Raw genomic sequence first — 56,589 nt, 5'->3', positions numbered from 1 at the left:
TTTCTTGGCGCAGGAAAAACTACTGTACTAAGCCATATTCTGAATAACCGCCAGGGTAAAAAAGTGGCCGTTATCGTTAACGATATGAGCGAAATCAATATTGATGCAACTCAGGTTCAAAACGAAGTGTCGCTGAGCCATCAGGAAGAGAAGCTGGTGGAAATGAGCAATGGCTGCATTTGTTGTACCCTGCGTGAAGATCTGTTGCTGGAGATCAACAAATTGGCCCGGGAGGGGCACTTTGATTATCTGGTGATTGAATCCACCGGCATTTCCGAGCCTTTACCCGTCGCTGAAACCTTTACCTTTGCCGATGAAAAGGGTAAATCGCTTTCTGATGTCGCCACGCTGGATACGATGGTCACAGTGGTGGATGCAGTGAACTTCCTCAAGGATTATGACGAGGCCAAATACCTTCAGGATACCGGAGAGTCTCTGGGGGAAGAGGATGAACGCAGTGTTGCTGACTTACTGGTAGATCAAGTCGAGTTCGCCGATATACTGTTAATCAGCAAAACCGATTTGATAGAACAGCGCGAGCAGGAACGTTTGACTGCGATCCTGAAAACACTCAATACCAATGCCCGAATCATTCCCATTACTCATGGTCAGGTAAATGTTGACGATGTATTAAACACTGGGCTGTTTGATTTTGAGCGGGCACAATTAGCGCCGGGCTGGCTTAAAGAAATGCGCGGCGAACATGTGCCGGAAACGGAAGAATACGGCATTGGAAGTTTTAGTTACACCGCTCGCCGACCCTTTCATCCGGAAAAGTTTTATCAGTTTCTCCACACGGCAAGAGACTATGGAAAACTGATTCGATCTAAAGGGTACTTTTGGTTGGCCACTCGTCCGGAATTTGCAGGCCAATGGAGTCAGGCTGGTGGTATCGCGCGCTATGGTTTTGCAGGGATGTTTTGGAAAGCTATCCCGAAAGAGAACTGGCCTACCGATGAAGATTACCTTGCCTCGATTAAAAGTAACTGGGTAGATCCCTTCGGCGATATGCGGCAGGAGCTTGTTTTCATCGGTCAGGCTTTAGATCAACAGGCCATTACTAAAGCCCTCGACGATTGCTTATTAACAGAAGGCGAGGTTCTCAAAGGTAAAGAGCACTGGGCAACTTTGAGTGATCCTTTTCCTGACTGGGGAGAAAATCAATGAGCTCAACATCACCAGGGCAATGCCCGTTGACTGAAGATCAGATTAAACAGGCTGCCGAGTCTGACTACATGAATAGTGAGCAACTGGATTTTTTCAAGCACCGACTATTGGTGCTTCACGAATCGACGGAAGCTCGAATTCAAGAAGCCAAAAATCAAATGGCCAGCCCACCAGAGTTGAATGATGATAGTGACAGAGCATCTTGGGAAGAAGAGTGCAGTACTTCTTTGCGTATTTTAGAACGAGAACAAAAATTACTATCCAAGATCAGACTGTCACTGCAGCGTATACGATCAGGTAGCTACGGTTATTGTCTTGAGTCGGATGAACCCATAGGCATACCTCGTCTTTTAGCAAGACCCACAACAGAATACTGTGCCGAAGTGAAAGCCCGGATTGAATACAAGGAGCAGGTGTACCGAGACTGAGGGTTTCGGTAGTTGTGGAGTGGAGAAGATGGTAATTCGGCCTATAGTGATTGCAGTGAAACTCTATTTCATTCATATGGAGGCTTAACTAGTATGCTTTCTATTGAGATGGACAGGGAAGACGGTATTGCCTTTCTGGAACCCCATGGACCTCTTTCAAAAGAGGACTTTGTTTCTGCCGCCCAACAGATTGATCCTCTGATTGAAGAGAGGGGTGGGCTGGCTGGGCTGATTATCCATACCGATCATTTTCCCGGTTGGGAATCCTTTGGTGCTCTGGTCAGCCACATTCGATTTGTGAAAAACCATCACAAACATCTGAGAAAAATTGCCATTGTCACGGATGCAAGAGAGGGCGGTCCAAGAGAAAAAATAGCAAGGCATTTTATTGCTGCAAAAATCAGGCACTTCAGATACGAGCAGCTGGAGGCGGCAAAGCTCTGGATTCTGGAAGAGGATTAAAACACAAGTGAACGGGCCGATTTGTGCGAGCATTACCTTTTTGCCGGGCGGCCAGGTGCTCGGAGTTATTCATGCAGAGCCAGCTCGCGCATACGCTGGGCAAGTTGACTGTATTCCTGATCCAGTTGTTTGATGGTGGCTCTGAAAATGACAGCGTACATAGGCATTTTTTCGTTAGGTGGCGTAAAGTATCAGGCGCAGGAATCCATTGAAACAAACCCCGGTAAAGAGCGAATACGTGAAATCCAGCGTTGGATCCCCGGATACTGTGACAACTCAAAACCGCCTTCGTGGGCGACATGGGTGTACCCAAACAAAGATACGTCAGCCGTTGTAAGTTGCTCGCCAACCAGAAAAGCGGTTTTCGAAAGCCGCTGCTCCATGACCTTAAGAGCTTTGTGGCCGCCTTCCTGTTTCCTTTCGAACTCTTCCCGTCGATTGTCCGGCATGCCCAGATACTTGTTAATGAAGCGGGCAACGGCAATATAAGGTTCATGGCTGTATTGCTCAAAAAACTGCCATTGCTGGTTTTTTGCCTGTAAAAAAGGGTCCGTCGGCAACAGCTCAGAATCTCTGGCCAGGAAGTTCAGGATGGCATTGGATTCACTGAGAATGCGGCCATCATCAAGCTCCAGCAAAGGAATTTTGCCGTTAGGGTTTTTGGCGAGAAAATCCGGAGTCTGGGTTTCATTATTCAGAATATCAATGGCAACCCATTCATGATTCAGGTCAAGCAGGGCAGTGAGCAGTTTGATTTTGTAACAGTTGCCGGACTGGATATCGCCATATATTTTCATTCTTGGGGTTCTACCTACCATTGAGCCACTGATGTTTTGAGTGATATTGTGCCAGTACTTTTTATCGAAAGGTAGATATCAGTCTCTTAAGAGCTGGCAAGAGTATGAACTCTTGAGACTATAAGGGCCTGAAAAACAGGCCCTGAGAGGGATAGTTAACGGCTGGCAGTTTGTTTTTTCTGTATCTGAATCAGGTCCACCAGAACCATTCCAGCTTCCTTGATAAAGGCGTCGGTTTCTTTCTTTTTCTTCTTGGTTTCAGTAGAGGCTTCTTCCTGTTCTGCTTCTTCCAGTTCATCCAGGTTATTCAAAAGGGGGTCACCCTTGGCCTTTCTTAGCCGGTTCTCAATGGCCAGTCTCTGACTGCGCATGGTCTGGATTTCGTGCTTGCGCTTTGCTTCGTTAAGTGACACTTTTTCCTGGTTTTCGTAGCGAGACAGGTAGTCTTTCATTTCGTTCAGGTAGACAAAATCCGGATCCTCGTGCGTCCGCTTGCGGTGCTTTTCATCGAGAGGTTTCAGAAAAGGTTTCATGTCTGAGTACTTTCTGTATGGGATCGGCTTGATGGTATCCCAGGGCAGGGCATCAGGCAGCTTGCTTTCGCCGATATCACGGCCATCGTACAGCGATGGAAAGGCGATGTCGGGCAGTACGCCCTGGTTCTGGGTGCTCTGACCGGAAATGCGGTAGAACTTGGCCAGAGTCAGTTTCAGCTGTCCGTGGTTAAGCGGCTGAATGCTCTGAACAGTACCTTTTCCGTAAGTCTGACCACCAATCACCAGTGCCCGTCCATAGTCTTGCATGGCGCCGGCAAAGATTTCTGAAGCAGAAGCACTCAGTCGGTCAACTACAACAGCCATGGGACCACTGTATACCTGAGTCGGGTCCGGGTCTTGCTGACGCTCGGTGCGTCCTCTGCTGTCCCTGACCAGAACCGTTGGACCCTGCTCAATGAACAGGCCAGTCAGTTCGTTGGCTTCCTGTAAGGAGCCGCCGCCATTGCCTCGCAGGTCTATAATCAGGCCGTCCAGGTTTTCTTTCTTGAAATTATCAAGCAGCTTGCGCACGTCGCGCGTTGTGCTCTTGTAATTGGGGTCGCCGGACTGGGCGGCCTTAAAGTCAATGTAGAAGGTAGGTATTTCGATAACACCCACACGCTTGGTCTTATTATTCTGTTTAAACTCAAGAATGTGGCTTTTGGCATCCTGTTCTTCCAGCTTGACTTTGTCCCTGATAATTTCATAAATACGGGTGTTACTGCTTTTGCTGGAGCCTGGAATAATTTCCAGTCTGACCAGAGTTTTCTTTTTACCGCGGATCAGATTAACCACATCATCCAGACGCATGCCCACGACGTCCTCCAGCGTGCCTTTGAGGCCCTGGCCAACGCTGATGATTTTGTCGCCAGGTTTCAGTTGGCCTGCTTTATCGGCAGGACCACCGGGGACCACGCTGACCACTTTGGTGTATTCATCCTCCGAGGACAGAACCGCACCAATGCCTTCCAGAGAAAGACTCATGTTAATGTCAAAGTTCTCGGCAGTCTGGGGCGAGAAGTACTGGGTGTGGGGATCAAAAATTCCGGTAAAAGAATTAATGTAAGTCTGGAAAACGTCTTCGCTCTTACTCTGATGCAATCGGCGCAACAGGTTGGTGTTGCGTCGAGTCAACTGATCTGCAATTTCTTCATCAGTTTTGTTGTTCAGCTTCAGGGTCAGTACACTGTCTTTGAACTGTTTTCTCCAAAGGTCTCGCTGGTTCTTTTTATTGGCCAGCCAGGGCTGTTCCTTGCGGTCAACAATCAGGTCTTCGTTCTTTTTCAGATCCAGTTTGTTAACACCCTGCTTGACCAGAGCCAGCATGTAGCGGGCACGTTCTTCTGCCCTGACTGTGTATCGATTGAATATTTCAAAAGCTGGTTTCAGGTCGCCGCTTTTAAGAGAGCTGTCGAGCTTTTCTTTATAAGGGGCAAACTGGGCAATGTCGCTTTGCAGGAAGAAGCTGCGGTTGGGGTCCAAACGGTCGAGATAGCGCTGAAATACTTTTTCTCCACTCTCTTTGTTCAGGTCAATTTTGCGATAATGGTTGCGTGACAGCAGTTGCACCACATTGACACTGGCAATGGCCTGTTGCAGGCTGGGTTTTAGTTCGTCAATGGGGCGGTCAAGATTCTGATCAGCGGCAAAAACCGAACTGGTGGTTATACAGAGCGCGGTGAACAGGGCAAAAAAAACCGATGGTATTTTCCTGGCGTTTAGCAGGGTCGGTATCATGGATTGTGAAGCTCCGTGTCGTTTTTCGATATCGGGTGTGCCGCCTCGGCTCATGAAGGAATAAGTCCTGTTATGGAGTGTTTAAGACGACGTTCATCGACTATAGGCTACTCCACCCCTCTGTGCCTGAAACACATGTACCAAAAATATCCGGAACATGCGTTTAAGCCTGTTCCACACCGGAGATAATCCAAAGCCTGTCAGGGCGTTGTTTCCAGCTGATGCTGCTTGTGGTGCATGTGGCACTGCTGGCTACCAGACAGTCGGTCCATAGGCCTGTCCCAGAGCATTGGTTGACTTCTATTTTTAAGTTACCAGTGCTTTGGGGGCTTTCTCAATCAGTTTTGTTCAGTGATTGTGAATATCCCCTGAGACATAATACAGTCTATAACTGAATGCAGCCAGTCAGGGGACTTTACCGGACTCCAGTCAGGCTGATAACCCCCTATTCAATGAAGCCCGATAACCGAGGTATTTCATTGATACCTGTATCGGCTTGATCATTAAGGTTTGGGTAAAGATGCAAGAGAGCAAAAACTTTTACGGACTTGTGGCTATTGACAGGGCGTTACAATGGCGGACCTTTCCCGGTGAGCCTTTGGGTAAAGATCAGGTAAAAATTCGAGTAGTGGCCGCAGGCCTTAACCGTGCCGACCTGTCGCAGTTGGCTGGAACCTACAATCCACCAAAAGGTGTAACACCCGTCTAGGGACTCGAATGCTCCGGGATCATTGAGGCGGTGGGAGCCAATGTCAGCCAATGGCTGCCAGGCCAGCATGTTTGTGCGTTGTTGCCGGGTGGAGGTCTGGCGACAAGCGCGGTGTGTGATCAGCGGCTGTTGTTACCAGTTCCTGAATCACTGAGTCTCGTGCAGACCGGAGGCGTTGTTGAGGTTTATGCAACCGCCTGGCTCAACCTGTTTCATCGTGGCAAAGTCAAAGCCGGAGACAAGGTTCTGTTAATGGCTGGCGCCAGCGGTGTGGGTACCGCAGTTCTGCAGCTGTGTGCTTATTTTGGGATCGACGTAACCGTGGTGGTCGGCAGTGATGAAAAGTTGCAATTCTGCAAGGAGTTGGGAGCGAAAAATGGCTTGAACCGACATCAGCAGGATTGGAAGCTGTTAAAGGCTTTTGGTCCTTTTGATATGGTGCTGGATTGCTGTGCCGGAGACTGGCTGGAAAGATATCTGTCTTTAATGAATATCGGCGGAAGAATTGTCACCATTGGTTTAATGGCAGGACGACAAGCACAATTGGATATGGGGCAACTACTGATGAAGCGGATTCAAGTGATGGGATCCACTCTGCGCTTTTTGCCCATTACCGAAAAAGAAAGGTTGTTAACCGAACTAATGGAAAAGGTTTGGCCTTTATTCGCCTCGGGTCACTTAAAACCGATTACAGATACGGTTCTCCCAATCGATCAATATCAGAAAGCGTATGATTTAATGGCATCCAATAAAACAACAGGCAAGGTTATTCTCACCTTGCCTGCTTAATCCATTATGAATGGCTTTAAAAAACATTGAGGCCTCTGATCATTCTGCGGTGGACATTGAAAGGTGTCTGGCAGAGTCGATCAGTTATACCCGAGCTCAAAGCATTCGTTGCCTTCGGGCTTGCTGTTTGGCAGCTGGCTGGTGTTTTTCATCAGGGGCTTCAGATTTTTTGGGTAGGCTATAGCATTAATAGCGCGACCCTGTGTGCGAATAGTGGTTTTCCGGCTTTTAAATGGCGCAGAGTAGTGGTGTTTCATAGTCTTTCCTGACCGTGCTGGCTTTTGCATGAATACTATTTAAGAATAACAGTAACTCAACCGTTGGGTTAGTCTGAATTTGTACTTAAGTGAGAGTTTCAATTGCAGTATGCAACGCTATGTTAATAAAAGGTTGCAAACTGTTGAGCTAGTAAAATTCTGGTGATTTAAACAGTATTTCTTTTAACACGGTATGGCTGTTAATAGAAACTGAGTAAAGCAAGCGATAGGAGTTTGCAAAGAGAGGCCGACACAGAATGGATCTGTGCCAGTGCTGTAAGAGTATCAAGAGAAGGCTTCGGGTGTCAGGAGTTTTCCGGTAACTGCACGTTGACTTCAAGGGTCGAGCAGTCACCATCGGTATCCAGCCGGACGGAGATGGTGTTATCGGCGACCTGAAAATACTTTTCCACGACTCTCAGTATGTCCTGTTTCATAGCTGGCAGAAAGTCATGACCAGAGCGGTTCAGCCTTTCATGGGCAACCAGTATCTGAAGGCGCTCCTTTGCGACCGATGCGCTGCCCCCGGATTTGCTGGATTTAAAAAATTGCAGCAGACTCATGCACGACTCCTGAAAACTTTCTGGAAAAAGCCTTTTTTCGGAGGTTCAATAAACCGGTGAGGTAATTCAGCGCCCAGAAAGCGTGCGACCATATCGTTGTAAGCCTGACCGGCATCGGTTGTCTGCTGATGGATAACCGGAATACCATGGTTTGATGCCTTCAGAACGTCCTTGGATTCCGGGACAACGGCCAGCAATGGAATGGCAAGGATCTCCTGAACGTCTTCAACATTAAGCATATCGCCCATTTCCACCCTCGTCGGGTTATAACGGGTCAGCAACAGATGTTCTTTGACAGGATCAAGCTTCTTTTCAGCTCTCCGGGATTTGCTTTGCAAAATCCCCAGGATCCGGTCTGAATCCCTGACGGAAGAAACTTCAGGGTTCGTTGTTATGATCGCTTCGTCAGCAAAGTACAGAGCCATAAGCGCACCATGCTCAATACCGGCCGGTGAGTCGCAGATAATGTATTCAAAATCTTTTGCCAGCTCGTCAAAAACCGCTTCAATGCCTTCCAGAGTGAGTGCTTCTTTGTCGCGGGTCTGTGATGCCGGCAATACACTCAGGTTCTCGGTGTGTTTGTCTTTAATCAGGGCCTGATGGAGAGCTGCTTCACCATTAATAACATTCACCAGATCATAGACGACTCTGCGCTCACACCCCATGATAAGGTCGAGATTTCGCAGCCCGACATCAAAATCGATCACCACGGTTCTGTGTCCTTTCATGGCCAGACCTGTGGCGAATGAAGCGCTGGTCGTGGTCTTACCAACACCGCCTTTTCCTGACGTTACGACTATTATGCGTGCCAAGTTCAAATCCTGTGAATAGTAAGTGATGGTCGATGTTCAAGTATTTATTAAAGCCTGCTGATGTGCAAGCGATCCTCAGCGAGCTTTATTAAAACAGACTGACCCCAGTGGCGGCTCCAGGAGGATTCTTCCGTCTGGCCGGTCAGTTTGTAGTGACCACTGATGGAAATCAGTTCGGCCTCAAAGCGATGACAAAAAATTCTTGCCTCAGGGTCACCATTAACCCCGGCAAGCGCTCTGCCCCTTAAAAGTCCGTAGACGTGTATGTGCCCGCCAGCCAGCAATTCTGCACCCGGACTGACCTGTGATAGTATAACCAGGTCGCCCGGGGCATAGATTTGCTGACCGGAGCGAACAGGCTGATCGATAATTTTTGTTTCTGAACCTGAAATGCCTGATGTATCTTCTTTTTGCCCGGTGCCATTAAGCTCATGACGTTCGACCGGCATCGGTTGTCCGTTCTGTTGCATCATGACCACATTTTTCTCTGACTTTGTCTTCTGAAATGGCAGCCAGGCCAGGCCGGCAGACTCTGCCGTGTATCTGAACTGTTCACCACCACGAACGGCAACCAGAATCATGCCGGACTCCCTCAGTCGCCCTGCAATGGCTCTCAGATCGGGAGCATCAACCGTTGCCGGTAATGTCTCCAAAGCCATTACCACCGGTGTCTGTTGAAAGAAGTGTGGGGCTTTTTCTGACATCGCCTGTAACTGCTGGCAGAAACTAATCAGACAGCTGTTGTGCAATTCAAGGGTAGTCAGTGTAAAAATACCGCCTTTTAGCTGGAAGGCGGTATTTGAGGGCTTTGAGGTCAGAGTTGAGTTCATGGTGGCCACGTCATTTACGGAAGTGTGTCAGTTATGTTCCTGCTGTATCTGACGGATAATAGGGAAAAGTTTCAGTGCTTCTCATTTTCTGACCTATCGCTCCGTATTGCCTCTCAGGCTACGATCAAAACCAAGATTTCTCAAGTCATTTTACAAGGTATCTCCAGAGAAATATGACCTCAGCCTTGGCAGCTGAGATAATAGGGCTCACTTATGGCAGGTAACTGACTGCTTGTGAAGGTTTCTTGAGAAAGCGTTTTTGGTGAATAGATGAAGTCGGATGAATTAAGCAACACTACAGAGGCGGATCGGTTTCTGTGGTGTTATTTGAAACCAAAGTTCTGGCCGGTATGGCTGGGGTTGGGATTCACTGCTCTTGTGGCAATGCTTCCCTATTCAGTCATGGTGCATCTGGGGCGCTGGATAGGTCGCCTTTTATTGCGTTTTGGTGGCAACAGAGTGCGTATTACCCGGGTCAATCTGGAAAAATGTTTTCCCCAGATGACTGAAGCGGAAAGGGAAATCCTGTTGCAGAAAAACTTTGAGTCGGTCGGTATCGGTTTGATGGAAGTGCTCATGGCCTGGTGGTGGCCGAGAGAGAGACTTGAACGGCTGGTGACCTATAAAGGTCTGGAAAACCTCGACTCAGAGAGTGGGCAGGGCAATCTGTTGCTGATTCTGCATTTCACGACCATAGAAATAGCGGGCGCTCTGATCACTCTCAGGCACAGTGTCGACGCGACCTACCGTGAACACAAGAATCCTGTTTTTGAGTATATGCAGAGAAGACAGCGTCTACGCTATGACCGGGGTAGCCGTTTGTTAGGCCGAAGGGATGTGCGCGGTATGCTGAGATCCCTGAGACAGGGAAAAACCGTCTGGTACTCACCTGATCAGGATTATGGTCCCAAACAAAGTGTTTTTGCCCCTTTTTTTGGTATGCAGGCGGCATCAGTGACTGGCACTTCAAGAATGACCAAAATGGGTAAGGCCAGGGTCGTGCCTATGGTGGTCACCCGAAAACCGGGTTCCCGGGGCTATGTCCTTGAGGTGTTTGAGGCCTGGAAGGACTTTCCCCGGGGCGATGATCTGCAGGATGCGATCCGGGTCAATCAATTTGTAGAAGAGCAGGTCAGGAAAAAACCGGATCAGTATATGTGGCTGCATCGCCGATTTAAGACCCGGCCTGAAGGTGAGGTGGGTTTTTATCAAAAGTAGTTGCCACGATCTGATGAAATAACTGAGTACCAATGTTGCCTCTGTGATTCAATTGTTTTGGAAGTAGATATATACCTAAAAAGAAATGCAGCTGGATAGCTGCATTTCTTCATGGGTGGGTCAGAACAGATTGTTAACCCGCAATCATCAACCGCAAACCATCCAGCCTGAGCATCGCTTTCTGAAGGCATTGATGACCCATTGCGGCACGCAGTTTGAGGTGTTCGATCTCTTCATCACGCACGTTCGGGTTCACTGCTTTCAGGGCAGCCAGTCGCTTGATCTCTTCCGTAACATGGCTTAGCAGGTTTTTGCAGGCTTCAGTCACAATGGGATTAACCTGTTCCTTCGCTGCTTGCTCTGCTTTGGCCAACATGGTCAGAATCGGTTCCCGTTGCGCTTTCACCAGTTTTTTTGCCATCCCTTTCTTAATGGGCTGAAGCTGGGCATTGAGGGTATCGAAGGCAACTTTTTCTGATAGGTTGTTCATGCCAGGGTCGATCAGGCAGCGAATCGGTGTCGCGGGCAGGTATCGATCCAGTTGCAGTTTTTTCTCTCCCGTAGCACCGACGACATAGATCGCTTCCAGCAACATTGTGCCGGGTTTCAGCGCTTTGTTTTTCAGCAGAGCGACCGAAGTGTTGCCCATCTCACTGGTGAGCAGCATGTCCATGCTTTCACGAACCATGGGGTGCTCCCAGGTGAGAAAATGCATATCTTCCCGGGAAAGGGCCAACTCCCGATCAAAGGTGACGGTAATGCCGTCAGCCGGAAGACCTGGGAAGGATGTCACCATATGGCTGCCAGGACGTACAACGAGGCAATGCTTGGAATGATCTTCTGAATCGACGCCAAATCCTTCAAACAGCTTTTCCATATAGCGCTTGAGCTGTCTGGGTTCTTCCTGTGCTTCGATGTCGTTTATCAGGTCTTCACTGGAAAGAGTGCCACGGGAGTTGATTTCCAGCAGGCGATCCCGACCATTGTGGAGGTACTCATTCATTTTTGCATTGAGCTTGGCGGTTTCCTCTATCAAAGGCTGAATATCAGCCAGTGTCGTTTTTTTCTCCGGAATCAGTGTTTCAGTGAACGCTTCACCTAACTGCTCAAAGACCATGCTGCCAGACGGGCAGGTATCAGCGAATGCGTTCAGGCCCTGGTCATACCAGTGGAAGATTAATTCCTGTCCAGTGCCTTCTATGTAAGGAACATGAATTTTGATGGTCTCGGTCTGGCCAATTCGATCGAGTCGTCCGATACGCTGTTCCAGCAGATCCGGGTGAGCGGGCAAATCGAAGAGCACCAGGTGGTGGGCAAACTGGAAGTTTCGACCTTCACTGCCAATTTCGGAGCAGACCAGAACCTGGGCGCCGTATTCTTCATCAGCAAACCACGCAGCTGCACGATCTCGTTCCACGATCGTCATGTTCTCATGGAACACTGCCGTGGGTATGCCTGACAGAATTCTGAGGGCGTCCTCGAGGTCCAGAGCGGTATTGGCGTTGGCACAGATCACCAGCACTTTCTGCTTTTTGAGCAGTTTTAGCAGGTTAATCAGCCAGTCTATGCGTGGGTCGACTTTCCACCAGGGGTCCATGTCGTTAACACGGATATGGGACTGGTAAGCCAGTTCAGGATAGAGCGAACCGCGGACTTCAGTTTCTTCTTCCTGGGCAATCTGATAAAGCTCAGGCAGTTTCTGGGCGTAGCCCTGTACGACACGACCGGGGAATCCACCTACGGCTGCACGGGTATTTCTGAACAACACCCGGCCAGTACCATGGCGGTCCAGCAGAGTTTTTAGCAGCTGTTCACGAGCTGCTTCTTTTTGCTCATCAGAGCCATTATTGATCAGGTCGATCAGTGGTTGGCAGTCCTGGCCGAGGAAACCGGCCAAATGCTGACAGGCGGCTTCCGGCAGATGGTCATTTTCCAGCAGCTCCTGTACCGCTTCGGCCACAGGCTCATAGCTCTTCTCCTCTTTCTGGTAGGTCTCCAGATCATGGAAACGATCCGGGTCCAGTAGGCGGAGTCTGGCAAAATGACTTTCGGGGCCCATCTGTTCAGGCGTGGCTGTCAATAGCAGCAGTCCGGGAATCTGTGACGACAAGGTTTCTACAACCTGATATTCACGGCTGGGGTCTTCTTCTGACCAGACCAGATGATGAGCCTCATCGACGATCAGCAGATCCCAGTCAGCTTCCAGGACCTGTTGGAAACGATTTTCGTACTGGCTCAGGAAGTCCAGGCTGCAGAGAATCAGCTGTTCGGTGTTGAACGGGTTTTCATCTTCAATCGCACGGCAACGCTCTTCATCAAACAGGCCGAAGTGCAGGTTAAAACGACGCAGCATTTCGACCAGCCATTGATGTTGAAGTGTTTCCGGAACCAGAATCAGGACCCGGCTGGCACGTTCTGTGATCAGTTGCTGATGAAGGATAAGACCGGCTTCAATGGTTTTACCCATGCCAACTTCGTCAGCCAGCATCACTCTTGGCGCATGGCGTCCGGAAACCTCACGGGCTATGTGCAGCTGATGGGGGATGAGGCTGGTACGGGCACCGAGAAGCCCTCTTACTGGAGCGCTCAACAGGCGACAATTGTTCAGCAATGTCTTGTAACGCAGAGAAAAATTGCTGTTTTGGTCGATTTGACCTGCCAGCATTCTGTCCTGCGGTTTGTTGAAGTGAATAAAGTTGCCCAGCTCCGATTCGGGAAGCTCTCCGGGCTTGCCGTTGGGAAGAAGACCCTTATAGTGCAGCAGACCATTCTCTTCGATGACTTCTGTCACCGTCATGGTCCAGCCCTCGTGACTCTCTATCTTGTCACCAGGATTAAATTGTACCCTTGATAGCGGGCAGTTATTAATGGAGTACAGCCGGGTTTCACCGGTGGTGGTGAACAATAGGGTAACCATGCGACTATCGAAAGTCAGAACGGTACCTAATCCTTGTTCAGTTTCGGTGTCACTGATCCAGCGCTGTCCAGGAACGAAGCTCGTCATGTCGTGACTACATACCTTGCCAGACAAAAAGGCCGCTATATTAGCGGAATTCGCTGTATTAGCAACCAGTACAAGTGCTACTTGGCGGGCTGCTTCACTAGTGTCTCGGTCTGATAATGGGAAAAATGACCGCTAGAACCACTATCTTTGGTAAAAAAAAGGGTTTCTCAATCAGGAATGAAAGAAAGATTTTTTTTCATACAAAGCTATTTTTAGCTGAATCTGAAGCTGATCAGAGGGACGGTTAATGCCCATGACGCTTTGTTTTTGATTCGTTTCTGAATAGAAGATGAAATGAAAAAGGATTGAAACGAAAAAGGTGCTGACGGCAGAGCGAATCAGGGCATTCCGCTCTGGCAATCGGAAAATGCGCTGGATCAGGCCGCGGCCTCATCCTCGTCCTTATCCTTTGTGTCGTTGTCTTGCTCAGAAGTCTGGCCAATCTCAAGCACCAGGTCCGGTTTGCCTTTAAAGGCTTTGGCAAAGGCTTCCTTGTTTTTAGCGAACATCAGGCCGATCTCTTCAGCCAGGTCTTCATCGATTTCAAAGCGGTCTTCCAGCAGGCTGGTGATATTGGCGGCCAGCTCCAACATACGATCGTATTCTTCAGCGGCTTTCTTGTCTGTAAACATGCTTCCGTCCCGGTCAACTCGCCACATGGGGGTAATAGACATGGCCCTCTCCTGTCAGGCTTGGTTTAAAGTTACTGTATATAAATACAGTCATTCTGTCCAGTGGAACCCCTGAAGGTTAGCATGGAAACTCAAAGCATTTTCAGGAATTGGCAAGAGCTCCGGGTCATGGTTGGAGCTCAAACAGCATTAACGATGCCTGTTCTTTTTGAAAACGCCGGGCTTTTTGTGAGGCGAGGGACGCTTCTTGTTGATAGCGGGGTTGCCACGGGAGCCCCTGGTTTTCAGGCCTGTTTTGGTGTGTCGTGGATCGGCTCTGCGTGTCACTGCGTTGGGCGCGGGTGGCAGTTGAACGGCAGCGGCCAGATTGTCGATGTCCGCTTTTTCTACTTCTTCCCACTGGCCCATGCGCAGGTGGTCAGGAATGATGACATTGGCAAAACGTACACGCTTCAGACGGCTGACAGTCAAATCCTGGGATTCCCAGAGTCTGCGCACTTCGCGATTACGGCCCTCCAACAGGCAAACATGGAACCAGCGGTTGATGCCCGAACCGCCTGAGTCAACAATATCGGTGAAGCGGGCAGGGCCATCTTCCAGCTCTACGCCATCGAACAGGTTCTTTACTTTCTGCTCTGTGGCATTACCCATGACTCGAACAGCGTATTCACGTTCAACCTGGTAAGAAGGATGCATGAGACGACTGGCCAGCTCACCATCTGTGGTGAACAACATCAGTCCGGAGGTGTTGATATCCAGACGGCCAATGGCAATCCAGCGCTCTCCCTGAAGTTTGGGCAGTTTGTCAAAAACAGTGGGGCGGCCTTCCGGGTCGTGGCGGCTACAAATCTCGCCTTCAGGCTTGTTGTAGGCAATGACGCGGCGGATTCCGGACGCATAGGTTTCCAGTTTGACCGGGCGACCGTCGACAGCAATCTTGTCTTCAGCATTGGCACGATCGCCGAGGCTGGCCTGTTCACCATTTACGGAGATTCGACCTTCGCTGATCCAGCGTTCCATCTCACGGCGCGAGCCCAGGCCGGCGCCCGCCAGGATTTTTTGCAGTTTTTCACCCTGGGGAGGAGTGGTTTCAGTTGTCATGGTATTTATGGCTATGCCGCTCTGTTTTTCTATCAAAGGGGCCAGAGTATAGCGACTTAATATAGGTTAAGACAGCGTGGATTTCCGCTGCTGTTATGCTGAGTGATCAGACATGGTTCAGGGGTCAGTTCTTTCGTTTGATATTTCCCCGGATATTTCTGCTTCAGGAGCGGGCTCTTCCTCAATGGGCATATCGGTCGTCTGATATCGAGTTTCATCGCCTTCAGTGGGAAGTTCTGTCAGTTTCTCTGATGTCTGAATGTCCTGTTCAACTAACTGCTCTTCTTGCTCTGGTGCTTCGGCTTTCTTTTTACGGATCAGGTCATCAAAGTTGTCTGGCAGATCGGCTTCCAATTCATCTAGTTCGGCAAATAGCTCATCAGAGGATTGACCTTCAATCTCAATGGCCTCCTGATCTTCTGCGTCCTCTGTCGTTGGCTCCCTCTGATCGTTGGCTTCAGCCAGCTCCCGGGCAGCTTCCTCCAGATTACGAATCTCGGATAGGGGGGGCAGTTCATTGAGGTTTTCCAGATTAAAATAATCCAGAAACTGACGAGTTGTGGCAAACATGGCCGGGCGACCCGGCACATCCCGGTGACCCACCACACGTACCCATTCACGATCCTGAAGGGTTCGTATGATATTACTGCTGACGGCTACCCCCCGGATGTCTTCAATTTCCCCCCGGGTGATTGGCTGACGATAGGCGATGAGTGCCAGAGTTTCCAGCAGTGCCCGTGTGTAGCGCTGTGGTTTTTCTTCCCAGAGTCTGCCAACCCAGGTGGATAGTTCCTGTCTGACCTGGAAGCGGTAACCCGATGCCACCTTTTTGAGTTCAAAGCCCCGTCCCTCACAGGCTTCAGAGATGGACACCAGAGCTTCGCGGATCTGGTTGCCATCCGGACGCTCTTCCTCGGGGTAAAGGTCTTCGGGGAACAGGGCGGCCAGCTTTTCTTCAGTCAGGGGTTTCTGGCTGGCCAGCAGGGCTCCTTCCAGGATGCGTTGCAGCTGTTCTGCTTCCATTAGTCAATCCGGGCCTTAACGTGAATGGGACCAAAAGGTTCATTCTGTATCAATTCGATCAGGGATTCCTTGATCAGTTCCATCACCGCCATAAAGGTAACGACGACACCGAGTTTGCCTTCCTCCAGCCGGAACAGGGCAACAAAGGGGGTGAAGCGTTCAGATGTCAGCATGGACAGGACCTCACTCATACGCTCACGGGTGGACAGAGCCTCCTGTTCAACCTGATGATTGACGTACATTTCTGACCGGCGGAGCACCTCTCCCATGGCCAACATGATCTCCTTGAGATCGACTGCCGGATGGGGGCGATCCTGCTCAAGGTTGGGTGGGGCAGCATTGGCTTCATGAAGATCCCGAGTCATCCTGGGCAGTTGGTCAATATCTTCTGCGGCTTTCTTGAAACGCTCATATTCTTGCAGTCGACGAATGAGCTCAGCACGGGGATCTTCTTCCTCGTCTTCGTCCTCAGAGACTCGTGGCAGCAGCATGCGGGATTTGATTTCGGCCAGTGTAGCGGCCATGACAAGGTATTCTGCTGCCAGCTCGAATTGTCCTGATTCCATCAATTCTACATACTGCATGTATTGCTCTGTAATGACAGCTACCTTTATGTTCAGGATGTCCATGTTGTTGCGTTTGATCAGATAGAGCAGCAGGTCGAGAGGGCCTTCAAAGGCTTCCAGAAAGACCTGCAGGGCATCCGGTGGGATGTAAAGGTCGTCAGGCAACTTAGCCATGGGCTGACCCATAACCCGTATCTGGTGTTCAATGATTGCAGGCTCAGAGCCTGATTGAGTTTCCGGTGCCAGCTCTGCAGGGAGTTGTTTTCCGGGCTCAGCCACGGTTTCCGTGGAGGTCATTGATGCATCACCCTGTTGTAAATCCTCTAGCTGAAAAAAAGCAGCTTGACCGACCAGGCTCCTGACGGTGAAACTGCTTTTTATGATGATCAGGCTTAAAACCTGACCCGTATTTTGCAATGGCTGTTACATCACTGAAACACAGTGTTCAACGATAGTCCAGTCCTATGGCTTCCCGGACCTCCCTGAGGGTGTCCTGGGCTTCGTCCCGTGTCTTTTCGGTCCCTTCGGCAATGATACTTTTCACGACATCGGGATTGTTTTCCAGTTCTCTGGCTTCCGTGCGAATAGGCTCCAATTCGGCCTGAATCGCTTCAATCAGAGGTTTTTTGCAGTCCAGACAGCCGATACCTGCTGAGCGACAACCCTCTTGAACCCAGTCTCTGCGCTGCTCATCTGAATAGACTTGGTGAAGCTGCCAGACCGGACACTTTTCCGGTTCGCCCGGATCATTCCTGCGAATGCGGGCCGGGTCTGTGGGCATTTTTTTCAGTTTCGACGCAACACCGTCCTGATCTTCCCTGAGGCTGATGGTATTACCGCAGGACTTGGACATTTTCTGACCATCGAGGCCCGGCATACGGGCCTGTTCAGTGAGCAGAGCCTGAGGCTCCGGCAGGATAACCTTGCCGGTACCTTCCAGATAGCCAAAGAGTCGCTCCTGATCGCCCAGAGTGATGTTGCTCTGCTCTTTCAACAGCGCCTTGGCCGTAGCCAAGGCTTCGTCATCCCCGTGTTCAAGATAGGCTCGACGGAGCTTGCGGTAAAGGTTGGCGGTTTTTCGACCCATTTTACCGATGGCTGCCTCGGCATTATCCTCAAAGCCGGGCTCTCGTCCATAAAGATGGTTGAAGCGTCTGGCGATTTCCCGGGTGATCTCTATATGGGCTTCCTGGTCAGCTCCGACGGGTACCAGTCCTGCACGGTAGGCAAGGATATCGGCGCTTTGCAGCAATGGATAGCCAAGGAATCCGAAGGTGGAGAGATCTTTTTCCTTCAGTTTTTCCTGCTGATCCTTGTAACTGGGTACTCGTTCCAGCCAGGAGAGCGGTGTGATCATGGAGAGCAGCAGATTCAATTCTGCATGTTCCGGAACTCTGGACTGAATGAACAGGGTGGCCGAACCCGGATTGATGCCAGTTGCCAGCCAGTCAATGACCATGTCCCAGACGGAGTCTTCCAGTTTTTCTGGCTCTTCGTAGTGAGTGGTCAGTGCGTGCCAGTCAGCTACGAAGAAAAAACACTCATATTCATGTTGCAGCCGAAGCCAGTTTTTCAATACCCCATGATAATGGCCAAGATGTAATCGGCCAGTGGGTCGCATGCCAGACAGAACACGCGACTGTGAGTCTACAGCGCTCAAGAGGCTCTCCCGTTAGAATCCTGAGTTGACAGGGTACGACAGTTTGCACGACGGTAAAAGCGTGTTTTTACACGGCATGAATAAATCAGTCATGAGTGACTGAAAAATTCCGGTCATGGAATCGGATTTCTTCAACAATAGATTCGTACAGTGATCGTTGTTCAGCTGAGAAACGGTTCCGGATTGCCTTTACCTTCCCGAAGGATTTCAGGCGTGTCCGCCAGCAAACTGATCACTGTGGTTGGCTCCATACCCCTATAACCACCATCAATGACCAGATCCAGCTGGTTTTCAAGTGTTTCACGAATGTCGTATGGGTCCAGCATTGGCTCATTGTCACCCGGCAGCTGTAAGGTGCTACTCATTATGGGAGCATCCAGTTCATTGAGCAGGGCACTGACAATGCTGCATTGAGGTACTCGTATGCCCAGGGTCTTTCTTCTGGGGTGCATCAGGCGGCGGGGAACTTCCCGGGTGCCTCTCAGGATAAAGGTGTAAGGACCGGGTGTGTGATTTTTCAGCAAACGATATTGAACATTGTCGACCTGGGCGTAGGTTGCCAGTTCGGAGAGGTCTCTGCACACCAGTGTGAAGTTGTGCTTTTCGTCCAATCGACGAATCTGGCGAATGCGCTCAACCGCTTTTTTGTCACCAATCAGGCAGCCCAGAGCATAAGCTGAGTCAGTAGGGTAGGCAATCACCCCGCCGGCCCTCAGGATTTCTGCGGCCTGACGAATCAGACGAAGCTGTGGCGTCTCAGGATGAATCTGGAAAAACTGACTCATGGCTGTTGTGTACATGGTACCTGCACCTTTGAACCGTCTTTTAGATACTGTGTTCAAAGGGGTGTCGACAGGTTGCCATTCTCTTGCAGTTATAATGGAGCGCGCATCATACCACTGAAGCAAGGTAGTGCAACGATTCTGTTCGATCCGGAGGTTTTAGTTAATGATTTGATGCAACATGCATACAGCTATGTTCGTGTTCATCTGTTGACACTGATAAGTAGGCGATGGGTAAAGAGTCAAAGACTACGCCGTCAATGATATCTTCATTAAGGCGATGACTTTTCAATAGGATAGGGGTCATTATGTCTTTTTCTGAATATTTGAAGGACAGTAAACAATGATCAGGAATCATTTTTTTGATTGCTCTATCCGATGTGATTTTATGAATGGTTGATTCATGCTCTCCATAAACAGACGGTTCAACCAGTAGCTCATTATGCTTCAGTCGATGTTTAATGGTACAGCTTTCTAAAATTTCTATAATTCTTGAATTAAAGTAGGCGGGTGCTTGAATCTCTTTGAGCCTTAACTGTTCAGGAGTCAACTTTGAGGTGTCGTCATTTTCTGAGGCATATGGCATTGTTAACAAGACATCATTACAGTAGTGAGCATCCATGCTGCGTAACCTCATCCTAAGTTAATAGGTTCGGCAAAAATTAATGGAAAAAGTTCATAACACAGATGTCAGTGTTGCTTACTTTTTTGAGATATAGCCGAAACGGCCGAAACACAGCCGAAACAGGACGTCCACCGCTCGGTTAGTCGAATGCATGGATGGTCCGCTAACTATGGAGCACTCGGCACAGAGGCCGGGTCCCGTAAGCGGCAGACAATCTTTCCCGGGGAGGGTTTTTACAATAGCCTTCGGGGCATGGGGAAAAGAGAGAACCTCTCATCATAATGGTTCGCTCAGATCAGACATCTTTAATGCCGATGGCGAACATTTAAAGCCGATGGCGATCATTTGGTGACCACCAGCTCTCCCAGACAGGCAGGGTATCATCGGGAAGTTCTGGTGCTCTGCCCAGTTCTACCCACGGATTGGCAGGGGTATGGAAGTCACTCGCTCTTGAAGCCCCAAGTTCAAAGTCCTGGCAAAGTCTGGCCAACGTTTCCCGCTGTCCGGGAGGTTGCTGGCAGCTGCTGACTTCAAGGGCGTGGCCACCTGCCAGTTTGAAGTCCCTGACCAGAGCCCTGAGTTTGGTGCGGGTCATTTTGTATTTTCCCGGGTGAGCTAATACAGCCGAGCCTTTCAAAGCTCTGATCCAGGCTACGGCCTGACCCATGGGAGGCCAGAAGGCCTTCAAGTTGCCTATTTTCTGATGCGACAAATGTTTATCAAAAGCCGCCTGCAACTCATTGATGTAGCCTTTTTCCAGCAACCAATGGGCGAAGTGAGGGCGGCCTGTCTGGATATTTTTTCTCGATAAAACAAAGCCGTCAGCCGTTTGTTTCTGCCGGTTTAAGGCCAGTTCAATGACTTCATCCATCAAAACGTCTGCACTGATATCGAGTTTCAGTTTCTTCACCAGGCGGTTGGCGATTAGCAGTGATCGCTGCTTTCTGGCAGAGCGCTGGTGATGAATGATTTTTTCAAGATCCGGGTGTGACAGGGAAAAATTAAGGCCAACAATATGGATTTCCATCGCAGACCAGGTAGTTGATAATTCCATCCCGGTGATCAGCCTGGGGCCTTCGAGCGTTTTATTCTTTAGAAACTGGTGTGCGGCCACCGAGTCATGGTCCGTAATAGCCAGTATATCGACACCTTGATCACGTGCTCGTTCATAAACTTCCAGCGGTCCCATGGAACCATCGGATGCGGTGGTGTGGCAATGGAGGTCGACATTCAGGGTCATTGCGATACAAATAAGTAGTAACTGTCGGTACACTCTACCACCAATGGAACGGTAAAGGCTTTTAAAAAATTGGCAGGATAGATCCGGTCAGGCATGGCAATGAAGTCGTTCCATAGTAAACTACAGGGTGATTTAACGAGCTCTGAATTCGGCTAGTGAGCCGCCCTGAGCAAAATATCCAAGTAAATCACAAGGTAACCCGACTGGTTTAATATGAAGCAACTGATTGATTTTATTCCACTGATCATCTTTTTTACGGTCTACAAAATGGACCCCAGAATGGTGGATGTAGCCGGATATTCTCTTGAGGTGGGAGGAGCCATCAGTGGCACTTTCTTCCTGATCATTACATCTGTCATTGTTTACGGTGGCAGCTTCATCAAGAACAAAACTCTTGAGAAGAGCCAACTTATTACTCTGTTAGCCGTGGTTTTATTCGGTGGTATGACTCTGGCTTTTCAGGACGAGAACTTCCTGAAATGGAAAGCACCGATTGTAAACTGGATCTTTGCTGCCGCCTTTCTGGGCAGTCAGTTTATTGGCCAAAAACCACTGGTGCAGCGAATGATGGAACATGCCATCAGCCTGCCCGATGAGATCTGGATTCGTATGAATCTGAGCTGGGTCATATTCTTTACACTACTGGGTGCCGCCAACCTTTATGTCGCCTTTACCTTCCATGAGTTCTGGGTGGACTTTAAGGTGTTCGGCAGTCTGATTCTTACTTTTGTCTTTGTCGTCTTGCAGTTCCTGGTGATCTCAAGACATATTCAGGCCGAGGAAAAATAAATGCTATACGCAGTCATCAGTGAAGATGTTGAAAATAGTCTGTCTCTGCGCAAGACAGCCAGGCCTGCTCACCTGGAAAGACTTGAGGTGCTAAAATCCCGGGGGCGCCTGGTTCTGGCAGGCCCTTGTCCTGCTATCGACAGTAATGACCCGGGTGAGGCCGGGTTCAGTGGCAGTATTGTTATCGCTGAATTTGATAGCCTCGAAGCCGCACAATTATGGGCTGATGATGACCCCTATGTGGCCGCTGGTGTTTATCGTTCTGTGAGTGTGAAGCCATTCAAGAAAGTACTCCCCTGATTTTCCTTCCGGAAGTCTGTCATTTTGATATTAAGGTATACAGGCGCCTCGCCCTGTCTGAAGCATTCTGATAGCAGGGCAGCCTGGCTAAGAGAGAAAACGTGAAACAATCCTTACACAAACTGTTTTTGTCCCTTGGTGCTATAGTGCTACTGGGTTCAATGGTTCAGGCTGAACCGGTTCAGGCTGAAACTCGTTATGTTACTGATGTTGTTTATGTCCCACTGCGTTCAGGGCCCGGTGCTCAATACCGGATTTTGCACCGGGGTCTGAAAACAGGACTGAGAATGACAGTTCTCGAAGCTGATGCCGGAGAAGGATACAGCAAGGTCAGAACGGCTGACGGATTAGAAGGGTATATCCCCCGTCAGTATCTGGTGGTCGAGGAGCCTGCCAGAGAGCGTCTGCCAAAGGTGCTGGAAAACCTTTCGCAACTGACCAAAGAGAACACGGCTCTAAAATCTGGATTATCTGCCACTGAGGATGAGCTGGACAATGTTAAAGGTACTCTTGAAGAGACCACCGGGCTGTTGGACGACAAAACCTCTGAGTTTATCGCCTTGAGAGAAGCGACCGCTGATCCTCAGGCACTGGATCGTCGGAACAAGCAATTGATGGAAGAAAATTTACAGTTGAAAAACCGGATTGAGGTAATAGAGGCTGAAAATAACCAGCTGATTCGGAGTAGCAGTATGCGCTGGTATCTCTATGGAAGTGGTACGATCATAATAGGTATTCTGCTGGGTTTGTTCTTGCCAATGATCCGATTCCGCAAAAAGCCTGCTTCCGACTGGGTTTAACCGTCTTCCTGAAGGTTTGAAAGAAGCCCCTGATATGACACGATCGGGGCTTCTGAAAGTAGCTGGATGCTGTCAGAGCCTGCTGGAAGTAGCGAGATTCTCTTTGGCCGGACTAGCATAAATCAGGAACGGTCATTGTGTCCGAGATCCCGTTCAGGATCTATCAGGTCACGGACTTTCTGTTTGATCTGCTTGGGTTGCGGAAAGCCGCCGTCCTGTTTTCTTTCCCAGATCTGTTTGCCGTTCAGGGTGATGACAAAGACACCACCTGTTCCTGGCTTCAGTCTCACCTCTCCCAGATCGGTGCTGAACGTACTGAGCAATTCCTGAGCAAGCCAGGCGGAGCGGAGCAACCACTGGCACTGGCTGCAATAGTTTATTTCTACAATGGGTTTTTCTGTCACGGTTTACTGCCTTGCAAGAGTTGAGTGAGTGATAGGTTCTATTTATTTTTGCCAGTGCCCTCTGTTCCTTCCTGGCTTGCTCAGAGTGTTCGGGAAGCCGCTTCAAATCCTACCATGAGTGTATCAGTCGGGCACGGTTAAAAGGCATTTTTTACTCAGCAGGCTCCTGATAGAATCTGCCCGTTAATGCAGTGAAGGAAAGGCCATGACGGTCATTGTAAATCCCGATATCGAACAATATTGCCATGACATTACCGGCGGTGAGTCGCCACTTCTGAAAGAGCTGGCTCAGGCGACAGAAGACCGGACCCGCTATCCGGGAAATATGTCGGGAAGAATGGTGGGGCAAACCTTGAAACTGCTGGTAGCCTTAAGTCACAGCAAGAGGGTGTTGGAAATCGGCATGTTCACCGGCTACGCGGCTTTATCCATGGCTGAAGCCCTGCCAGAGGATGGTGAAATCTATTGTTGTGAAACTAACCCTCGTGCCATTGCTATTGCAGAGGAATTCTTTGACCGATCACCCCATTCTCATAAGTTGAAAGTACTGTTTGGCAAAGCATTGGAAACCATCCCTGCCATTGAGGGAGAACTCGACTTTGTTTTCATTGATGCCGACAAGAAAAAATACTTTGAATATCTGGAGCTGATTCTCCCCATGCTGAAGCAGGGAGGCGTTATTGTTATTGACGATGCGCTCTGGAAAGGCGGTGTATTGAACCCTCTGGATGAGCGGGATGAGGTGATTGCAAAGCTGAACCGCTATCTGTCTTCCAGGGCGGATCTGGATAATGTTCTTTTACCCGTCAGACATGGCCTTCATGTGGTACGTAAGATCTGATTTTAATCCTCTTTTTGACATTGTTTTAAATCTGACAGGTTTCTGGGGCATTAGTCCAACTCACTATTTGCAAAGAAAGATATGTTCTAGACGATCCATTGCCTCCCGGGAACCTCATCACCTATAGTTTGGCTAAACCAAGACACAAATGTTAAAGAATAAGTATTTCGGGGGAATCAATGGATCTGGAGACCATTAACCGTGAGCTTGCTGAGCGCTCGCCACAAGAGATTATCCGCTGGGCTCTGCAAAAGGCTATGAAGCCGGTGGTTACCACTAACTTTGGTCCTCACGAAGCTGCCATTCTGCATATGTCCACCCGGATTCAACCGGATTTGCCGGTGATCTGGATTGATTCTGGTTACGGCACACGGGCGACCTATCACTTCGCCCGGGATCTGATCCAAACGTTGGAATTGAACATTCAGATTTATCACCCGGAATACAGTCGTGCCTATCGTGATGCCATCATGGGTGGTGTGCCAGAGGTGGATACGCCAGCGCATGACGAGTTTACCCGACAGGTCAAACTGGAGCCTTTTGGACGGGCCATGCAGAGTTTTTCTCCTGACTATTGGTTGACGGCTATCAGAAAAGACCAGACAGCTTTTCGTCAGGGTTTGGAGGTCGTCAGTGAAACCAAAGACGGTTATTACCGGGTAGCCCCTCTGTTGAACTGGACAGAGCTGGATGTTGAAGAGTACCTGGTAATGAACGACCTTCCCATTGAAGAAGATTACTATGACCCTACCAAAGTCATTGGTAACCGTGAGTGTGGTTTACACACCTCGGTCTCCTGAGTGTATGGGGGGATTAAGAGCAGGCTGCCTGATGAGCCCGACAGGCAGCCATGTTGGTGATTTTTACTGATCTTTATGGGTTAGCTTGTCCAGGCCACGGCTGTAGAAGTCCAGCCAGTCATCCAGAACGGCTTTGACATCTTCTTTGGTGACTTTGTCGTTGTCCGATTGCTTGTTGATTCCTTTACGCAGCACCTCACCTTCCAGTCTGCCTGTTTTGCCATCTCTCAATTGCACTTCCAAATACAGAGCCACGATGTAATCCAGACGGTCGGTGGCTGTTTTGATCAGGGTTCTGGCAACGGCGACGGGGAGAACAAATTGTCTGGGTTTAAGATCCTTCATCTCTGACACAATGCCGGTAATGGCTGGCTGAATAACCAAAACACCGGGTCCGGGTTTTTCTGCCAGTATTCCTCGCTGCTTCAGGCCTTCCCTGAAACCATTGTTCAGGTAGTCAGCGACTTTAGTGGCTACTTCGCGCTGGGCATCATTGGTGGCGTTGTAATTTGGGAACAGATTGACGGGCTCAAGATAAACCTTTTTATACTTTTTCAGATCGCCGCTGACCCAGCGCATGGCGGTATCATCATCAAAAGCAGTCAATCTTTCATAGTTTTCTAGATAGCCGCTGAAGGGTTGTTCTTCAGTATCAATTTTTTGCTGCGTTGAGCAAGCTGTGAGTAGCAGGGCGCTGACAAGCACAAAAGGCAGAGCAAGAGGCAGAGTAAAAAGTCGGCGAATTTTTTTATAAGCTGTCATGGTGCGAGCCGTTGTTTGATTAAGGTATTTGCTTTAACTGGGGTAGAGTGTCTACTAATGTTTGTCTTTTGAAAAGTATGATTTACCGAGATCGTCTGCTAAAAGAGTCCTTCTGAAGGGGCTCTGAGGGGTTCCGGGGCATCGATCACTCTGGGCCAGCGATGACTCTTGTGACAACTTTGTTCGTTTTCTTCGGTCACGACATACAGTCGGGTAAAAGGGCCATCAGTAGCGATCAGCCCCTGGATAAACTGCTGTTTTTCCAGGAGAAACCAGTGGCTCTCCCCCGCTTCATCTTTTTCCATAAAAGCATCAACGCTGATTTTGACGGGCCTGGGGCTAAACCGGTTCCAGATACCCTTTTTAATGGACTCCAGTCTTGCCCAGCCTCCCTGTGGTGTAAGGCCTGGCTGACTCTCGCGGCGACCCCAGGGAACCAGAACCTGCTGACCCTGTCGGCTCAATACCGGCAGGCGGGCTTTGGGATTTGGGAAATAGGTTTTGATGGTCTGACCATCCAGCTCGAATTGTACACCGCCGCACACGTCGGGGGCTCTCCACTTCAGATCCGGGGCGAAGGATTTTACATTCTATCAATCAATCGAAGAAGGACTGGATTGGATATTTCGAAGTAGTGCACATTGTTATCAGGGCCTCTCCTCTTGGTGAGCGATTGCTTGACTGGCATTGGTTGCCGCAGAAGATGAACGCTCAATATGCTTTTCAACTTGCTTAATATCACTTGCAATCTCTTCCATCACAGCGACTACAAATTCTTTCGCTTCTTCATTCTTAACATTATCAGGATTATACCTGGGTTCAATGTAATCCAGAGAACGATAATGCTCTAACTGCTTGACCCCGTTTATCATGGTATCGGTGATAGACTTGATTTGTCCGGGAATTAATCGCTGTTCGGAGTCCAATGCTTCTCGACGTGAATCGAAATTTTTAACATCTTTTCCAACATATTGGGTAAATTTCGCAGAATGCATACTGTCGACATAAGTCATCAATACTTTAACCTGATACTGTCCGAAATTCACCGGTTCTCGTGTTTGAAATTCCGCAAGCGTTTCGCCCTTTGAGGGAATACTATTGGAATTACCGTGCACATTATCTCCTGTCACACTATTCATTTTAAATGCCTCTTCAAGGAAATGAGTTGTTTGTTTAGCTCCTTTACTCAGACAATCCCACCCCAGAAAGATTCCCTATCATATAAGGTCGCATGTCAATTGCTGCCACCTCTGCAGTCCGGACTGTCAGGTGCTTGTCCTTTACGCTCGTTCCACTCACCGGGGGTATAAGTATGAAGGGCCAGGGCATGAATGCCCCCTTGCATTTCATCGGAGAGGATTTTGTAAATCAGCTGGTGGCGTTTAACCGGCATTGTGTCTTCAAATGCCTGGCTAACCAGAACCACTTTAAAATGGGATTCAGAGCCCGATGGCACATTGTGCCTATGGCTTTCATTGAATATTTCAAAGTGTTCAAGCTCCAGGGCAGCTGTCAGTTTGTCACTGACTCGATCTTGCATAGTCATACTTCCATTCCACCTTTTTAATCTTGCCGAGACGATCAGATAGATGATTTTAGATTAACAGGAAGAGTGTGGGTTGCGAAGGGAAAAGTGGATCAGGAAAGTTCACTGTTCAAAGTGATGCATTCGATACCTGCTCGAAGAGAACAGGTGTACTCAATAGATGTGCTGAAGGTGATGTCACCGGCGCAAATCACTCTAATCGATGAGGCCTCTGATAATGCCGAGTCCAGCCATTGTCCATAGTCCTGTCGCCCTGTGGTCAGGGTGTAGCTGAATTGATCCATTTGCGAGAGTGCTTCCAACGACCCAAGACCGTAATGTTCGTCGCTGCTGTATGTTTCGTGGATTAGATGAATTCTAAGATGTGATGAGGACTCAATATTGCCCAGAGCTTCACGGGCATAAGCCAGCAAGGGGGCCAGCCCTATTTCCTGGGCAATAAGGATTTGGTCAGGGGTATCGAGCAGATTTCCACAAAGATTTAATCCACGGGGGCTGCTGATGCTGACTCGCTGTCCTGCTCTGGCAGCATCGTGCGCCCAGGTGCTGAAAGGGTCTGCCACCTTACGCTGGATATGGATGACCATCGATTGATCAAGGTTTGGCATTGACGCCAGATAACACTCTTTTTGCAGCTGTTGTCCTACGTCTATACAGATGTGTTGGCCGGGGGAATAGCTCATCGGATGCCGGAGAGCGAGCGTCAGGGCCACGACAGTGGGGCTTAAGAATTGTTTCGCAGTAATAGCGGCTTGAGTGTGGCTTCTGGAGGGCAGGGAGACGGTCATATCATTTTCAGGCAGACACTGGCACGCCAGAAAATACCCTTCACGGACTTTTTCACTGCTCAGGGAAATCTGGCTCTGTTTGGTGGGTTGTCCCAAGTCGGCTTTCATCATGCAGGCATGACAGATACCTGAACGACAGGAAAAAGGTATTTTTTCACCTTTTGCCAGTAAAGAGTCCAGCAGGCACCGGTTTTTATCCACCGGGTAGGCCCGGTTAGACAGTGTGATAACAGGCATGTTGGTATCTTACCTTAGTGCTTTTCATTACTGAAACACCAATGTTTTCCATGGCTACTGGTGTAATTTAAGCAACAACGAACCCGATATGTCCCTGTGTTCCATCGGATTATAACAAGATCTTCGAATATAGATCGTCTAGCGGCAGATTGGGCAAAATATTGTGTAATATACAGTAGAATCACTTCGTAAATGAAGAAAATATCTGGATAATGACTTATTGTTTAAAGGAAAAAAGTACTATCCAACGATGCAGCTAAACTGTTGATCACAAATGACTTTACGCGAAACTGGAAGCTTCGGATACACATGAGTGAGTTTGTTGTCCGTAATTTAGGGGGCGATACCGCTTGTTAGTTTAAGATTAAGTATCACTCCTTTGAGTTATAATAGCTTTTTCGTTGATTGAGAAAGGTATCAAAAGTGTATTACTGTTTCTTTTTATTGTTTCTTGCAGTGGGCAGCGTAGTTAAGGCTTCTCCCGACCAATGTGAAAAAGGTTACCTGATTTTAAAGCTAAGTGAAGCGACAAGGCAAGAAATTGGACAACAAGGTGATCAATATGAGAATAAATTTTACTTGGGAGACGAACGAGGAAATAGAATAGATCTTCACCCTATACAGCAATTGCCCGAAGACTTATCCATGGGTTTTTTTGAATATAACTACATGGGTGTTAATGTTGTCTCCGAAATAAACTCTGCATACGGAGGTGGTTGCACGTTTTTTAGTTTTGATTTGCCTGAAAGTTCTTATTTGGCTGGCTTTTTTGGTGCGTTTCCTATATTTAATCGAATAAAACATGAATATTCAGAACGACCAATAGGTGTGTCTTTAGATGATGATTTGTACTGGTATACAGGTCGTTGGTTTGGATTTACAAAGGAGTCGGGGGACTTCTTATCACTTATATTGCCAAGGTATGAAGTCAAGTGGAAAAGAAAAAACAATGAAGTTTTAACAGAGCTTTTATTTTTACCTCCCGACAAAAACAAAGGCTTTCCGGGAGGCCAAGAATATCTGAAAGCTAAAGCAGATTTTGAAAGTTATCAAAATTACTTTGACTAAGAATAAAAAAACTGAGGAGGTTCTGAGGAAGACTTGGGGAGTATAATATCTAACGTCGCACGTTTGACTTCTAATAGCGGTTAGCTGCTAAAAAGAGTTTCCTTTATAAAGGTAGATTAAATAGCCAATGGAGTTTAAAGTAACATGAGATACTGTCGCACTTAGTAAACCATAATGTTTAGAAAGCAGTCCTCTACTGAATGAGTTTATCGTTGACATCACGACTTGTGCTGTTAATGGGTTAGGGTTGGTAAGATGTAAAAGTCCAAACAATGTAGATTTGATGATGTTACTAAAAATAAATATTTTTTCATCATGATTGTTGATTCTATTAGTTGCAGATTCTATAGAGAAATTGATTAAACGGAGTAAGTGTCCATTAAATATCACCTCTTCAATGACAGCTCCTATAATAGCCTCATTAAATTTTAATTCTCCATTGTATGGGTCATGTATTAATGACAGAGGGCGTAAAACGAAAATAGCCAAAATTTGATATTGTATAGAATGTATTGCACCTGATAATAATCCATAATAAAGTTGATTGTTAAAATCTAACTCTTTTATTAGAACGATCATTATGTTGGATTCTTTATCTTCTATATTCAGTGAGTCTGAGTCTGAGTCTGAGTCTGAGTCTGAGTCTGAGTCTGTGAGGCTCATATTTATTAATGTGTGCAAAGAGTTAAATTCATCCTCTGTTTTTAAGAGCGAGGTGTCTGACTTTGCATGTTGAATTACTAATGAGCAGAATATTGCGATTATTAAAATATATTTTTTCATTGTACTTATCCTTGAAAAACAAGCATAACAGCTAACAAATGATACCATTTCGTTTTGAGACTTCGTCCCACCATCCGTTGCGCCTCAGGCACGTGGCTGAAGCGGGTGTTACGAGCTTTAATCAATATACTCAACTGACCTAAAGCTATCTGTATTTAAAGGTGAACTTTTTTTCATATCGGTACATTCAGCATTTTGTGTAATGCTCCCATCTTTAAAAGTAAGCCCACCAAGACTGGGTGTTTCTCTAAGCGCCGACATCGAGTACAAAAATTGACTTTTATGAGTAGCATCGTTAGTCGTATCTACTTTATGCCTTATAAAAACGCGCCCTAAAAAATCAGGAAGATCTTTTCTATTTACTTTAATGTGGCAGTGCCAACCTTTTTCCTCGTTATTTGTTCTAGTCGGGTTCTCTGGTTTATGTAACTCTGCTTTATGGTCCAGATCACTATTAAAAATCATATCTTCAATATCATAATTCAATTGATTTTGACATTCTCCAGAGCCAAAATAAATGCTACCTCTGGGGTAATATATTGTTAATACATCTCGTTGAATCGCCTCTCTTTCCGTTAATTTTACAGCAGAAATTAAAGATTGGCTTTTGGGGAAATAAGTAAAGCTCAGAGATGTAAGGCTTACAGATTTATTGGCGAAGTTACCTATAGATAGGCTTTCTTTGTTTGAATCGCCTTTTGTACTCGGTTGTAATAGAGCTGCTTTAGCTATCCCTTGCATTTTATTCTCCTTAAGAAATAAACAGTTTGGATTGTTGATAGTTGATTTGACTATGCTGTTGCGAAAGAGTTCTATCAATAGGAACAAGTGTGTTAGGAATATTAACTATTCGAGACCAGAGCCTGCAAAAATACCAACAGGCTGCTTTCAGTAGCCGCTGAATTTGGCTTTAGCTTCCTATAACTGTACCGAAGCAGACTCAAGAATAGTGTATTGGTAGGTGCCAATATTTCTTATTTCTAAGGTTCCCTGTCCCGATAGATTTAGATAGGGAATCAGAAAGGTTGCTTGATATCTGGTGGTTTTTTTCTTGTCTCTCCGAAAGCCTAATTGCTTGAAATTCTGATTCGAGGATGAGGGCATGGACCATAAAACAGACTCCATTGAGCCTTGATCCAAAAAACCGAATTGTACAGCATGATTGTAAATATGAGACTCTAGTCTATCTCTTGCTTTGGTTTGATCATAGGTGCTTGCAATTTTCATTGGAGAGGATAAATAATCAAAACTAAGGAGAGCTGTTCCATCGTTCAAAATGACGATAAAACCAATATTTTCACTCTGGTCAACAATGCCTTCGGGATCAGCTGAAAACTGAATAAAGTAAACTTTACTTATTCTTCTCTCTTTGAGGTCTCTATCAATCTTCAGGGTGGTTTCAGAGTTAGCAGCGGCCAGTTGTAAATATTGCTCAAGATTCTCAGGCCTGGTGTAGCCACGAATTTGTCGAGTTTTTTTACTACCTGTACTATCTGTATAGGTAAAAGTGTCTGGCCCAATGATTTCTACGGTCGCCCAAGTCCAGGAGCAGAATGAAAATATAAAAAAAAGCAAAGGGTATAGTTTATTAAACATGAAGTTTCTCGTATAAAAAAGTTTGTAGCATTTTCTGGCTACAAATAACAACAAGACGAAGACGTCAATATAGTCATACTTCCTTAAAAATACCAAATGTTTCAAAGGAATGCGCTGATGCCTGGCGCTTGAACCAGAGGTTATGTGTTACTATGAGTGCCGATTCTTAGGGTGGACATTAAGCTCAAAAAAGCTTCATTTCCAGCGGCAGAACTCACCTTGAACAGCCAAAATAAAGCTTCGCGAAAAGTATCAAGGCTGAACAAGATGAGTACTGCAAATAGTAGACTAGTTGAAAAAAACTGCTGACGTGTTTCGACCGGTCTGAACTCCTCAGCATGGCGGAACAGCTTGGTTTTACTATACGACAGCGAGATATCCGCCCCTTGGACTTTATCCTTTCACTGATTGATGCCCTCGCTGGTGATGGAAACTGCGATACTCAAGCCGATCTCCACCGTAAATTTAATGAGTTGACGGGTCTGAATGTCTCCTATCGTTCCTGGGCAAATCAAGCTAAAAAAGACGCGATGCCTGCTCTTGTCCTCTGGCTATGGGTGCAATGTCTGGAAGTCTTTTCCCGCAAAGTCATGGCGTTTGATGAGGACAGTCCATTTTCAGAGTTTGAGCACATTCTGATTCATGACGGCTCATCGCAAGCTGTCTACGATGCCCTGAAGGAAGCATTTCCCGGCAGGTTCTCAACGGTCAGTCCTGCTGCTGTCGAACTGCATACGACAATGGATCTTCTTACCAACAATCTGGTGCGCGTGCAGCTCACTGAAGATACCCGTTCAGAAAGAGACTGTCTGCCACCACTGCCAACCTCCATGGCCAATATCCTGATGCTGATTGATGCCGGTTATTTTGAGTTGGAATCCTTTGCTGCCATTGATGACCGGGAGGGTTCTTTTATCTGCAAGGCGCCTCAGAGTATCAACCCGACAATACTCAGCGCAGTACGGGAGGATGGCAAAAATCTCAATCGCTACAAAGGGAAAAAACTTAAGGAAGTGTTGTCTGGCTTCCCTAAAGATCAATGCCTCGACCTTGATGTAGAATGGCCAGGATTCAAAGCCTGGCCATATCGTTTTGTTGTCCGCTGGAATGACAGGAAACTGAAATGGGTATTCGTTGTAAGCAACCTTAACCGGGTTGAGTTCACCCTGAGTGAAGTACTTCAGGCCTATCGTCTACGATGGCAAATAGAGCTTATCTTCAAAGAGATTAAGTCCTATTCAGGGTGGCATCGTTTTAACACTAAATCAGCGACACTGGTGTTTAGCCTGATTCTGATGTCCTTCGTGGTTGCGACGTTGAAAAGGTATCTTGCCCATGCTGCGCAGGCGAACCTCTATAAAAGTGGAGCCATTGAAGAAATCTCGACGCATAAGGCGATGAAAAGTGGAACCCGGCTGTTTGGTAATGTCATTTTATCCCTTATGAATGCAGGAAAGTCCCTACTCTCACATACAAGGAAGCTGCTCAACTTCTGGGCAGATAATGCGAAACGTGAACACCCTGCACGAGATGGTTGTTCAGGGCGTACAAGATTAGGTCTTTGTGCTGTGGGTGGGGCTTAATGTCTACCCTAAGAGTGCCGATTAGCAGTGATGGATGGATAGAATGTTTCTGTCCAGTAGTCAAATAGGTGACAAAGCATGGTTTCCTATAGTCTTTTCGCAAGAACTTTCTTTACCCTTGCACTTGGATATTTAGCCATGAATGCTAACGCAGATGATGATTTGGCTGATAGCATCACCGAGTACAGTGTTACTTTTGATGAGTTATACGATGAAATTGTCGTCGCACATCGACAAGGGGATAGTTGCCACCTTATTATTTCACATTCTCTCGGTTCCTATACACACCCGGCACAGTCACTAAAGCCAAGTGTTGCAATTATCCTCCCTGAAACTATTTATAGGAAAAACTCGCTTTTTAGTATGGAGCTCTGGCCGGCTTCTTACTCTTTAAATCAAAATCGGTTGTTGTCTCCTTCCTTAGATCAAGGCGTAGTGACTCATGAGCCTCTTCAAGAGTTTTCACCCGAGACATTAATTCAAATGTCATCTACTGAGGGTGATCAACGATCTGGCTTCCCCCTTGCCCTCCCGATAGGACCCATTGAAATCCAAAACCAGGATCAGTTATATGTGATTGACCCCATTCTTAAAGATCCAACAGTTACTATTTCCGGGAGCACTGCTTCATCCAGTGTTGAAAATGAACCAGCATCACGAAAACGACCAGCTTCAGGCAAAAGTGCCATTAAGGAGGCCTCGCGACCGAAGCTGATAAGAACCGAGTCTCATGCAAAGTCATTAACTGATGCCACCCCGGGACTGCTACCTCCGGAAGAAGAGTCCTCCCATGGTGCTGCTTCTGAAAGATCTACTATAAGTGAGCACGATCACTATCACTTTCATATCACAGGGCAACTTCTTTTAGGTATTGAGCCCCCACGCACATCAAAATCAAAAAAAAAGATGAGAGAAAAAACGGTTACTATTCCAGTAACGATACTTGTCAGCGCCAACACTGCAGAGGGAACAGCTCAGATAGACTCCCTTTCATCTAATGACTCAAAGTATGCAATTAATATATTCCGCAAACCGCCTCAAGCCAGCTCGTCAGTCAAATTATTGCCGGATAATAACCTTCAGGAAACCTGGAAGGTAGTAAAGAGGCGGGCAATTAGAAAGATCCGGGAAGAGCTTATTTACCCGAAAGTTTTTGGTGTCAGTCAGATAATAGAGTCCTACCCCTCATCAGACGCCAAAACAATATGGGTGATGCCAAAAATAAAATTGCAGGTCATTGATGAAAATGATTCCATAAGCTCTGTAGTAAATATGTTCATAGAATCCAGCCCTTAACTTCAATTTCCTGCCCAGTCAAATGTAGAAAAGCCCTCTTTGCAATGCTTTTGTGTTTTTCCGCTTTAGCGTATCAACCGAAACCATGATTCTGCTGTAACCCGTGTTGTCAGGTATAATGTGTCGTTTTGTTTCGGTAATCCGTGATAAAAAGTGAAAGATCCTGTTTTCAATCCATGTTTTCTGATGCCAAGCATTGATATACTGGCCGGGCAAATGAGGAGGGGAAGTCCATAGGAAACCGTTAAAACTGTCAGGTTTCGATGGGTTCTTCATTGATGTTTTGATCTGCACGACAGACGTTTCTGTTCAGAGCAGTAACGAAAAACAGAGCCGGTTAACCGGTCAGGGTCCTGAAGGCTGTTCTTCAGAGATCGTAATACTTTGAAGCTTGCAAATCCGGAGTCTGTTGGAGCTGTGCTTTGGGCACGACAGGTATCTGGACCGAACATGGGAGTTGGGGAGCGCAATGCCATTAATTCGTGAAGAGGATCTGATTGAGAGCGTAGCTGACGCTCTGCAATTTATCTCCTGTTATCATCCGCTGGACTTTATTCACGCTGTTCATGATGCCTGGAAGAAAGAGCCCTCCAAGGCAGCCAAAGACGCCATGGCCCAGATTCTGATTAATTCCAGAATGTGTGCCATGGGTAAACGACCCATTTGTCAGGATACCGGTATTGTTACTGTCTTTCTCAAAATCGGTATGAATGTCCGCTTCGAAAGTGACCGAAGTGTCGAGGATATGGTGAATGAAGGTGTTCGCCGTGCCTACACGCACCCGGAAAATGTTCTCCGTGCCTCCGTTTTGGAAGATCCGGCAGGTGCCCGTAAAAATACCAGAGACAACACACCTGCTGTTATCCATATGACTTTGGTGCCAGGGGATACTGTTGATGTCCAGGTGGCAGCCAAAGGAGGCGGTTCTGAGAACAAGTCCAAGCTGGCTATGCTTAACCCGTCTGATGATATTGTTGAGTGGGTCAGGAAAACTGTGCCAACGATGGGTGCGGGCTGGTGTCCTCCGGGTATGCTGGGCATTGGTATCGGTGGTACGGCCGAAAAAGCCATGGTGCTGGCCAAGGAATCCCTGATGGAACCTATCGATATTCATGAACTCAGAGAGCGCGGACCCGGTAACCGGGTTGAAGAACTGCGTTTGGAGATCATGGATGCCGTTAATAGTCTGGGTATTGGTGCACAGGGTCTGGGCGGTCTCACCACAGTGCTTGATATCAAAATCAAGGATTACCCGACTCATGCTGCTTCTCTGCCTGTAGCGATGATTCCAAACTGTGCTGCTACACGACATGCACATTTTGTACTGGACGGCAGTGGCCCCGTGATTCAGGAAGCTCCGAGTCTGGATGATTACCCTGAAGTCGCTCTGGATATGAGTGAAGGGGTGCGAAAAGTCAATGTTGACGACATCTCAAAAGAAGAGATCAAAGGCTGGAAACCCGGTGACACAGTACTGCTGTCAGGAAAAATCCTGACGGGTCGCGATGCTGCCCACAAGCGCATGGTTGATATGATGTCCTGTGGTGAAGAGCTGCCTGTTGATTTGAAAGGTCGCTTTATTTATTACGTAGGACCTGTTGATCCGGTTCGTGATGAAGTGGTTGGTCCGGCGGGTCCGACGACTTCTACCCGTATGGACAAATTTACCCGCACTATGCTGGAGCAGACAGGTCTGGCTGGAATGATTGGCAAGGCTGAACGGGGTGATGCTGCGATTGATGCGATCAGGGATAACGAATCTGTCTATCTGATCGCCGTGGGTGGAGCCGCCTATCTGGTTTCCCAGGCTGTCAAGAAAGCAGAAGTGGTTGCCTTCCCTGAGCTGGGGATGGAAGCCATCTACGAATTTGAGGTCAAGGATATGCCAGTGACCGTAGCGGTGGATCACACCGGTGATTCTGTCCACAAAACCGGACCACAAATCTGGAAGCAGAAAATTGAAGAGCAGGTTCTTGATATCAAATAAGTGTTCAGGCGCCTGAATTGGGTCAGCTTCCTGGGGCTGGCCTTGTTTCATTCGTTTCTTTATTCCTCCGTTTTCTCTCTCCTGATGACTTTTTACCCACTTTATGGGTTTGCCGAGTCTTCTTCCTTGCCTGATTAAATGCTGTCAATAATGCCGTAATCTGGATGTCAGACCAGAGAAAAGCGGGGTTCTATAATCAATTTATAAGACCGTTCAGTAAGGGCGAATTATGGTTGACGATTCTGATCAGGGTGATGAGCCCACTTCAGGTCCGGGAAATCTTGAAAAAGGTGAGTTTCTTTTTTTCTGGAAGAGCTTGTTTGCAAGGGTTAAACGGTTTTTCTCTGACAGGGAAGTCATTCTCAGAATAGATGATGATTCCAGAGTCGTACGGGCTAATTTGTTGAACCTTCAGATTGAAGATCGATTTGAGCACTTCTGGATTGAAGAGCGGGCAGAGGGTGTTGAAGAAGACGGTGATTCTGATTCGGTCGTTGGGCACGAGCTGTTTTCAGAGCTACTGGCTGCTGAAGAAGAGTGGATAAGATTGCAACGGATCAGGAATCAATTCCGGAAAAACAACGATTAGGGGCAACTGCTTTTGCGTCCCTGGCAAATCGCTAAAGAAGGCCTGTCTGCTTCTGCTCACAGGCCTTTCGTTCATTCAGGAGTCAAAAAAGGTAAACTGAACGTCTACCGTTTTTTACAGAGCCTGAATCGCTTTGAGCTGTTCATCCAAACGTTCTCTGGCAGCCAGGGCTTCGGCCAACTTTCCGCGCTCTTTTTCAACCACTTCGGGTTTGGCGTTGTTGATGAACTTTTCATTGGCCAGTTTGCCTTCAAAGCGCTGAACCTCCTTATTCAGTCGTTCAACTGCTTTGCTCAGACGGGCTGCTTCCTTGTCCTTGTCGATCAGGCCAGCCATCGGTACCAAAACTTCCATCTTGCCGACCAATTGAGTGGTTGACATAGGCGCTTCTTCGTCAGAGTTCAGTGCACGAATGTCTGACAATTTAGCCAAAGACTTAAGAAAAGTGCTGTTTTCATCAAGACGACGATAGTCGTCAGAAGAGAGGTTGCGCAGCAGTACATTCAGTTCACGACTAGGGCCAATATTGAGTTCAGCACGGATATTGCGGATGCCGGTGATAAAGCCTTTCAGCCATTCGATGTCCTGCTCGGCAGTTTCGTCCAGCTTGCTTTCATCAAAAGTCGGGTAGCTCTGCAGCATCAGGGTTTCACCTTTAACGCCGGCTTCTTTCTTGATGTTCTGCCAGATCTCTTCAGTAATAAACGGCATGAATGGGTGAGCCAGACGCATAATGGTTTCCAGAACCCGAACCAGTGTACGACGGGTTCCACGTTTCAGGGCTTCGGAAGCGTCTTCATTCCATAGCACAGGCTTGGAAAGCTCCAGATACCAGGCACAGTATTCATTCCAGATGAAGTCGTACAGATTCTGGGAGGCGTGATCCAGACGGAAGTCCGTCAGGTTCTTTTCAAGTTGGGCTTCCAGACGTTGCAGTCGGGAAATAACCCACTTGTCCGCCAGGGTCAGTTCAATGTCCTCACCATGCTGGCCACAGTCCTCACCCTTAGTGTTCATCTGAACGTAGTTGGCTGCGTTCCAGATCTTGTTGCAGAAGTTTCTATAACCTTCCAGACGTTTCATATCCCAGTTAATGTCACGACCGGTAGAAGCCAGTGAGTAGAGGGTGTAACGCAGAGCGTCAGTACCGTGCGCCGCTATGCCTTCAGTGAAGGTTTTACGGGTACGTTTTTCAATTTTTGCCGCCAGTTGTGGCTGCATCATATTGCCGGTGCGTTTTTCAACCAGATCTTCCAGACTGATGCCGTCGATCATATCCAGAGGGTCCAGCACGTTACCCTTGGACTTGGACATCTTGTCGCCATTCTCATCACGAATCAGGCCGGTCATATAGACGTACTTGAAGGGTACCTGAGGGTTGCCGTCTTCATCTTTGACAAAATGCATGGTCATCATGATCATCCGGGCAACCCAGAAGAAAATGATGTCAAAGCCGGAAACCAGAACATCTGTGGGGTGGAAGGTTTTCAGACGCTCTGTGTTTTCAGGCCAGCCCAGGGTGCCAAAAGTCCAGAGTGCAGCAGAGAACCAGGTATCCAGCACGTCGTCGTCCTGTCTCAGGCTGACTCCGGCCGGAATGTTGTTTTCCTGTCGTACGTCTTCTTCACTGCGACCTACATAAACATTCCCTTTTTCATCATACCAGGCTGGAATGCGGTGGCCCCACCAGAGTTGGCGGGAGATACACCAGTCCTGGATATCCTGCATCCAGGAAAAGTACATGTTTTCGTACTGTTTGGGGACAAACTGAATGCGGCCATCTTTAACCGCTTCAATGGCAGGTTTTGCCAGCGGCTCGGCACGGACAAACCACTGATCCGTGAGCAGAGGTTCGATGACAACGTCTGAACGGTCGCCGTATGGCACCATCAGTTCGTGATCCTTGATCTCTTCCAGCAGCCCGGCTGCTTCAAAGTCAGCGATGATGGCTCTACGTGCGGCAAAACGCTCCATGCCACGGTATTTCTCAGGGATGGGGGCGTCAATGTCGTGATTGTTGGAACCATCAATGTTAAAGACTTCACCCCGTTCACTGATATGCCCTTCAAGAGTCATGACATTGATCATGGGCAGACCGCAACGCTTACCCACTTCGTTATCGTTGAAGTCATGAGCTGGAGTGATTTTTACACAACCTGTGCCTTTTTCTATGTCAGCATGTTCATCGGCAACGACAGGAATACGACGGTTGACCAGTGGCAGAATAATGTCTTTTCCGATCAGGCTCTTGTAGCGTTCGTCTTCGGGATTAACGGCAACACCTGTGTCCCCCAGCATGGTTTCCGGACGGGTTGTGGCGACCACAATGTAGTCTTTGCCTTCTGCGGTTTTTTCGCCATCAGCCAGAGGGTAACGCAAGTGCCACATGTGACCCCTGACATCCTTGTTCAGCACTTCCAGATCAGAGATGGCGGTATGAAGTTTGGGGTCCCAGTTGACCAGGCGTTTGCCACGATAGATCAGATTGTCTTTGTATAGGCGAACGAATACTTCCTGAACAGCTTTGTAGAAGCCTTTGTCCATGGTGAAGCGTTCATTGTCCCAGTCAACAGAGGCTCCGAGACGACGCAGCTGACGGGTGATGTTATCACCGGACTTTTCTTTCCATTCCCAGATCTTGTCGGTAAAGGCTGCACGGCCGAAATCGTGACGTGTCTTGCCTTCTTCAGCCTGCACTTTACGCTCTACCACCATCTGTGTAGCAATACCGGCATGGTCAGTACCCACCTGCCACAGGGTATTACTGCCTTTCATGCGCTGGTAACGAATCAGGGCGTCCATAATAGAGTCCTGAAAAGCATGACCCATATGCAGACTGCCGGTGACATTGGGCGGTGGAATCATGATGGAGTAGGGAGAGCCCTTGCCGGAGGGGGCAAAGTAGCCTTTTTCTTCCCAGGTCTGATACCAGCTGCGCTCAATCGCGTGAGGGTTAAACGTTTTTTCCATAACTACAGGGTTCTGACAGGTTCTGATCTAAACCGCGCAGTATACACGGAACAGGCAGGGCAGTGTTAATCCGACAGATTTTCGGGCATCTGGTCCAGAAGATGATCCAGGTAGTTGTTTAGCTCGCGGTTCAGCTGAGCTTCGACCCTGACCAGCTCTTCATCAATGATTTCCCGGATGAGCAGTCGGGCCTGTTTGCGTAGCCGGGTTTTCAGTTCTGACTGTTTGACGCCGCGGTTAAGCGGAGGTTTCAGAGTAGGCGGTTCCTGCGGTTCAGTCTGTTGATAATTCTCTGTGACATCCAGAATTGTGACAGTCTGTCTGGTTTCTTCCTGGTCAGCAAGGTCGGTGAGAACAGGGATGTGTTGATTGAGATGATCATTACGATCTATCTCATCCTTTAAGAGGGTTTTCAGTCTTTCCTGTTCATCCAGCAGACCTTCCGTCTTTTTCTGGCTCATGTGCTTTACCCGCTAATGGCTTTAACCCTGTATTTGGTGGGTTTCTGGCTGGATGCCGTCTGCAACGTAAGCCCTGAACTTTTCACGGAGAACCTCAACCGGACCCGGACTCTGATCAACAATTTCGCAAGTTCGGACAAAGTTTTTGTAAAAGGCCGGAATTTGATTGGACAGATTGATCAGCAGGGTGTTGTCGTCCATCGATTTCGGTGGTTTATATCCCAGGGTGATCGGCGCCCCCGTGGCTTTGCTGTTGATGATCTGGTGCGGCAGGAAACTATCTTCACGCCACTCCCAAAGCAGTCGGTCGAGAGTTTCGCACTGGATGTCATTATCCGTATGAATATGAACAGCCATACCATTACGCCACGCTCTGTCGGTCAACCGACAGGCGAATTTTTTAACGGCTTGTGCTGACTGCTGTTGCAGCAAATAGAAGGTTACTCGGGACATGAGGTTGAGTGTAATGGGAAATGATGCTGGTTGAAAGGTCGCTGACTTCTATCCGTCGTGAGTCGGATATTGAAAGCTGCGTTGAAGCTTTTCCGAAAGCGGGGTTGTGAGTCTCCATCGATCCGCAACCCCAAAGAGTATTAAAGCTGGTTAAGCAGATATTGAATCAGCATGGGGACGGGGCGACCGGTAGCGCCTTTGGCTTTACCGGAAGTCCATGCCGTACCGGCGATGTCCAGGTGAGCCCATGGGTAGCTTTCTGTAAAGCGCGCCAGGAAACAGGCGGCTGTGATGGTGCCAGCCGAACGGCCACCGATGTTGGCCATATCGGCAAAGTTGGAATCCAGCTGAGCCTGGTACTCTTCACCCATTGGCAGCTGCCAGGCTTGGTCAGAAGCGTCTTTGGAGGCTTTCAGCAGTGCTTCAGCCAGCTCATCATTGTTACTCAGAAGACCGGTGGTGTGGTGACCCAGGGCAATGACGCAGGCACCTGTAAGTGTGGCAACATCGATCACAGCTTTGGGCTTGTAACGCTCAGCGTAGGTCAGAGCGTCGCAGAGTACCAGGCGGCCTTCGGCGTCGGTATTAAGGATCTCAATGGTCTGACCCGACATTGAGGTTACGATGTCGCCCGGACGGGTAGCGTTGCCACTGGGCATATTCTCGGCGGCGGCGACCATGCCCACGATATTGATGGGCAGGTTCAGTGCCAGAATGGTCTGCATGGCGCCAAAAATACTGGCTGCACCACACATGTCGAATTTCATTTCGTCCATGGCGGCCCCTGGCTTCAGGGAAATACCACCAGTATCAAAGGTGATGCCTTTACCCAGCAGGACTATTGGTTTCTCGCCACGTTTGCCGCCTTTGTAGTCCATCAGGATCAACTTGGATTCCTGATCGGAGCCCTGGCCTACGGAAAGCAGAGAGTTCATACCCAGATCAGACATCTGTTTTTCGCCCAGAATCTTGGCGGTCATCCTGGCATGGGATTTCGCCAAAGCTTTGGCCTGGTCTGCCAGATAAGTCGGGTGGCAGACGTTGCCAGGCAGGTTGCCCAGAGTTCGAGCCAGGTTACGGCCTTCACCAATGGCCTGGCCTTCAGCAATAGCCTGATTCAGAGCTTTTGCCTGTTTGCGCTCAGCCAGAAACGTGACCTTCTTCAATGTCAGTGCATCGGCACTTTTGCTCTTGAACTCGTCGAACCGGTAGAATGCATAGACAACGGCTTCTACCAGCTGGCGAACTTTCCAGCTGTGGTCCTTGCCATCTACATCGATATCTTCCAGAGACACCAGTGCGTCTTTGGCAGAGGCCGTCTTCAGTTCAGAGGCAACGGCTTGGGCGAGCTTGATGAACTCACTTTCTTTCAGGGGTGCTTTTCCTTCGCCGGTCGCACAGAGCAAAATTCGCTCAGAGGGGATTTCCGGAACGTGCTGGAGCAACAGGGTCTGACCTGCCTTGTACTTGAGGTCGCCACGTTTGACAATGTTGTCGATGGCACCCTTGCTGGCCTCGTTTACGGCTGATGCTGAGGCGGTAAGCTTTTTCTTCTGCACACCCAGAACCAGGCAGGCAGTTTTCTGCTTCTCTACCGCTCCGCTTTTTACGATAAATTGCATGGTTGCTCCCATAGGACACTTGTCCAGTTATAACTCACGGGGATGCCCCCGATCTCCTGTTAATCTTTCTGACAAATCCCTGATAAATACTCCTGATTGTGCCTTTGACGCTGGCAGCCAAGAGTTACGATTTCGATGGCACCGACAGACACCTGAGTTAGCCCTGTGTGACTCTTGCGGCTACACCCTTTTTTTGCAAAAGGAATGTAAATGATGAGACTTCTTTCATCCGGGCTATAAACTCGAACAGGTTTGTTGGATAATTGTCAGGTCGGGTATTTGAACAGAGCTTGCACAAGAAGTGAATTCCCGCAAGGCTTTCAGAGATAGATTTTAGTCCGTTTATTGTATCAATGTGTCGACAACTGTCTTTCCGGGCAGAAAAAACGTGTTTTGATGGTCGACAAGTAGCCAGGACTGCTCTCTCATCTGGAACCGTAGTACTTACCGTATCTCTCAGGTAAGTGAGTTTTACTTTCAATGAACCGGCGGAAACAGTAACTCAAGATCATGCCTTCGATCCTTTTTCGATACCTGGCCAAAGAAATGCTCAAGGTCACATTGGCCGTTACCGGTGTTGTGCTCCTGATTATCATGAGTGGCCGTTTTGTGAACTATCTTGCACAGGCTGCCAATGGCTCGCTGAACGCCGACATCCTTTTTGCCATCATGGGTTACAGAATGCCCGAGTTCCTGGTGATGATTATTCCCATGGGGTTGTTTCTGGGCATTATCATGGCTTATGGCAGGCTCTACGCAGAAAATGAAATGACAGTTATGGGGGCTTGTGGTGTCAGTCAGGGACAGTTGCTGCGCATGACCATGATTCCCGCCCTGGGTGTCATGATAGTGGTGGCTCTTCTGAGTATTCTTGTCGCTCCCTGGGGGATAAAGCAGGTCGAAACCATTCTTCATCAGCAGGATTCCATGACTGAGTTCGACACACTGGTGCCGGGTCGGTTTCAAAAGTTTGAGGGAGCTAACCGGGTCACTTACACCGAGTCGCTGACAGATGACAATCAGCAGATGGACAAGGTGTTTATTGCTCACCAGTCAGCCGATCGTGACAGTACAGGGATGTCCCTGGTGTTGGCAGAGCGTGGTCGTATATCTACCACGGAGGAGGCCGGACAGCGATATCTGATCCTGAGTGATGGCTATCGTTACGATCTGACGCCCGGCGGCAAGAAAGTCAGGGTGACCCGGTATGAAACCTATGGCATCCGAATGGAAGAGAGTGCGGTCGCTGAAGAGATCAGTAAAGAGCAGGCTCTACCCACCTCGACATTGCTAGGCTCGGATAATTCCACCTATATAGCGGAGTTGCAGTGGCGAATGTCACTGCCATTATTGATCCCGATTATTGTGTTGCTGGCCGTCCCGCTCTCAAAAGTGAATCCCAGGCAGGGTCGTTTCGTGAAACTCCTGCCCGGTGTATTGCTCTATCTGCTATATCTGGCGTTGCTGATTTTGAGTCGTGGAATGGTTGATGATGGGCGTCTTTCCCCACAAATGGGTGTCTGGTGGGTGCATGGGATTTACCTGCTGCTTGGATTGATCTTTTATTTTCAGGAGCCTTTGCAGGCTATGATTGCCAGAAGGAAAGTTACTCATGCGTAAGCTGGACCGTTATATCGCATGGAACGTAATGGCTTCCATGGTCGTGGTGCTTTTGATTCTGGTGGTGCTGGAATCCATGTTCGCTTTTCTGGGGGAGCTGGATAATGTTCGTGCTAATTATCAGATAGCGGATGTGGTCGTCTATATTTTGCTCCTCATCCCCAAGAAGATTTACGAATTTATCCCGGTGTCTGCCTTGATTGGCTGTCTTGCTGGTCTGGGCAACATGGCCTCAAACAGTGAACTGGTGGTCATGAGAGCGGCAGGTGTTTCGTTGTGGCGGATGGTCTGGTCAGTGATGAAGCCTGCTTTGGTGTTGATTTGCATAGGTATTGTGTTGGGTGAGTACGTGGCACCCACCACAGAACAGATTGCCGAAACCCGGAAGAATATCGCCCGATCTCACAATGGCGAATATTCCGGTGCAGGGGTCTGGCACCGTGAAGGCAATGAATTTATGTATTTTAACGCGGTTGAGCCTAATGGCGTGCTCTACGGTGTGAGTCGATATGTCTTTGATGATGATATGAAACTCAAGGAAAGCTCGTTTGCCAGAAGGGCGATCTATCAGCAGGATCACTGGCTGCTTGAGGATGTCACCCTCAGTCGTATGCAAGGCGATAAAGTGGTCTCAGAAAAAGTGAATACAGAGCCCTGGGATACCAACCTGACAACAACGCTCTTGAAAGTGGTGGTGGTTGAGCCGGATGGCTTGTCTATATCCGGCCTGAATACTTATACCCGTTATCTGGAAGAGCAGGGGCTGGATACGGGTGAATATGCGCTGGCGTTCTGGACAAAAGCACTGCAACCGTTGTCTGTTTTTTCCCTGGTACTGGTAGGAATCTCTTTTGTTTTCGGCCCCTTGCGCTCGGTCAGTATGGGGCTGAGAATCTTTTCGGGGGTGATTACCGGGGTTATATTCATGATTGTGCAGAGCCTGCTGGGGCCTTCCAGCCTGGTGTTTGGTTTCCCGCCAGTGTTGTCTGTTTTGCTGCCGGTTTTGATCTGTGTTGCTATAGGGTCTTTACTGCTATACAGAGCTGCCTGATGACTAAGTGTTACGTTATTTCGTAAGCTATTGGGTTGTTTTTTTAGGGCAAAGGCTAATGGAGATGAGGTTAGACGAGGGCAGTCACTTTCTGGCATTGGCTGCCTGCTATCTGTCTGGTCAGGACTTTTGTTTAGGAATGTACAGTGTTCTGGACCGGGACAACCGATCTTGCCAGCTGAGATGTTCTCGATCCCACAGGCACCAGAAGACACCCAGCCCACAGAGCATAAGGGCAGGAATAGCGGTCAGTGTTCGAATCAGGCATTGACCGATGGAAATATAACCCCCTTCCCGATCGACAATTTGAATGTTCCACGCCTGCATACCCAGAGTCTGGCCTCGACGGGACCAGAAAAAGGCAAAGAAGCTAAAAATGCTCAGAAAAAGTGCAGCATAAAAGATAGGTCCGCCGATGGATTGCCCGCTCTCTGTCATGGCCTTGAGTTCTTTAGCCCCATACACCTTCATCTGAATACCCAGGTTGATAAAACCCACCAGAAACATAATGGCCAAAACCAGAAAACTGTCGTAGATCATGGCAGCCAGTCGCCGCCAGACGGGTGCGGGTTGAGTCTGCTTCTTTTGAGATGTGCCTGACATAAAAACTCCTGTAACAGGCCGCGCAGTTTATCAGTTTCTGTCTTTATGGGCAGCTATGAGATGATCGGACTCGAGTTATATTGATGATATTATTATGGTGAGTCGGAGGTGTTTTATGCATCCTGCCAGTTAATCAAACAGCGAACCCTGTTGATTAGGGAGGCCACCTTCCAGATTAAGTAGCTTTTCTTTAGCCGGTTTACCACCGGCATAGCCCTGTAGCTCACCATTGCTGGCAATAACCCGGTGGCAGGGAATCAGTATTGAAATGCCGTTGGCACCATTGGCATTGGCGACGGCTCTCAGGGCATTTCTGTTGCCTATGGATTCTGCCAGTCCGGCATAGGTGGTGGTCACTCCATAGGGAATATCCTGAAGAGCTTGCCAAACCTGCTTTTGGAAAGCGGTACCTACCAGGAGCAGCGGCACTGAAAAGGTATTCCGCTCTTTACGAAAATACTCCTCCAACTGCTGACGGGTATACTCTATAACTTCGTCGTCTTTCTCGACATACTCAGCTTTGAGCCCATTTTTGACGCGAGCATCAATCCGCAATCTTTTCTTTCGATAGCGCCAGTCACACAGGCACAGCTGCTGGTCAAAGGTACCCAGCATCAGCTCACCAACGGGTGACTTGTAGTATTGGATGTTGATGGTGTTCATAGGAAAGCGTTATAACATATTTTGGCCTGGGATCGTTCTTTTAAGGTGGAAATTATGCTTTGAGGGCTCATTCCCACTCTAAAGAGAAAACAAAGGATAGCTATAAATTTGCTGAATTTCTTAATGCTTAAACAGCTCTCAATAATTTGAAGTCAGACTTATCATGACGCTCCGGCAATTGTTCCTCGGGTTCTCCCCAGGTTCTATTGACCATCCTGCCACGTTTTACTGCCGGGCGAGAGGCAATCTGTTCTGCCCAGCGTTTAACGTTCTTATAAGAGTCCACACTTAAAAACTCTGCAGCGTTGTATAGCTGACCCAAGACCAAAGCACCGTACCAGGGCCAAATCGCGATATCAGCGATGGAGTATTCAGTGCCTGCTATATAGGCATTGTTCGCTAATTGCTTATCCAATACATCCAACTGGCGTTTCACTTCCATGGTGTAACGATTAATCGGGTATTCAAACTTCTCAGGTGCATAGGCATAAAAATGACCAAAGCCCCCACCTAAAAAGGGCGCACTACCCATTTGCCAGAATAACCAGGACATGACTTCTGGACGGCCTTCATTTTGCGGCAAAAACTCGCCAAATTTTTCCGCAAGGTGAACCAGAATGGCACCGGATTCAAAAACACGAACCGGCGTCTCGCCACTGTTATCGATCAATGCCGGAATCTTGGAATTAGGGTTGATATCGACAAACCCGCTACTGAATTGGTCTCCTTCCATGATCTTGATGGGATAGGCATCATATTCGGCTTGATCAATGTTTTTCTCTAACAGCTCTTCCAGCATGATGGTGACTTTGACTCCATTGGGAGTAGCCAACGAATACAGCTGGAACGGGTGCTTTCCCCCAGGCAGTTCCTGATCATGTGTCTTACCTGATACCGGACGATTGATATTGGCAAACTGGCCACCGGATTCATCGTCCCATGTCCAAACCGCCGGGGGAATGTATTGAACTTGTTCGCTCATGCTCTCTATCCTCAAATCAGTCGACCCATACTAGCTCTGAATGCCTTGCGTGAACAGACAATGAAGCGGATAAAACGGTTTCATAAATGGAACACTCAACCAGGAACTTCGTTTAGCTGCCAGGTGCTGCCCGGGAATTGGAATTTTTTTTCCTTCTCATTGTCAAAGGTTGTCAAGGACATTTTGATAAGGGTAAGAAAATATGGATGTAACAGGCAAAAATACTGATACCATAACCGGATCAGGCTTAACTTCCGAAGCCAGTGATTGTAGAGCGACAGGGAATTATAAATGGCTGACGGTACGGCCCACTGAAGACAAAGAGGGGCTTTTCAATCCTGCCAATTATGTATCTGACAACGCTGGAGTATCTGAAAGCAGATCCTCAGGCCCTGACGGCTTGTTTTCACTTAGCGGCTGCACAGTCAGTCATTCCAGAGCTTACAGCCCGAAAACCATCGGAAGAGAAGCAGGAGCTGAAGATAATCAGAAAGTAGCCCTCAGTTTTGGCCAGGTAGGGCAGCCGAAGTTACTGGAATTACTGACTTCAAAACAGGCTGTAAAACCACGTGTCGAAGAAGCATTAGAAAAACTTGCTCGACAGTTTGATAAATTACATGTCAATGTCAGTACAATGGATAAAGTCAATGAGTTGAAAAGAGAGATTAAGGAATACATTGATACTGGTAATCTTACTGTTACTATTACTGACACCTACATTGAGAATGATTTTAAAATTTTAAATGGTTCTGAATCAGTAAAAAAAATAACGAATGATATTCAAGAAACAGCACGGGAGATCGCTATTTGGGCGGGAGTCGAAAAAAATAATCTGAAAGTACTCACCTACATTATTGAACAAGGGTTCCCCATCGAACAAAAAAATGGCTGGGTGGATCTTAATCCTGAGTCTACCGTATACCTCCCTTTTGATACGATGGAAAAGTTGGTCGGTAACTGCAAAACAGGTTTTCCGGACCTGTTATTCGTCAAGGCTATTTTTGCTGATGCTGATCCTCGCTTTGACGTTCTTTTCGAGGCAGTTTTAAATTCCATATACGGTCATGATGAATTATTTCAGGAGGCAATAGCACAATCAATACCAGCAGCTTCATATAGAAGGTTAATGTTTTTTTTTAATTACCTTCGTTGTAAATGTAATGCCCGTGACATGATAAGAGACCTTATAACTCATAGTTTCGAATACCACCGCATTGCTATGCTTTACAGGATTAGTAAATACCATCGAAGCATAGTACTGGTATTTGTTCTTGAAGCTATTGCACAACAATCACAAAAAGAAGCACAGGAGCAAGTCCGTAAAATTATGGGTTCATTTTGTCAGGATGAACAGCAAGTGATTGCAATGATTGCTATTTTGGGAGGACTGCACCAATGTGCTGAATTATTGACTGAAATAGGTATTACTGTCACCAGACAGGCGTTTATAGAGGCATCGGTTAATCTTGAAAATTCTCCTTTTCTTATGGCTAAAGAGGCTGGTCTGACTAATGAACGATTGTTTGTCAATACAGTGAATCGAGTCGCTCCGTTTTTATGGACCTTGCCCGATAAATTCGGACAGCAGTTGGATCAGGAATGCTTTCGGCTAGATAAAAAAGCAATGTCGTTTATCCAGCTTGTTATTGAGCAAATGCCTATTTGTCTGGAGGAAGGGGATGAATCGAAATATTGGTCAGGGCCGAATTATATAAATAAATTAGTTCTGGGAGATGTAAGCTTGTGGGCAGCAAAAATTTTTTCGGCAATGAATGATACCGGTTTGTCAAACAGATCAGGTCTTTTAAAGGAAGATGACCGGTACTGTGAGACATGGAACACCCTGATCAGCCAGGTTGGATGCTGCAATGGCCTCACCCGTCCTTATGATTTCATGAAATTCATGGACTGGCTTTTGATGGAGGGCCTGTCATGGGTTCGAGCGGGATCGGAATACCGTGAGCAAGAGGCAACCTTTTCACTCAGACTAAAAAGTTATCGGCCGGACTTGTGGCCGGATCCGGGTTATGAGGCTTCGACAACTTCATCAGCGTTATATAATGAACTGGTAGAATATAGCCATCTTGTCACTAACTTACATTTTGACATCATTGAATCATTTCTACGTCTTGCCCCTCCAAGCCATCGAATTCATGTGCTAAATAACTGGTTAAATAATCCTGATTGTGCAAAACAGCGGGAAGTCTTGTTTTGTAGATCTGTGTATCCCCTCAATACTATGGGAAGCCCAAACATTTGGCAGTTGCTGTTATCACTGGATAAAGATTATCAGCCACAGGAAAATCAGTTTGATAATGATTGGAAAAAGCTGAGTAATCCGCAGCAGTGGACAGCACCTCCGTCGATAGAATTATTTACAGGCGAGTCTGTCGAGGTTTACGGGCGTACGCTGGCCATTCAACGCACGGATGGCGGCTGGGATTATCTGAAATTTCTCAGCGATACAGAAAAACCGGAAGAGCTGGCAAGAGAGGGTAATAAAATCACCCTGATGGCAGCCATAGCCGACCAGCATGGCTTGAAAAGCTCGATTCCCGAAGTGGTCGGCAGATATCACTGGAATGATGTGCGGACTGATCTGGTGACATTAATACCGCCCACCAAAAAGGCCAAACTGGAGGAGAAGTGTCGCTACATTGATGGAAAGACAGGTTATTGCCTTCATCTGAAATCAACAAAAGATGCGCCTTATCATTTATACCCTTACGTTCTTGATCCAGTGACAAACTCAGATCAGATTCTCGAGGGGCTCTATAAGTATGCCCATGATTGTGGTGTTTTATTCAATTACGGATTATATGCTCCGGCGGTAATGGCAGCTGACCATGATTCAGTGACCCGGCGAAAGCATCATGTCCTTTCGTCTTATGTGGATGCCGCATCCGAGGGGAGAATGCTGCAGTGGAAAAAAGCTTCACAATATCCCAATGTGGGGCCCGTAGGCATGCGAGACACCGGTGACACGAAAACTATAAATGAACTGGGTGAAGATTATTTTTTCTCCAGCAGATGTCAGAAGTTTCTTGATTTTGAACAATCAGAGGATCGAGCCAAGGTGGCATTTTCAGAATTGGCAAAAAATGCCCAGGGGCTGGTATTGCAATATGCTCTGTGTTTTCAAAAACAGTTCAACTCTGACAGTAGGGAGTCAATACTCAATCATGAGCGTAAAATAAAAGTAATTTTGGCTACTCTGTTTCAAAAGGCGTTTCCCCAATTCACAGAAGAATGCGTGGGTCAGGCCATGAATGAAGATGAACTACTGTCGCAGGCTGTTAGAGAGGTTGTCTACTGGTGTGGAAAAGGCAAATTCGTTAACGATATAATGCAAAACATTATACCGAAATCGACATACCCAGGTTGTTCAGAAACGACCAATATTGTTGATTTCACTACACTGCAACCTCGTGAACTGGTCCCCGGCGTTGGTTTTGTTACACGGGATAATGAGCCTAACCTTGGCGTTACTTTTGGTGTCAATCCATTGGTCACACTGAATGCATTGATTGTAAAGCTTCTGGCCAAAGGAGCCCTGACCTCTCTGTGATTACAATCTCTCAAGCTAAATTCATTGCTGGATGACTGAGTGCTGCCATCATTGAACCACTAGCTTTGAATAACTTCCGTGAACAAGCAATGAAACGGATAAAACTATTTCACAGACGGAATACCAAAACGGGAACTATGTTCAACCGCCACTAGCATTCCCGGCTTTGATGATAGTCAGAGTGATATAGCCCACGTCGATACCAAACTTGGTCATAATGGATTCATTGATGATGACTTTATCGCTGATCAGATACATTTTGTCGTCTATCGACACTTCGAGAGGCTTGCCCTTATAGAGGATATTCAGCACATACTCCATAAAGAAAGCATTCCCGGATGTTTTCACAGACACTGCTTCTTTAACATCTCCGGCACTGGCCAGGTAACTGCCTTTGCCATCCGGCGCGAATGTCCAGATACGTTTTTGTTTTTCTCCGTCGTCAAAAATAAAATCCTCATCCAGGGTACCAATGCCTTGTTCGTCCCAGCTCCCTGTCATAGTGACGTTAAAGTAGCGTATTACCTCGCCACTTCGATTCTTCAGAATCCCATGAGCTGTCAAAGGGCCATTGAAAAAAACCGGTAATGAAAGACTGGGTTTGTTATTTTGATATTGGCTGATATCGACGGAGCTGCAGCCAAATAAAAACAGGATCATTAGAAGAGTACTAATTCGCAACATAGCTAAGCTCTCGATTTTTGAAAGTTGTATGGAAATGATAGCGAATAGTGACATCCAGATAATCACCATTCTTATCGCTGATATTAGATCGGCCAGAGAACGTCTTCAGCTTTTGACTTTGCTTGTCATAGCTGAGTACGAGTGACGACGAGAGCATGCGGTATAACCAACTGTCTGCCGCAATATTGAAGCAAATAAGAGTATCCTTAGGGTTTTTCTTGCAGTTAACGGGTTTTATGCGAAGATCGATTTCTTTTTGGCGACTCGGTATCAGGTATTGAATCACGGTTTCTTTTTCTTCAATGAGAGAAGCCCAGTTTGAACGAATGTAATGATCGAAGCCGGCATCGATCACCAAATCAGGAGATAAGGTGATGTCTGATTCTTTAGTGTTTTCCCCGAAGCCTCTTCGGTATGAAACTTTGAATGCATCGCCCATAAATTCAGTTTTAATCAGTTCACCATTACGCTGATTTTCCTGAATGATATCCGGTGCAATATAGCTGTCGCTGTAGTCGATGGTTTTGCGGGCGAAAACGCTGCCATCAGCCTCTTTATAGATAACATGATGTGACAGGGTGTCAGGGAAGCTGTGCTCTTCAGTGTAGGCAAGCTGCTGTGTACCCATGTGGTATGCATATCCGATAAGTGTCGGGTGATCTGCTTGAGTGAGCGGGGAGACCATGAAAATGAGACTGAACATCATGATCGATTTTGAGGTTAAAGACACTAGCATAAAGATTGTTCCTGTTTTTTTTCTGTATGGCCGATCAGAGTCAACAAAACAGCCCAGATCAGGCCTTCCATCAGCAGTAGTCTCTCCATCGGGATCAAGGGCTGTGACTTTGATAACTTAATGCCTGCCCAATAACTGAATGGCACAACCAGTAATCCCAGCAGTGGCGGTAACCAGGGGGTCTTGAATGCCCAGCTCATCGAATGTTTTAGAGTCGTTGCGAAGGCAATCCATAAAACGCATAGCCAGATTGGAATCATAAAATGATTAGCATTGTGATATTCAATCCACCCTGTATTCATAATCAAACTGTCAGCGATGATACCAACGGCTGGCACGGCAAAGATCAGTCGTAATTCATGTTTATCGGGTTTCATGAGCGAGAAGTGCGCAACAAGCAAGAAGACTAATGCTAATAGCGCATACAAATTATTGCCTTGTACAGCAATAAACCAAACCAGCTGAAACAACAAGGCGTTAAGGACTAATAAATGCTTACTTTCTTTTGCCATAATGTATTGGACCCTGCCTGCACTCATCGTCGCTCCAGTAACCCATATAACTTCGTTCCTTATCATGCCTGTTAGTCAATATGTTGTTATGTCTTTTTCTACGTATAGGCTTCATGAATGGATCACGGAAAATATAAGGCACCCAAAAATAAGCACTACTACCTATCCTTCAATAAGTAATAGTGGCACAATGTCGCTCAATAGAATCTATTCAGCCAGACAGGCAGGAAACTGTTGAGCCATAGGGTAGGTGCTCTTCAGCCGTTTCGGGGAACGCCTCGGGCGGTAGCGTGCCACTCATATTTTGCACAAAGGACTCTTTACTGCATGGCCACCACGGTTTAGCACGTGAGTATAGATCTGGGTTGTCTTCAGGTCTCTGTGTCCGAGAAGTTCCTGAACCGTTCGTATATCGTAGCCATCATCAAGTAAATGGGTGGCAAAAGAATGTCGGAAAGTATGGCAGCTACCTTTCTTTTCTATACCGGATAACTCAATGGCTCGTTTTACCGCTCTTTGCAAAGTACTGTCATCAATATGATGGCGTCGCTCGCGGCCATCTCTTGGATCGATTGAACGCTTGTGAGAACAAAACAGATACTGCCAATGCAGGCTTTTTGCCTCAGATGGGTATTTTGTTGCCAGAGAATCCGGCATCCATACTTCACCAAAACCGGCTTCTTTATCCATGGTATGGAGAAGGCGAACCTCGCTTATGCGAGCTTTTAGCTCAGGAATAAGCGGGTCTGGCAAGATGGTTACCCGATCCTTATTGCCTTTACCACTACGAACAATAATGGCCATACGGTTGAAATCAATATCCTTAATACGCAAACGAAGGCACTCCATTAGCCGCAGCCCGGAACCATACATCAGTTGAACCGGTAACTTATGCGCAGTGTTGATCACTGTGAAAATGGCATTCACTTCATGCCGTTCAAACACCACAGGAATCTTTGTGGCCTTTTTGGCTTTGACCAGATTGCTGACATCCCCCAAAGGTCTAGCTAAAACTTGTTTGTATAAAAAGTTCAGTGCATTCAATGCCTGGTTTTGCGTTGAAGTCGCAACCCGACGCTGAACGGCAAGATAAGTCAAAAACTGTCTGACATGATCAGGCCCTAAATCCTGTGGGTGCTTCATGTGTTGATAGCGAATGAAGTACTTGATCCAGTAACAATAGGACTGCTCAGTTTTATAGCTATAGCGCTTCACTCTGAGAGTGTTGCGTACTTCAGTCATAAAAGGAGATGGCATGGCAAATTCAACAACTGTTATTTTGTACAGTATTATTGAAGAAAATACCAAAAATGCAAATAACTCACTTGCGGCCTATTTGGGGCAGTGGGTAGAATGGCCTGTAGGCTTTTGATAAATAATGACTTTTTGATAGGTTGAAAAGTTGGGATATATCTCAAGTGAGTTAATTTTCCCTGATTTAGGGGGATATGCCGCGTGTGAGTGTAATATCTGATATCACTTGCTTGAGATCTAATAGCTGTTATGTTGCTCCATAAAATTCTTCGTACTTGTTGGCATCAAGATTCTCACAAGCCACCTTCATCATGTCTTTGTAGGTCTTTTGCCTATAGTCGTACAGGCTGGAATCAAGGTGTCCGTCCAGTTCTTGGAGGGCTTTAATGTGCTCGAACTTCTTTAACAGATTCCTTGCCGGTTCACCTAAAATTTTACAACCGACAATGTAACAACCTGTATGGTCGTTTGAGTCTGTCAAGTCACACATTAGTTTGTAGCCATCATTAAATTCCATAATTAATTACCTCATTGTTTTATTTGTTGTCACCTTGTTTTGCTAGTGTCGTGCCTACCGCAACATAACAAGTCGCTCCAATTCGTTCCGGCTTCGCCTCCACCCACCCGACCGCCTGCGGCGGCGGTTGAGCTTCAGGGTTATGCGCTAAAACCTAAAAGGAGATAATAACAACAATGGGAAACGTGATAGTTGTATTTGCTTTTATTGCATACATATATTGGGCTCAAACTTCTTCGTTAAAACAAGAAATTATTAAACTTCAGGAAAAACCTGACTCAGAAAAGGATATCAAGTACAAGGAGTATCTGATTAATAGATATTTCTCCGCAGCCTTATTATGTTGTATTGCTGCTATCGTTGGTTCATTCATCGGTGTTGCTGGTTTTGGCTCTGCAATAGCTGGAACCTATCCTTGCGCTATACTCGGTTATCTCGTTGGTTGGCTCATGGCAAGCAAGGACGTAGAGCCGTACTAACGAACAACTTTCTCAGAATAATAAGAGGTAAGGCAATGTCAACTGAAAGTGTCCGTCATGTGTATTTCCCATACTGTCCAGAGCAGCAAGATGATGGCTCGTGGGTTCTTCTTAACCGCAATTATAAACCAGTTGGTTTCAATACAACTGAGTTTGTATCGTATGAAGATCATCCAGTTTCTATAAATTTGAAAGGGCTTGGTCAGGCTACTCTTGAGAAGCTGTCATATAATGGCGAGGTAAATGGCAAGCAGGTGTTTTTATACAATGATGGCTGTATACCAACAGACAATCCTGAAAGCATGAAGGCATATCTCACAAAATTAGAACGCCTCGTCAAACTTAAGCATCGCGCATAACAAATGCTTCCAGTTCGTTCCGGGGCTTCGCCCCTCCACCCGACGCGCCTTTGGCGCGCGGCTGAAGCAGGCGTTAGGTGCTATTCATAACTTGCAAAAAATTGCCTATTTTCTGGTTTTTGGAGATATTTAAAAGCCCTCTTTACGAACGCCAAATTCATATTGAGCAGTTGCAGACTGTATTTTTGGTACGTATGTACATTTCTGAGACAGAACTTTCTGAGTGCAGTTCGATATTTTTGTCTATAGTTTCTGGTTCTGTAATAATTTTATTGCTTTTCACTAGGGCTATAGAATATGCAAATAATAGAACTGAATTCACTGCATAATAGTGCGATAGACCTAAATCCATTAGAGAAAGAAATAAAAAATCGTAAATTAGTTGAGCTTTGGCAAAGTGAAAATGATCCTTCTGGCAAAAAAACAAAAAGCGTTGTTAAGGAAAAAGTTTTTAAGGCTATAAGAAAATATATACGATTAACTGAATCAACTCTAAACGATGGATCAAATGGGTTCAAAGAGCTTGCAGCAGTTGCAGCACTAGATTTATATGAATTCATATCTGATCCATATTACAGCCGCTATCGAAAAGTTCGTAACACTAGACGAAAATATACTGTCCAAGCAATTGGTCGAGAACATTGGAAATCTTGGGGTAAATTGGACTAACTTTTGATAAGAAAAGTAGACGCATCTTGGTTTAGGGCAATATTAAATTGTCGTATTGATTCTAAACCACCATCGCACCTAACAAAAATTTCCAGTTCGTTCCGGGGCTAAAGCCCCTCCACCCGACGCGCCTGACGGCGCGCGGCTGAAATTGGCGTTAGCAGGCAGCACTAATAAAGATTTTTTGGTTCGAAAAGTTCAGTTTTTAAAAAGAGTTTTTGGGTTCACTATCTGTGGTTGGTTTCGAGTCAAAACCTCCCAGCAAAAGTCAGTGTCACA

The 56,589-nt window shown here is 47.2% G+C and carries 58 protein-coding genes (1 of these 58 only partly in view); 22 read left to right on the top strand and 36 right to left on the bottom strand.

Annotated features, from left to right (window positions below):
• The 3 genes from zigA to KBW69_RS12430 form a co-directional block, all read left to right on the top strand.
• Positions 1–1,167 carry the 3' portion of a zinc metallochaperone GTPase ZigA gene (gene zigA, locus KBW69_RS12440; protein WP_257275826.1) on the top strand. Its footprint begins 33 nt before the window's first position, so only the last 1,167 of its 1,200 coding nucleotides appear in the window; its start codon lies beyond the left edge, outside the window; it ends in the stop codon at positions 1,165–1,167.
• On the top strand, positions 1,164–1,595 hold the full coding sequence (locus KBW69_RS12435) for a TraR/DksA C4-type zinc finger protein (protein ID WP_257275825.1): 432 nt from the start codon (positions 1,164–1,166) through the stop codon (positions 1,593–1,595). Before zigA ends, KBW69_RS12435 begins: the two co-directional genes overlap by 4 nt.
• 93 nt (positions 1,596–1,688) lie before the next feature.
• Positions 1,689–2,057: an STAS/SEC14 domain-containing protein gene (locus tag KBW69_RS12430; RefSeq protein ID WP_257275823.1), complete on the top strand. Its 369-nt coding sequence runs from the start codon at positions 1,689–1,691 to the stop codon at positions 2,055–2,057.
• 191 nt (positions 2,058–2,248) lie between these two features.
• Here the strand turns inward: KBW69_RS12430 and KBW69_RS12425 are convergent, their stop codons facing one another.
• Both KBW69_RS12425 and KBW69_RS12420 read right to left on the bottom strand, forming a co-directional pair.
• Entirely contained in the window at positions 2,249–2,875 is a 627-nt protein-coding gene (locus KBW69_RS12425; protein WP_257275822.1) for a glutathione S-transferase family protein, read from the bottom strand.
• 134 nt (positions 2,876–3,009) lie between these two features.
• Positions 3,010–5,181, bottom strand: a complete 2,172-nt coding sequence (locus tag KBW69_RS12420; RefSeq protein WP_257281074.1) for a carboxy terminal-processing peptidase — start codon at positions 5,179–5,181, stop codon at positions 3,010–3,012.
• A gap of 466 nt (positions 5,182–5,647) precedes the next feature.
• Here KBW69_RS12420 and KBW69_RS12415 point away from each other — a divergent pair, with 466 nt between their 5' ends.
• The gene (locus KBW69_RS12415) at positions 5,648–5,836 is read left to right on the top strand and encodes a hypothetical protein (RefSeq protein WP_257281073.1); all 189 of its coding nucleotides are present in this window, start codon (positions 5,648–5,650) and stop codon (positions 5,834–5,836) included.
• Positions 5,837–5,866: 30 nt separating this feature from the next.
• Entirely contained in the window at positions 5,867–6,625 is a 759-nt protein-coding gene (locus KBW69_RS12410) for a zinc-binding dehydrogenase (RefSeq protein ID WP_257281072.1), read from the top strand.
• A gap of 80 nt (positions 6,626–6,705) precedes the next feature.
• Here KBW69_RS12410 and KBW69_RS12405 read toward each other — a convergent pair whose 3' ends face one another.
• The 4 genes from KBW69_RS12405 to minC form a co-directional block, all read right to left on the bottom strand.
• Complete coding sequence (locus KBW69_RS12405) at positions 6,706–6,882, bottom strand: hypothetical protein (protein WP_257275820.1); 177 nt, start codon at positions 6,880–6,882, stop codon at positions 6,706–6,708.
• A gap of 305 nt (positions 6,883–7,187) precedes the next feature.
• Positions 7,188–7,445 (bottom strand): cell division topological specificity factor MinE, encoded by a 258-nt coding sequence (minE, locus tag KBW69_RS12400; RefSeq protein WP_257253361.1) that lies wholly within the window; start codon positions 7,443–7,445, stop codon positions 7,188–7,190.
• Entirely contained in the window at positions 7,442–8,257 is an 816-nt protein-coding gene (gene minD / locus KBW69_RS12395) for a septum site-determining protein MinD (RefSeq protein WP_257275819.1), read from the bottom strand. The genes minE and minD overlap by 4 nt, the downstream gene beginning before the upstream one ends.
• Positions 8,258–8,304: 47 nt before the next feature.
• Complete coding sequence (gene minC / locus KBW69_RS12390; RefSeq protein ID WP_257281071.1) at positions 8,305–9,087, bottom strand: septum site-determining protein MinC; 783 nt, start codon at positions 9,085–9,087, stop codon at positions 8,305–8,307.
• 270 nt (positions 9,088–9,357) lie between these two features.
• On the opposite strand from minC, the gene lpxL reads away from it, so the two are divergent.
• Positions 9,358–10,305, top strand: coding sequence for an LpxL/LpxP family Kdo(2)-lipid IV(A) lauroyl/palmitoleoyl acyltransferase (gene lpxL, locus KBW69_RS12385; RefSeq protein ID WP_257275816.1), 948 nt, complete (start codon positions 9,358–9,360; stop codon positions 10,303–10,305).
• 133 nt (positions 10,306–10,438) lie between these two features.
• Here the strand turns inward: lpxL and rapA are convergent, their stop codons facing one another.
• The 9 genes from rapA to KBW69_RS12340 form a co-directional block, all read right to left on the bottom strand.
• On the bottom strand, positions 10,439–13,309 hold the full coding sequence (gene rapA / locus KBW69_RS12380) for an RNA polymerase-associated protein RapA (RefSeq protein ID WP_257281070.1): 2,871 nt from the start codon (positions 13,307–13,309) through the stop codon (positions 10,439–10,441).
• Positions 13,310–13,686: 377 nt separating this feature from the next.
• The gene (locus KBW69_RS12375; protein WP_257281069.1) at positions 13,687–13,983 is read right to left on the bottom strand and encodes a YebG family protein; all 297 of its coding nucleotides are present in this window, start codon (positions 13,981–13,983) and stop codon (positions 13,687–13,689) included.
• A 147-nt stretch (positions 13,984–14,130) separates the two neighbouring features.
• Positions 14,131–15,042: a 23S rRNA pseudouridine(2605) synthase RluB gene (rluB, locus tag KBW69_RS12370; protein WP_257281068.1), complete on the bottom strand. Its 912-nt coding sequence runs from the start codon at positions 15,040–15,042 to the stop codon at positions 14,131–14,133.
• Between the two features lie 117 nt (positions 15,043–15,159).
• Complete coding sequence (scpB, locus tag KBW69_RS12365; protein WP_257254257.1) at positions 15,160–16,065, bottom strand: SMC-Scp complex subunit ScpB; 906 nt, start codon at positions 16,063–16,065, stop codon at positions 15,160–15,162.
• Positions 16,065–16,928: a ScpA family protein gene (locus KBW69_RS12360; protein WP_373690692.1), complete on the bottom strand. Its 864-nt coding sequence runs from the start codon at positions 16,926–16,928 to the stop codon at positions 16,065–16,067. Before KBW69_RS12360 ends, scpB begins: the two co-directional genes overlap by 1 nt.
• Positions 16,929–17,076: 148 nt before the next feature.
• Positions 17,077–18,291 (bottom strand): tryptophan--tRNA ligase, encoded by a 1,215-nt coding sequence (locus tag KBW69_RS12355; protein WP_257275812.1) that lies wholly within the window; start codon positions 18,289–18,291, stop codon positions 17,077–17,079.
• Between the two features lie 161 nt (positions 18,292–18,452).
• On the bottom strand, positions 18,453–19,076 hold the full coding sequence (locus KBW69_RS12350) for an L-threonylcarbamoyladenylate synthase (protein ID WP_257275843.1): 624 nt from the start codon (positions 19,074–19,076) through the stop codon (positions 18,453–18,455).
• Between the two features lie 160 nt (positions 19,077–19,236).
• Positions 19,237–19,695: a hypothetical protein gene (locus tag KBW69_RS12345; RefSeq protein WP_257281067.1), complete on the bottom strand. Its 459-nt coding sequence runs from the start codon at positions 19,693–19,695 to the stop codon at positions 19,237–19,239.
• Between the two features lie 328 nt (positions 19,696–20,023).
• Positions 20,024–20,971, bottom strand: coding sequence for a PHP domain-containing protein (locus KBW69_RS12340; protein ID WP_257281066.1), 948 nt, complete (start codon positions 20,969–20,971; stop codon positions 20,024–20,026).
• Between the two features lie 180 nt (positions 20,972–21,151).
• Here KBW69_RS12340 and ispZ point away from each other — a divergent pair, with 180 nt between their 5' ends.
• The 3 genes from ispZ (at position 21,152) to KBW69_RS12325 (ending at position 22,827) form a co-directional block, all read left to right on the top strand.
• Positions 21,152–21,727 (top strand): septation protein IspZ, encoded by a 576-nt coding sequence (gene ispZ / locus KBW69_RS12335; protein ID WP_257275806.1) that lies wholly within the window; start codon positions 21,152–21,154, stop codon positions 21,725–21,727.
• Entirely contained in the window at positions 21,728–22,027 is a 300-nt protein-coding gene (locus KBW69_RS12330; protein WP_257275805.1) for a YciI family protein, read from the top strand. It begins immediately after the preceding gene.
• A 101-nt stretch (positions 22,028–22,128) separates the two neighbouring features.
• A complete protein-coding gene (locus tag KBW69_RS12325; protein ID WP_257275804.1) occupies positions 22,129–22,827 on the top strand; it encodes a TIGR04211 family SH3 domain-containing protein in 699 nt (232 codons plus the stop codon).
• Positions 22,828–22,949: 122 nt separating this feature from the next.
• Here KBW69_RS12325 and KBW69_RS12320 read toward each other — a convergent pair whose 3' ends face one another.
• Complete coding sequence (locus tag KBW69_RS12320) at positions 22,950–23,231, bottom strand: SelT/SelW/SelH family protein (RefSeq protein WP_257255404.1); 282 nt, start codon at positions 23,229–23,231, stop codon at positions 22,950–22,952.
• 205 nt (positions 23,232–23,436) lie between these two features.
• Between KBW69_RS12320 and KBW69_RS12315 the strand changes: the two genes are divergently transcribed.
• The gene (locus tag KBW69_RS12315; RefSeq protein ID WP_257281065.1) at positions 23,437–24,072 is read left to right on the top strand and encodes an O-methyltransferase; all 636 of its coding nucleotides are present in this window, start codon (positions 23,437–23,439) and stop codon (positions 24,070–24,072) included.
• 179 nt (positions 24,073–24,251) lie between these two features.
• The gene (locus KBW69_RS12310) at positions 24,252–24,872 is read left to right on the top strand and encodes a phosphoadenosine phosphosulfate reductase family protein (RefSeq protein ID WP_257281064.1); all 621 of its coding nucleotides are present in this window, start codon (positions 24,252–24,254) and stop codon (positions 24,870–24,872) included.
• A gap of 63 nt (positions 24,873–24,935) precedes the next feature.
• Here KBW69_RS12310 and KBW69_RS12305 read toward each other — a convergent pair whose 3' ends face one another.
• The 5 genes from KBW69_RS12305 to KBW69_RS12285 form a co-directional block, all read right to left on the bottom strand.
• Entirely contained in the window at positions 24,936–25,634 is a 699-nt protein-coding gene (locus KBW69_RS12305; protein WP_257275801.1) for a DUF3313 domain-containing protein, read from the bottom strand.
• A 98-nt stretch (positions 25,635–25,732) separates the two neighbouring features.
• Positions 25,733–26,179 (bottom strand): hypothetical protein, encoded by a 447-nt coding sequence (locus tag KBW69_RS12300; protein WP_257275800.1) that lies wholly within the window; start codon positions 26,177–26,179, stop codon positions 25,733–25,735.
• A 102-nt stretch (positions 26,180–26,281) separates the two neighbouring features.
• Entirely contained in the window at positions 26,282–26,773 is a 492-nt protein-coding gene (locus tag KBW69_RS12295; protein ID WP_257275799.1) for a hypothetical protein, read from the bottom strand.
• Positions 26,774–26,868: 95 nt separating this feature from the next.
• Positions 26,869–27,180 carry a BolA family transcriptional regulator gene (locus KBW69_RS12290; RefSeq protein ID WP_257275798.1) on the bottom strand — a complete coding sequence of 104 codons (312 nt, stop codon included), beginning with the start codon at positions 27,178–27,180 and terminating at the stop codon, positions 26,869–26,871.
• A 92-nt stretch (positions 27,181–27,272) separates the two neighbouring features.
• A complete protein-coding gene (locus KBW69_RS12285) occupies positions 27,273–28,205 on the bottom strand; it encodes a 2Fe-2S iron-sulfur cluster-binding protein (RefSeq protein ID WP_257281063.1) in 933 nt (310 codons plus the stop codon).
• A gap of 423 nt (positions 28,206–28,628) precedes the next feature.
• On the opposite strand from KBW69_RS12285, the gene KBW69_RS12280 reads away from it, so the two are divergent.
• Positions 28,629–29,273, top strand: coding sequence for a hypothetical protein (locus KBW69_RS12280; protein ID WP_257281062.1), 645 nt, complete (start codon positions 28,629–28,631; stop codon positions 29,271–29,273).
• Between the two features lie 87 nt (positions 29,274–29,360).
• On the opposite strand, the gene KBW69_RS12275 is transcribed toward KBW69_RS12280, so the two are convergent.
• The 3 genes from KBW69_RS12275 to KBW69_RS12265 form a co-directional block, all read right to left on the bottom strand.
• On the bottom strand, positions 29,361–30,056 hold the full coding sequence (locus KBW69_RS12275) for a type II CAAX prenyl endopeptidase Rce1 family protein (RefSeq protein WP_257252660.1): 696 nt from the start codon (positions 30,054–30,056) through the stop codon (positions 29,361–29,363).
• 117 nt (positions 30,057–30,173) lie between these two features.
• Entirely contained in the window at positions 30,174–30,797 is a 624-nt protein-coding gene (locus KBW69_RS12270) for a hypothetical protein (protein WP_257281061.1), read from the bottom strand.
• 177 nt (positions 30,798–30,974) lie between these two features.
• Positions 30,975–31,652, bottom strand: a complete 678-nt coding sequence (locus tag KBW69_RS12265) for a hypothetical protein (RefSeq protein WP_257254193.1) — start codon at positions 31,650–31,652, stop codon at positions 30,975–30,977.
• 302 nt (positions 31,653–31,954) lie between these two features.
• Between KBW69_RS12265 and KBW69_RS12260 the strand changes: the two genes are divergently transcribed.
• The 4 genes from KBW69_RS12260 to KBW69_RS12245 all read left to right on the top strand — a co-directional run bounded on the left by KBW69_RS12260 (position 31,955) and on the right by KBW69_RS12245 (position 37,107).
• Positions 31,955–33,235 (top strand): IS4 family transposase, encoded by a 1,281-nt coding sequence (locus KBW69_RS12260; RefSeq protein ID WP_306674547.1) that lies wholly within the window; start codon positions 31,955–31,957, stop codon positions 33,233–33,235.
• A 138-nt stretch (positions 33,236–33,373) separates the two neighbouring features.
• The gene (locus KBW69_RS12255; protein ID WP_257281060.1) at positions 33,374–34,531 is read left to right on the top strand and encodes a hypothetical protein; all 1,158 of its coding nucleotides are present in this window, start codon (positions 33,374–33,376) and stop codon (positions 34,529–34,531) included.
• 469 nt (positions 34,532–35,000) lie between these two features.
• Entirely contained in the window at positions 35,001–36,518 is a 1,518-nt protein-coding gene (locus KBW69_RS12250) for a fumarate hydratase (RefSeq protein WP_257254191.1), read from the top strand.
• 229 nt (positions 36,519–36,747) lie between these two features.
• Positions 36,748–37,107 carry a hypothetical protein gene (locus KBW69_RS12245; RefSeq protein WP_257254190.1) on the top strand — a complete coding sequence of 120 codons (360 nt, stop codon included), beginning with the start codon at positions 36,748–36,750 and terminating at the stop codon, positions 37,105–37,107.
• Between the two features lie 114 nt (positions 37,108–37,221).
• Here KBW69_RS12245 and KBW69_RS12240 read toward each other — a convergent pair whose 3' ends face one another.
• The 4 genes from KBW69_RS12240 to KBW69_RS12225 all read right to left on the bottom strand — a co-directional run bounded on the left by KBW69_RS12240 (position 37,222) and on the right by KBW69_RS12225 (position 42,613).
• Positions 37,222–40,077, bottom strand: a complete 2,856-nt coding sequence (locus KBW69_RS12240) for a valine--tRNA ligase (protein ID WP_257254189.1) — start codon at positions 40,075–40,077, stop codon at positions 37,222–37,224.
• 65 nt (positions 40,078–40,142) lie between these two features.
• Positions 40,143–40,538 (bottom strand): hypothetical protein, encoded by a 396-nt coding sequence (locus tag KBW69_RS12235; RefSeq protein WP_257254186.1) that lies wholly within the window; start codon positions 40,536–40,538, stop codon positions 40,143–40,145.
• A gap of 21 nt (positions 40,539–40,559) precedes the next feature.
• Complete coding sequence (locus KBW69_RS12230; protein ID WP_257254185.1) at positions 40,560–40,991, bottom strand: DNA polymerase III subunit chi; 432 nt, start codon at positions 40,989–40,991, stop codon at positions 40,560–40,562.
• Positions 40,992–41,131: 140 nt separating this feature from the next.
• Complete coding sequence (locus KBW69_RS12225) at positions 41,132–42,613, bottom strand: leucyl aminopeptidase (protein WP_257274282.1); 1,482 nt, start codon at positions 42,611–42,613, stop codon at positions 41,132–41,134.
• A gap of 510 nt (positions 42,614–43,123) precedes the next feature.
• On the opposite strand from KBW69_RS12225, the gene lptF reads away from it, so the two are divergent.
• Both lptF and lptG read left to right on the top strand, forming a co-directional pair.
• Positions 43,124–44,233 (top strand): LPS export ABC transporter permease LptF, encoded by a 1,110-nt coding sequence (gene lptF / locus KBW69_RS12220; RefSeq protein WP_257274280.1) that lies wholly within the window; start codon positions 43,124–43,126, stop codon positions 44,231–44,233.
• Positions 44,226–45,284, top strand: coding sequence for an LPS export ABC transporter permease LptG (gene lptG, locus KBW69_RS12215; RefSeq protein WP_257274279.1), 1,059 nt, complete (start codon positions 44,226–44,228; stop codon positions 45,282–45,284). Before lptF ends, lptG begins: the two co-directional genes overlap by 8 nt.
• Positions 45,285–45,404: 120 nt before the next feature.
• On the opposite strand, the gene KBW69_RS12210 is transcribed toward lptG, so the two are convergent.
• The 3 genes from KBW69_RS12210 to yghU all read right to left on the bottom strand — a co-directional run bounded on the left by KBW69_RS12210 (position 45,405) and on the right by yghU (position 47,532).
• Entirely contained in the window at positions 45,405–45,887 is a 483-nt protein-coding gene (locus tag KBW69_RS12210; RefSeq protein WP_257274278.1) for an RDD family protein, read from the bottom strand.
• Positions 45,888–46,016: 129 nt separating this feature from the next.
• Positions 46,017–46,550 (bottom strand): methylated-DNA--[protein]-cysteine S-methyltransferase, encoded by a 534-nt coding sequence (locus tag KBW69_RS12205; RefSeq protein ID WP_257274277.1) that lies wholly within the window; start codon positions 46,548–46,550, stop codon positions 46,017–46,019.
• Between the two features lie 127 nt (positions 46,551–46,677).
• Positions 46,678–47,532, bottom strand: a complete 855-nt coding sequence (gene yghU, locus KBW69_RS12200) for a glutathione-dependent disulfide-bond oxidoreductase (RefSeq protein WP_257274276.1) — start codon at positions 47,530–47,532, stop codon at positions 46,678–46,680.
• Positions 47,533–47,734: 202 nt separating this feature from the next.
• Here yghU and KBW69_RS12195 point away from each other — a divergent pair, with 202 nt between their 5' ends.
• Positions 47,735–51,100 carry a hypothetical protein gene (locus KBW69_RS12195; RefSeq protein ID WP_257281059.1) on the top strand — a complete coding sequence of 1,122 codons (3,366 nt, stop codon included), beginning with the start codon at positions 47,735–47,737 and terminating at the stop codon, positions 51,098–51,100.
• Positions 51,101–51,241: 141 nt separating this feature from the next.
• Here KBW69_RS12195 and KBW69_RS12190 read toward each other — a convergent pair whose 3' ends face one another.
• The 5 genes from KBW69_RS12190 to KBW69_RS12170 form a co-directional block, all read right to left on the bottom strand.
• Entirely contained in the window at positions 51,242–51,784 is a 543-nt protein-coding gene (locus KBW69_RS12190) for a DUF3833 domain-containing protein (protein WP_257281058.1), read from the bottom strand.
• Positions 51,771–52,490, bottom strand: coding sequence for a hypothetical protein (locus KBW69_RS12185; RefSeq protein ID WP_257281057.1), 720 nt, complete (start codon positions 52,488–52,490; stop codon positions 51,771–51,773). The genes KBW69_RS12190 and KBW69_RS12185 overlap by 14 nt, the downstream gene beginning before the upstream one ends.
• Positions 52,491–52,513: 23 nt before the next feature.
• The gene (locus KBW69_RS12180; protein WP_257281056.1) at positions 52,514–53,032 is read right to left on the bottom strand and encodes a DUF2878 domain-containing protein; all 519 of its coding nucleotides are present in this window, start codon (positions 53,030–53,032) and stop codon (positions 52,514–52,516) included.
• A gap of 297 nt (positions 53,033–53,329) precedes the next feature.
• Positions 53,330–54,289: an integron integrase gene (locus KBW69_RS12175; RefSeq protein WP_257281055.1), complete on the bottom strand. Its 960-nt coding sequence runs from the start codon at positions 54,287–54,289 to the stop codon at positions 53,330–53,332.
• A gap of 244 nt (positions 54,290–54,533) precedes the next feature.
• Positions 54,534–54,803 (bottom strand): hypothetical protein, encoded by a 270-nt coding sequence (locus KBW69_RS12170; protein WP_257281054.1) that lies wholly within the window; start codon positions 54,801–54,803, stop codon positions 54,534–54,536.
• A 176-nt stretch (positions 54,804–54,979) separates the two neighbouring features.
• On the opposite strand from KBW69_RS12170, the gene KBW69_RS12165 reads away from it, so the two are divergent.
• From KBW69_RS12165 to KBW69_RS12155, 3 genes are all read left to right on the top strand, one after another.
• Positions 54,980–55,282 carry a hypothetical protein gene (locus tag KBW69_RS12165; protein WP_257281053.1) on the top strand — a complete coding sequence of 101 codons (303 nt, stop codon included), beginning with the start codon at positions 54,980–54,982 and terminating at the stop codon, positions 55,280–55,282.
• 35 nt (positions 55,283–55,317) lie between these two features.
• Complete coding sequence (locus KBW69_RS12160; RefSeq protein WP_257281052.1) at positions 55,318–55,641, top strand: hypothetical protein; 324 nt, start codon at positions 55,318–55,320, stop codon at positions 55,639–55,641.
• Between the two features lie 297 nt (positions 55,642–55,938).
• Positions 55,939–56,310 (top strand): hypothetical protein, encoded by a 372-nt coding sequence (locus KBW69_RS12155; protein ID WP_257281051.1) that lies wholly within the window; start codon positions 55,939–55,941, stop codon positions 56,308–56,310.
• The last annotated feature ends 279 nt before the right edge of the window (positions 56,311–56,589 follow it).

The sequence above is a fragment of the Endozoicomonas sp. ISHI1 genome, from assembly GCF_024606225.1.
Taxonomy (GTDB): domain Bacteria; phylum Pseudomonadota; class Gammaproteobacteria; order Pseudomonadales; family Endozoicomonadaceae; genus Endozoicomonas_A.
Note: the sequence above shows the minus strand (reverse complement) of the source record. Positions and strands in the feature narration are given on the sequence as shown.

Coding starts and splice junctions, on each gene's coding strand:
- KBW69_RS12255 (WP_257281060.1), top strand. CDS start 33,374: ATGAATGCTAACGCAGATGATGATTTGGCTGATAGCATCACCGAGTAC.
- KBW69_RS12295 (WP_257275799.1), bottom strand. CDS start 26,773: ATGAATAGTGTGACAGGAGATAATGTGCACGGTAATTCCAATAGTATT.
- KBW69_RS12185 (WP_257281057.1), bottom strand. CDS start 52,490: ATGATGTTCAGTCTCATTTTCATGGTCTCCCCGCTCACTCAAGCAGAT.
- KBW69_RS12420 (WP_257281074.1), bottom strand. CDS start 5,181: ATGAGCCGAGGCGGCACACCCGATATCGAAAAACGACACGGAGCTTCA.
- KBW69_RS12305 (WP_257275801.1), bottom strand. CDS start 25,634: ATGACAGCTTATAAAAAAATTCGCCGACTTTTTACTCTGCCTCTTGCT.
- KBW69_RS12230 (WP_257254185.1), bottom strand. CDS start 40,991: ATGTCCCGAGTAACCTTCTATTTGCTGCAACAGCAGTCAGCACAAGCC.
- KBW69_RS12360 (WP_373690692.1), bottom strand. CDS start 16,928: ATGACCTCCACGGAAACCGTGGCTGAGCCCGGAAAACAACTCCCTGCA.
- KBW69_RS12265 (WP_257254193.1), bottom strand. CDS start 31,652: ATGTTTAATAAACTATACCCTTTGCTTTTTTTTATATTTTCATTCTGC.
- yghU (WP_257274276.1), bottom strand. CDS start 47,532: ATGAGCGAACAAGTTCAATACATTCCCCCGGCGGTTTGGACATGGGAC.
- KBW69_RS12195 (WP_257281059.1), top strand. CDS start 47,735: ATGGATGTAACAGGCAAAAATACTGATACCATAACCGGATCAGGCTTA.
- KBW69_RS12190 (WP_257281058.1), bottom strand. CDS start 51,784: ATGTTGCGAATTAGTACTCTTCTAATGATCCTGTTTTTATTTGGCTGC.
- KBW69_RS12430 (WP_257275823.1), top strand. CDS start 1,689: ATGCTTTCTATTGAGATGGACAGGGAAGACGGTATTGCCTTTCTGGAA.
- KBW69_RS12345 (WP_257281067.1), bottom strand. CDS start 19,695: ATGGATGCTCACTACTGTAATGATGTCTTGTTAACAATGCCATATGCC.
- KBW69_RS12350 (WP_257275843.1), bottom strand. CDS start 19,076: ATGAGTCAGTTTTTCCAGATTCATCCTGAGACGCCACAGCTTCGTCTG.
- KBW69_RS12375 (WP_257281069.1), bottom strand. CDS start 13,983: ATGTCTATTACCCCCATGTGGCGAGTTGACCGGGACGGAAGCATGTTT.
- rluB (WP_257281068.1), bottom strand. CDS start 15,042: ATGACAACTGAAACCACTCCTCCCCAGGGTGAAAAACTGCAAAAAATC.
- minE (WP_257253361.1), bottom strand. CDS start 7,445: ATGAGTCTGCTGCAATTTTTTAAATCCAGCAAATCCGGGGGCAGCGCA.
- KBW69_RS12290 (WP_257275798.1), bottom strand. CDS start 27,180: ATGACTATGCAAGATCGAGTCAGTGACAAACTGACAGCTGCCCTGGAG.
- scpB (WP_257254257.1), bottom strand. CDS start 16,065: ATGGAAGCAGAACAGCTGCAACGCATCCTGGAAGGAGCCCTGCTGGCC.
- lptG (WP_257274279.1), top strand. CDS start 44,226: ATGCGTAAGCTGGACCGTTATATCGCATGGAACGTAATGGCTTCCATG.
- KBW69_RS12155 (WP_257281051.1), top strand. CDS start 55,939: ATGCAAATAATAGAACTGAATTCACTGCATAATAGTGCGATAGACCTA.
- minC (WP_257281071.1), bottom strand. CDS start 9,087: ATGAACTCAACTCTGACCTCAAAGCCCTCAAATACCGCCTTCCAGCTA.
- KBW69_RS12275 (WP_257252660.1), bottom strand. CDS start 30,056: ATGAAAAAATATATTTTAATAATCGCAATATTCTGCTCATTAGTAATT.
- KBW69_RS12235 (WP_257254186.1), bottom strand. CDS start 40,538: ATGAGCCAGAAAAAGACGGAAGGTCTGCTGGATGAACAGGAAAGACTG.
- KBW69_RS12315 (WP_257281065.1), top strand. CDS start 23,437: ATGACGGTCATTGTAAATCCCGATATCGAACAATATTGCCATGACATT.
- KBW69_RS12170 (WP_257281054.1), bottom strand. CDS start 54,803: ATGGAATTTAATGATGGCTACAAACTAATGTGTGACTTGACAGACTCA.
- KBW69_RS12415 (WP_257281073.1), top strand. CDS start 5,648: ATGCAAGAGAGCAAAAACTTTTACGGACTTGTGGCTATTGACAGGGCG.
- KBW69_RS12310 (WP_257281064.1), top strand. CDS start 24,252: ATGGATCTGGAGACCATTAACCGTGAGCTTGCTGAGCGCTCGCCACAA.
- KBW69_RS12250 (WP_257254191.1), top strand. CDS start 35,001: ATGCCATTAATTCGTGAAGAGGATCTGATTGAGAGCGTAGCTGACGCT.
- KBW69_RS12240 (WP_257254189.1), bottom strand. CDS start 40,077: ATGGAAAAAACGTTTAACCCTCACGCGATTGAGCGCAGCTGGTATCAG.
- KBW69_RS12330 (WP_257275805.1), top strand. CDS start 21,728: ATGCTATACGCAGTCATCAGTGAAGATGTTGAAAATAGTCTGTCTCTG.
- KBW69_RS12210 (WP_257274278.1), bottom strand. CDS start 45,887: ATGTCAGGCACATCTCAAAAGAAGCAGACTCAACCCGCACCCGTCTGG.
- KBW69_RS12285 (WP_257281063.1), bottom strand. CDS start 28,205: ATGCCTGTTATCACACTGTCTAACCGGGCCTACCCGGTGGATAAAAAC.
- KBW69_RS12175 (WP_257281055.1), bottom strand. CDS start 54,289: ATGCCATCTCCTTTTATGACTGAAGTACGCAACACTCTCAGAGTGAAG.
- lptF (WP_257274280.1), top strand. CDS start 43,124: ATGCCTTCGATCCTTTTTCGATACCTGGCCAAAGAAATGCTCAAGGTC.
- KBW69_RS12225 (WP_257274282.1), bottom strand. CDS start 42,613: ATGCAATTTATCGTAAAAAGCGGAGCGGTAGAGAAGCAGAAAACTGCC.
- KBW69_RS12180 (WP_257281056.1), bottom strand. CDS start 53,032: ATGGCAAAAGAAAGTAAGCATTTATTAGTCCTTAACGCCTTGTTGTTT.
- KBW69_RS12160 (WP_257281052.1), top strand. CDS start 55,318: ATGTCAACTGAAAGTGTCCGTCATGTGTATTTCCCATACTGTCCAGAG.
- KBW69_RS12245 (WP_257254190.1), top strand. CDS start 36,748: ATGGTTGACGATTCTGATCAGGGTGATGAGCCCACTTCAGGTCCGGGA.
- KBW69_RS12270 (WP_257281061.1), bottom strand. CDS start 30,797: ATGCAAGGGATAGCTAAAGCAGCTCTATTACAACCGAGTACAAAAGGC.
- ispZ (WP_257275806.1), top strand. CDS start 21,152: ATGAAGCAACTGATTGATTTTATTCCACTGATCATCTTTTTTACGGTC.
- KBW69_RS12435 (WP_257275825.1), top strand. CDS start 1,164: ATGAGCTCAACATCACCAGGGCAATGCCCGTTGACTGAAGATCAGATT.
- lpxL (WP_257275816.1), top strand. CDS start 9,358: ATGAAGTCGGATGAATTAAGCAACACTACAGAGGCGGATCGGTTTCTG.
- KBW69_RS12425 (WP_257275822.1), bottom strand. CDS start 2,875: ATGGTAGGTAGAACCCCAAGAATGAAAATATATGGCGATATCCAGTCC.
- KBW69_RS12205 (WP_257274277.1), bottom strand. CDS start 46,550: ATGAACACCATCAACATCCAATACTACAAGTCACCCGTTGGTGAGCTG.
- rapA (WP_257281070.1), bottom strand. CDS start 13,309: ATGACGAGCTTCGTTCCTGGACAGCGCTGGATCAGTGACACCGAAACT.
- KBW69_RS12405 (WP_257275820.1), bottom strand. CDS start 6,882: ATGAAACACCACTACTCTGCGCCATTTAAAAGCCGGAAAACCACTATT.
- KBW69_RS12165 (WP_257281053.1), top strand. CDS start 54,980: ATGGGAAACGTGATAGTTGTATTTGCTTTTATTGCATACATATATTGG.